This window comes from Kitasatospora sp. NPDC057500 (assembly GCF_042802195.1).
In the GTDB taxonomy this organism is placed as follows: Bacteria; Actinomycetota; Actinomycetes; order Streptomycetales; family Streptomycetaceae; genus Kitasatospora.
In genome coordinates, this window is the sequence record NZ_JBHVER010000028.1 from 1 (window position 1) to 56,704 (window position 56,704).

General features: G+C 73.8%; 44 protein-coding genes and 3 tRNA genes. 40 read left to right on the forward strand and 7 right to left on the reverse strand.

Features of this window, described 5'->3' with window-relative positions; translation table 11 throughout:
- The first annotated feature begins 304 nt into the window (after positions 1-304).
- The gene (gene clpX, locus ACFU74_RS09100) at positions 305-1,594 is read left to right on the forward strand and encodes an ATP-dependent Clp protease ATP-binding subunit ClpX (protein ID WP_350569305.1); all 1,290 of its coding nucleotides are present in this window, start codon (positions 305-307) and stop codon (positions 1,592-1,594) included.
- Between the two features lie 91 nt (positions 1,595-1,685).
- On the opposite strand, the gene ACFU74_RS09105 is transcribed toward clpX, so the two are convergent.
- Positions 1,686-2,501, reverse strand: a complete 816-nt coding sequence (locus ACFU74_RS09105; RefSeq protein WP_380754095.1) for a hypothetical protein — start codon at positions 2,499-2,501, stop codon at positions 1,686-1,688.
- Positions 2,502-2,686: 185 nt separating this feature from the next.
- On the opposite strand from ACFU74_RS09105, the gene ACFU74_RS09110 reads away from it, so the two are divergent.
- Together ACFU74_RS09110 and ACFU74_RS09115 are read left to right on the forward strand one after the other, a co-directional pair.
- A complete protein-coding gene (locus ACFU74_RS09110; RefSeq protein ID WP_380754098.1) occupies positions 2,687-5,326 on the forward strand; it encodes a valine--tRNA ligase in 2,640 nt (879 codons plus the stop codon).
- 253 nt (positions 5,327-5,579) lie between these two features.
- Positions 5,580-6,125, forward strand: coding sequence for a hypothetical protein (locus ACFU74_RS09115; protein WP_380754100.1), 546 nt, complete (start codon positions 5,580-5,582; stop codon positions 6,123-6,125).
- A 37-nt stretch (positions 6,126-6,162) separates the two neighbouring features.
- Here ACFU74_RS09115 and ACFU74_RS09120 read toward each other — a convergent pair whose 3' ends face one another.
- The 3 genes from ACFU74_RS09120 to ACFU74_RS09130 all read right to left on the reverse strand — a co-directional run bounded on the left by ACFU74_RS09120 (position 6,163) and on the right by ACFU74_RS09130 (position 10,536).
- A complete protein-coding gene (locus ACFU74_RS09120) occupies positions 6,163-7,695 on the reverse strand; it encodes a chitinase (RefSeq protein WP_380754103.1) in 1,533 nt (510 codons plus the stop codon).
- A 179-nt stretch (positions 7,696-7,874) separates the two neighbouring features.
- The gene (wecB, locus tag ACFU74_RS09125; RefSeq protein WP_380754105.1) at positions 7,875-9,047 is read right to left on the reverse strand and encodes a non-hydrolyzing UDP-N-acetylglucosamine 2-epimerase; all 1,173 of its coding nucleotides are present in this window, start codon (positions 9,045-9,047) and stop codon (positions 7,875-7,877) included.
- Positions 9,048-9,102: 55 nt separating this feature from the next.
- Positions 9,103-10,536, reverse strand: coding sequence for a glycosyltransferase (locus ACFU74_RS09130; RefSeq protein ID WP_380754108.1), 1,434 nt, complete (start codon positions 10,534-10,536; stop codon positions 9,103-9,105).
- Positions 10,537-10,710: 174 nt separating this feature from the next.
- Between ACFU74_RS09130 and ACFU74_RS09135 the strand changes: the two genes are divergently transcribed.
- From ACFU74_RS09135 to rodA, 8 genes are all read left to right on the forward strand, one after another.
- On the forward strand, positions 10,711-12,102 hold the full coding sequence (locus ACFU74_RS09135) for a bifunctional folylpolyglutamate synthase/dihydrofolate synthase (protein WP_380754111.1): 1,392 nt from the start codon (positions 10,711-10,713) through the stop codon (positions 12,100-12,102).
- 2 nt (positions 12,103-12,104) lie between these two features.
- A complete protein-coding gene (locus ACFU74_RS09140; RefSeq protein ID WP_380754114.1) occupies positions 12,105-12,443 on the forward strand; it encodes a DUF4233 domain-containing protein in 339 nt (112 codons plus the stop codon).
- Positions 12,444-12,561: 118 nt separating this feature from the next.
- Positions 12,562-12,975 (forward strand): nucleoside-diphosphate kinase, encoded by a 414-nt coding sequence (gene ndk / locus ACFU74_RS09145; protein ID WP_380754117.1) that lies wholly within the window; start codon positions 12,562-12,564, stop codon positions 12,973-12,975.
- A gap of 320 nt (positions 12,976-13,295) precedes the next feature.
- Positions 13,296-14,321, forward strand: coding sequence for a rod shape-determining protein (locus ACFU74_RS09150; protein WP_030309693.1), 1,026 nt, complete (start codon positions 13,296-13,298; stop codon positions 14,319-14,321).
- Between the two features lie 92 nt (positions 14,322-14,413).
- The gene (gene mreC / locus ACFU74_RS09155) at positions 14,414-15,388 is read left to right on the forward strand and encodes a rod shape-determining protein MreC (RefSeq protein ID WP_380754120.1); all 975 of its coding nucleotides are present in this window, start codon (positions 14,414-14,416) and stop codon (positions 15,386-15,388) included.
- 3 nt (positions 15,389-15,391) lie between these two features.
- Positions 15,392-16,030, forward strand: coding sequence for a rod shape-determining protein MreD (gene mreD / locus ACFU74_RS09160; RefSeq protein ID WP_380754122.1), 639 nt, complete (start codon positions 15,392-15,394; stop codon positions 16,028-16,030).
- Positions 16,031-16,092: 62 nt separating this feature from the next.
- Positions 16,093-18,381 carry a penicillin-binding protein 2 gene (gene mrdA, locus ACFU74_RS09165; RefSeq protein ID WP_380754124.1) on the forward strand — a complete coding sequence of 763 codons (2,289 nt, stop codon included), beginning with the start codon at positions 16,093-16,095 and terminating at the stop codon, positions 18,379-18,381.
- Positions 18,378-19,577, forward strand: coding sequence for a rod shape-determining protein RodA (gene rodA / locus ACFU74_RS09170; protein ID WP_380754127.1), 1,200 nt, complete (start codon positions 18,378-18,380; stop codon positions 19,575-19,577). Before mrdA ends, rodA begins: the two co-directional genes overlap by 4 nt.
- A gap of 74 nt (positions 19,578-19,651) precedes the next feature.
- Here rodA and ACFU74_RS09175 read toward each other — a convergent pair whose 3' ends face one another.
- A complete protein-coding gene (locus ACFU74_RS09175; protein ID WP_380754130.1) occupies positions 19,652-20,944 on the reverse strand; it encodes a M14 family zinc carboxypeptidase in 1,293 nt (430 codons plus the stop codon).
- 450 nt (positions 20,945-21,394) lie between these two features.
- Here ACFU74_RS09175 and ACFU74_RS09180 point away from each other — a divergent pair, with 450 nt between their 5' ends.
- From ACFU74_RS09180 to ACFU74_RS09240, 13 genes are all read left to right on the forward strand, one after another.
- On the forward strand, positions 21,395-23,323 hold the full coding sequence (locus tag ACFU74_RS09180; protein WP_380754133.1) for a TIGR03960 family B12-binding radical SAM protein: 1,929 nt from the start codon (positions 21,395-21,397) through the stop codon (positions 23,321-23,323).
- A gap of 125 nt (positions 23,324-23,448) precedes the next feature.
- Positions 23,449-23,709, forward strand: coding sequence for a type II toxin-antitoxin system VapB family antitoxin (locus ACFU74_RS09185; RefSeq protein WP_380754136.1), 261 nt, complete (start codon positions 23,449-23,451; stop codon positions 23,707-23,709).
- Positions 23,685-24,113, forward strand: coding sequence for a PIN domain-containing protein (locus tag ACFU74_RS09190; RefSeq protein ID WP_380754139.1), 429 nt, complete (start codon positions 23,685-23,687; stop codon positions 24,111-24,113). Before ACFU74_RS09185 ends, ACFU74_RS09190 begins: the two co-directional genes overlap by 25 nt.
- A gap of 175 nt (positions 24,114-24,288) precedes the next feature.
- Positions 24,289-25,089 (forward strand): TIGR03936 family radical SAM-associated protein, encoded by an 801-nt coding sequence (locus ACFU74_RS09195; protein WP_380754142.1) that lies wholly within the window; start codon positions 24,289-24,291, stop codon positions 25,087-25,089.
- A 396-nt stretch (positions 25,090-25,485) separates the two neighbouring features.
- Positions 25,486-29,061, forward strand: coding sequence for a ribonuclease E/G (locus ACFU74_RS09200; RefSeq protein ID WP_380754145.1), 3,576 nt, complete (start codon positions 25,486-25,488; stop codon positions 29,059-29,061).
- A gap of 220 nt (positions 29,062-29,281) precedes the next feature.
- Positions 29,282-29,599 carry a 50S ribosomal protein L21 gene (gene rplU / locus ACFU74_RS09205; RefSeq protein WP_030397424.1) on the forward strand — a complete coding sequence of 106 codons (318 nt, stop codon included), beginning with the start codon at positions 29,282-29,284 and terminating at the stop codon, positions 29,597-29,599.
- Between the two features lie 12 nt (positions 29,600-29,611).
- Complete coding sequence (rpmA, locus tag ACFU74_RS09210) at positions 29,612-29,869, forward strand: 50S ribosomal protein L27 (RefSeq protein ID WP_344342406.1); 258 nt, start codon at positions 29,612-29,614, stop codon at positions 29,867-29,869.
- 102 nt (positions 29,870-29,971) lie between these two features.
- Positions 29,972-31,450, forward strand: coding sequence for a GTPase ObgE (obgE, locus tag ACFU74_RS09215; RefSeq protein ID WP_380754148.1), 1,479 nt, complete (start codon positions 29,972-29,974; stop codon positions 31,448-31,450).
- 222 nt (positions 31,451-31,672) lie between these two features.
- Positions 31,673-32,809, forward strand: coding sequence for a glutamate 5-kinase (gene proB, locus ACFU74_RS09220; protein ID WP_380754151.1), 1,137 nt, complete (start codon positions 31,673-31,675; stop codon positions 32,807-32,809).
- A gap of 140 nt (positions 32,810-32,949) precedes the next feature.
- Complete coding sequence (locus tag ACFU74_RS09225) at positions 32,950-33,474, forward strand: hypothetical protein (RefSeq protein ID WP_380754154.1); 525 nt, start codon at positions 32,950-32,952, stop codon at positions 33,472-33,474.
- Positions 33,475-33,594: 120 nt separating this feature from the next.
- Positions 33,595-34,917 (forward strand): glutamate-5-semialdehyde dehydrogenase, encoded by a 1,323-nt coding sequence (locus tag ACFU74_RS09230; protein ID WP_380754157.1) that lies wholly within the window; start codon positions 33,595-33,597, stop codon positions 34,915-34,917.
- Between the two features lie 100 nt (positions 34,918-35,017).
- Positions 35,018-35,605: a hypothetical protein gene (locus ACFU74_RS09235; RefSeq protein ID WP_380754160.1), complete on the forward strand. Its 588-nt coding sequence runs from the start codon at positions 35,018-35,020 to the stop codon at positions 35,603-35,605.
- Between the two features lie 124 nt (positions 35,606-35,729).
- Positions 35,730-36,794: a hypothetical protein gene (locus ACFU74_RS09240; protein WP_380754163.1), complete on the forward strand. Its 1,065-nt coding sequence runs from the start codon at positions 35,730-35,732 to the stop codon at positions 36,792-36,794.
- Between the two features lie 63 nt (positions 36,795-36,857).
- Here the strand turns inward: ACFU74_RS09240 and ACFU74_RS09245 are convergent, their stop codons facing one another.
- On the reverse strand, positions 36,858-37,946 hold the full coding sequence (locus ACFU74_RS09245) for a M48 family metallopeptidase (RefSeq protein ID WP_380754166.1): 1,089 nt from the start codon (positions 37,944-37,946) through the stop codon (positions 36,858-36,860).
- A 265-nt stretch (positions 37,947-38,211) separates the two neighbouring features.
- Here ACFU74_RS09245 and ACFU74_RS09250 point away from each other — a divergent pair, with 265 nt between their 5' ends.
- The 8 genes from ACFU74_RS09250 (at position 38,212) to ACFU74_RS09285 (ending at position 42,951) form a co-directional block, all read left to right on the forward strand.
- Positions 38,212-38,358, forward strand: coding sequence for a hypothetical protein (locus tag ACFU74_RS09250; protein WP_380754169.1), 147 nt, complete (start codon positions 38,212-38,214; stop codon positions 38,356-38,358).
- Between the two features lie 237 nt (positions 38,359-38,595).
- On the forward strand, positions 38,596-38,754 hold the full coding sequence (locus ACFU74_RS09255; protein ID WP_344342390.1) for a hypothetical protein: 159 nt from the start codon (positions 38,596-38,598) through the stop codon (positions 38,752-38,754).
- 97 nt (positions 38,755-38,851) lie between these two features.
- Positions 38,852-39,484: a nicotinate-nucleotide adenylyltransferase gene (nadD, locus tag ACFU74_RS09260; protein ID WP_380754171.1), complete on the forward strand. Its 633-nt coding sequence runs from the start codon at positions 38,852-38,854 to the stop codon at positions 39,482-39,484.
- Between the two features lie 22 nt (positions 39,485-39,506).
- Positions 39,507-41,393 (forward strand): LytR C-terminal domain-containing protein, encoded by a 1,887-nt coding sequence (locus ACFU74_RS09265; RefSeq protein ID WP_380754173.1) that lies wholly within the window; start codon positions 39,507-39,509, stop codon positions 41,391-41,393.
- A 129-nt stretch (positions 41,394-41,522) separates the two neighbouring features.
- Entirely contained in the window at positions 41,523-41,993 is a 471-nt protein-coding gene (rsfS, locus tag ACFU74_RS09270; RefSeq protein WP_380754176.1) for a ribosome silencing factor, read from the forward strand.
- Entirely contained in the window at positions 41,990-42,637 is a 648-nt protein-coding gene (locus tag ACFU74_RS09275) for a histidine phosphatase family protein (RefSeq protein ID WP_380754199.1), read from the forward strand. The genes rsfS and ACFU74_RS09275 overlap by 4 nt, the downstream gene beginning before the upstream one ends.
- Before the next feature lie 131 nt (positions 42,638-42,768).
- Positions 42,769-42,841, forward strand: a tRNA-Ala gene (locus tag ACFU74_RS09280).
- A gap of 37 nt (positions 42,842-42,878) precedes the next feature.
- Positions 42,879-42,951, forward strand: a tRNA-Ala gene (locus tag ACFU74_RS09285).
- A gap of 151 nt (positions 42,952-43,102) precedes the next feature.
- On the opposite strand, the gene ACFU74_RS09290 is transcribed toward ACFU74_RS09285, so the two are convergent.
- Complete coding sequence (locus ACFU74_RS09290) at positions 43,103-44,059, reverse strand: helix-turn-helix transcriptional regulator (RefSeq protein WP_380754179.1); 957 nt, start codon at positions 44,057-44,059, stop codon at positions 43,103-43,105.
- Positions 44,060-44,161: 102 nt separating this feature from the next.
- On the opposite strand from ACFU74_RS09290, the gene ACFU74_RS09295 reads away from it, so the two are divergent.
- From ACFU74_RS09295 to ACFU74_RS09330, 8 genes are all read left to right on the forward strand, one after another.
- Entirely contained in the window at positions 44,162-45,745 is a 1,584-nt protein-coding gene (locus ACFU74_RS09295; RefSeq protein WP_380754182.1) for an MFS transporter, read from the forward strand.
- Between the two features lie 105 nt (positions 45,746-45,850).
- A tRNA-Ala gene (locus tag ACFU74_RS09300) sits at positions 45,851-45,923 on the forward strand.
- 125 nt (positions 45,924-46,048) lie between these two features.
- Complete coding sequence (locus tag ACFU74_RS09305; RefSeq protein ID WP_380754185.1) at positions 46,049-47,518, forward strand: hypothetical protein; 1,470 nt, start codon at positions 46,049-46,051, stop codon at positions 47,516-47,518.
- Positions 47,519-47,765: 247 nt separating this feature from the next.
- Complete coding sequence (gene leuS, locus ACFU74_RS09310; RefSeq protein ID WP_380754187.1) at positions 47,766-50,660, forward strand: leucine--tRNA ligase; 2,895 nt, start codon at positions 47,766-47,768, stop codon at positions 50,658-50,660.
- A 273-nt stretch (positions 50,661-50,933) separates the two neighbouring features.
- Positions 50,934-51,761 carry a hypothetical protein gene (locus ACFU74_RS09315; RefSeq protein WP_380754190.1) on the forward strand — a complete coding sequence of 276 codons (828 nt, stop codon included), beginning with the start codon at positions 50,934-50,936 and terminating at the stop codon, positions 51,759-51,761.
- Between the two features lie 52 nt (positions 51,762-51,813).
- Positions 51,814-52,659 carry a DegV family protein gene (locus ACFU74_RS09320; RefSeq protein ID WP_380754192.1) on the forward strand — a complete coding sequence of 282 codons (846 nt, stop codon included), beginning with the start codon at positions 51,814-51,816 and terminating at the stop codon, positions 52,657-52,659.
- A gap of 141 nt (positions 52,660-52,800) precedes the next feature.
- A complete protein-coding gene (locus ACFU74_RS09325) occupies positions 52,801-53,730 on the forward strand; it encodes a helix-hairpin-helix domain-containing protein (RefSeq protein WP_380754195.1) in 930 nt (309 codons plus the stop codon).
- 182 nt (positions 53,731-53,912) lie between these two features.
- Entirely contained in the window at positions 53,913-56,483 is a 2,571-nt protein-coding gene (locus tag ACFU74_RS09330; protein ID WP_380754197.1) for a ComEC/Rec2 family competence protein, read from the forward strand.
- Positions 56,484-56,704 lie beyond the last annotated feature (221 nt).

The following is a 56,704-nucleotide window of genomic DNA, read 5'->3' on the forward strand; positions in this document are numbered from 1 at the left end:
CCCGCCCTCTCTCCCCTAGTGCGGCGGCCAGCGCCCCCGCGGCCCCTCCGGGGGGGGGTTGGCTCCGGGGGGGGGGGCCCGCGCGGGGCGGCCGCGCCCCGCCCCCGGCGCACCGGCGGCTGCTCCGACGGCATCTGTTCGGTATCAATTCGCCCAGGGCGTAGGGCAGACCCGGCGAAGAGGGCGGAATCGGCGGCTCGGCAGAGTACCGTCGGATAGCGAGACCGATCGCCGTCGGCGTCGACGGTCCACAGCACCAGGCCCCGGAACTCCCGCGGGGCCCCTGGCGAAGGGGAAGCACCTCGTGGCACGCATCGGAGACGGTGGCGACCTGCTCAAGTGCTCGTTCTGCGGCAAGTCGCAGAAGCAGGTGAAGAAGCTGATCGCCGGCCCAGGCGTGTACATCTGCGACGAGTGCATCGACCTGTGCAACGAGATCATCGAGGAGGAGCTCGCCGAGACCTCCGAGGTGCGCTTCGAGGAGCTCCCGAAGCCCCGCGAGATCTACGAGTTCCTGGACCAGTACGTGGTTGGCCAGGACCTCGCCAAGAAGGCCCTGTCGGTGGCCGTCTACAACCACTACAAGCGGGTCCAGGCCGGTGAGGCGGGCCGCAGCGGCGGCAACGGCCGCGAGGACGCCATCGAGCTGGCGAAGTCCAACATCCTGCTGCTCGGCCCGACCGGCTCCGGCAAGACGCTGCTGGCGCAGACCCTGGCCCGGATGCTGAACGTGCCGTTCGCGATCGCCGACGCCACCGCGCTCACCGAGGCCGGGTACGTCGGCGAGGACGTCGAGAACATCCTGCTCAAGCTGATCCAGGCGGCCGACTACGACGTCAAGAAGGCCGAGACCGGGATCATCTACATCGACGAGATCGACAAGGTCGCGCGCAAGAGCGAGAACCCGTCGATCACCCGGGACGTCTCCGGCGAGGGCGTCCAGCAGGCGCTGCTGAAGATCCTGGAGGGCACCACCGCCTCGGTGCCGCCGCAGGGCGGGCGCAAGCACCCGCACCAGGAGTTCATCCAGATCGACACCACCAACGTGCTGTTCATCGTGGGCGGCGCGTTCGCGGGCCTGGAGCGGATCATCGAGGGCCGGGCGGGTGCCAAGGGCATCGGCTTCGGCGCCAACATCCGCTCCAAGCGGGAGCTGGACGCCAGCGACCACTTCCGCCAGGTGATGCCGGAGGACCTGGTCAAGTTCGGCATGATCCCGGAGTTCATCGGCCGCCTCCCGGTGATCACCAGTGTGCACAACCTGGACCGCGAGGCGCTGCTGCAGATCCTCACCGAGCCGAAGAACGCGCTGGTCAAGCAGTACCGCAAGCTCTTCGAACTGGACGGCGTGGAGCTGGAGTTCTCCCGGGACGCGCTGGAGGCGATCGCCGACCAGGCGATCCTGCGCGGCACCGGCGCGCGCGGTCTGCGGGCCATCATGGAGGAGGTGCTGATGTCCGTGATGTACGAGGTGCCCTCGCGTCAGGACGTCGCCCGCGTGGTGGTGACCGGGGACGTCGTCTCCAAGCACGCCATCCCGACCCTGGTGCCGCGCGACATGATCAAGCGGGAGCGGCGCGACAAGAGCGCCTGACGGTTCCCGCCCGGGCACGGACGAGGGCCCCGGTACCGCCTGTCGGCGGCGCCGGGGCCCTCGTCCGTTGCGGCTGCCCGGGGGAACCCGGTTACTTGGGGAGCTCGGAGACGGCGCGCAGGGCGCGGGTGTCCGCGGCGAGCTTGTCGAGGTCGGGCCGGCCGCCCTCCTCGGCCGGCGGGCTCATCACCAGGACCAGGCTGCTGGAGTCGGCCCAGGCGCAGACGCCCAGGTCGGTGCCGTCCTGGGAGGCGACGCCGCAGTCCATGCTGCCGCCCTTGGGGCCGGGGTCGACCGGGTGCCGGTTGCCGACCGTGGTGCCGTCGGACTGCAGCCCCTTGAACATGGCGTCGAGCTCGGTCTTCGGGGCCAGCACCTTGCCGTAGCCGCCGAGCACCACGAGCCGCGGGTCCTCGGCGGAGTCCTGGTAGACGGCGCTGACGCCGGTGGGGTGCCAGGAGCCGTCGCCCTTGCCCAGCTCGGAGGTGATGGCCTCCTCCATCTGCTGGGCGACCTCGCTGTTCTCGTCCCTGGTGAGGCCGTTGAAGGTGGCCGGCAGGACGATCTTCTGGGTGCCGGCGTTGGAGGTGATGTCGAAGACGAAGTACGCGACCGCGCCGCCGATGAGGACCAGCACGAGCACGAAGACGCCGACGAGGATGCCGAGGGTGCGCCGGCGGCGCGGCGGCGGGGCGGCGGGGAACGCGCCGTACGGGGCGTAGCCGGGCGGCCCGGGCTGGCCCGGCGGCGGGACGGCGCCGAAGGGCGGCGGGGTCTGCGGCGGCACGGGCGGGCCGGGGTGGGACTGCCCGCCGTAGGACTGCCCGCCGTAGGGCTGGCCGCCGTACGGCTGTCCGCCGGGCTGCGGAGGCGGGGGTGGGGCGCCGTAGGGGTTCTGCTCGGTCACGGAGGCCCTTCCTGGGACGGTGGTGCCGGGCTTGTGCGAAGGCTCGGACGAATGTCCGGCACGCTATCGCACCGGTCCGTCACCCGGTCGGGTAATACCACTGCGGGCCCGCTGCCGCCCGCCGCGGTGTCCGGGGGGTGAAAGCCGTTCGTGACCCGGTTCCCGAGTTACGTAAACTGTCCGTCGTGACCGACACCACGAACCAGCGCCCCGCGAGCACGCATGCCGGGGACGAAGCAGCCACCCTCCCGACGACCTTCGCCCCGGCGGACGTAGAGGGCGAGCTGTACGAGCGCTGGGTAGAGCGCGGTTACTTCACCGCCGACGCCAAGAGCGACAAGCCCCCGTACACCATCGTCATCCCCCCGCCGAACGTCACCGGTGCGCTGCACCTGGGCCACGCCTTCCAGCACACGCTGATGGACGCGCTGACCCGCCGCAAGCGCATGCAGGGCTTCGAGGCGCTCTGGCTGCCCGGCATGGACCACGCCGGCATCGCCACCCAGAACAAGGTCGAGCAGCAGCTCGCCGAGTCCGGCCTCTCCCGCCACGACCTGGGCCGCGAGGCCTTCGTCGAGAAGGTCTGGGAGTGGAAGGAGAACTACGGCGGCAGGATCCTCGGCCAGATGCGCCGCCTCGGCGACGGCGTCGACTGGTCGCGGGAGCGCTTCACCATGGACGAGGGCCTGTCCAAGGCCGTCCAGACCATCTTCAAGCGGCTCTTCGACGACGGCCTGATCTACCGCGCCGAGCGCATCATCAACTGGTGCCCGCGCTGTCTCACCGCGCTGTCCGACATCGAGGTGGAGCACGAGGAGGTCCCCGGCGAGCTGGTCTCGATCCGCTACGGGGACGGCGAGGACTCCGTCGTCGTCGCCACCACCCGGGCCGAGACGATGCTGGGCGACACCGCGGTGGCCGTCCACCCGGACGACGAGCGCTACCGGCACCTGGTCGGGCGCACCGTCAAGCTGCCGCTGACCGACCGGGAGATCCCGGTCGTCGCGGACGAGCACGTCGACCCGGAGTTCGGCACCGGCGCCGTCAAGGTGACCCCGGCGCACGACCCCAACGACTTCGCCATCGGCCAGCGCCACGACCTGCCGAACCTGAGCGTCATGGACGAGCGCGGCGCGATCACCGTGCACGGCCCGTTCCTCGGCCTGGACCGGCTGGAGGCCCGCTCGGCCGTCGTCGGCGCGCTGCGCGAGCAGGGCCGGATCGTCGCCGAGAAGCGCCCGTACATGCACGCCGTCGGCCACTGCTCGCGCTGCCACACGGTGGTCGAGCCGCGGCTGTCGCTGCAGTGGTGGGTCAAGGTCGAGCCGCTGGCGAAGGCGGCCGGCGACGCGGTCCGCGACGGCAAGGTGGAGATCCACCCGAAGGAGCTGGAGCGCCGCTACTTCGACTGGGTCGACAACATGTACGACTGGTGCATCTCGCGCCAGCTGTGGTGGGGCCACCGGATCCCGGTCTGGTACGGCCCGGACGGCGAGGTCGTCTGCGTCGGCCCGGACGAGCAGCCGCCGACGGGCGAGGGCTGGCACCAGGACCCCGACGTCCTGGACACCTGGTTCTCCTCCGGCCTGTGGCCGTTCTCCACGCTGGGCTGGCCGGAGAAGACCCCGGACCTGGAGAAGTTCTACTCCACCGACGTCCTGGTCACCGGCCACGACATCATCTTCTTCTGGGTCGCCCGGATGATGATGTTCGGCCTGTACGCGATGGACGGCCAGGCGCCGTTCAAGACGGTCGCCCTGACCGGTCTGGTGCGCGACGAGTTCGGCAAGAAGATGTCGAAGTCCTCCGGCACCGCCGTCGACCCGCTGGACTGGATGGACGCCTACGGCTCCGACGCGGTCCGCTTCACCCTGGCCCGCGGCGCCAACCCGGGCGCCGACGTGCCGATCGGCGAGGACTGGGTCAAGGGCGCGCGCAACTTCTGCAACAAGATCTGGAACGCGACCCGGTTCGCGCTGATGAACGGCGCGACCGCGGACGGCCCGCTGCCCGCCCCGGAGCAGCTGACCGCGGTGGACCGCTGGATCCTGTCGCGGCTGAACGCGACCGTGACCGAGGTCGACGCGCTGTACGACGGCTACGAGTTCGCCAAGGCCTCGGACGCGCTCTACCACTTCGCCTGGGACGAGGTGTTCGACTGGTACGTCGAGCTCTCCAAGACCACCCTGGCCAAGGGCGGCGCGCAGGCCGAGGCCTCCCGCCGGGTGCTGGGCGAGGTCCTGGACGTCACCCTGCGGCTGCTCCACCCGGTCGTGCCGTTCGTCACCGAGGCGCTGTGGACCACGCTGACCGGTGCCGAGTCGGTGGTCGTCGCCGACTGGCCGAAGGACAGCGGCTTCCGGGACACCGCGGCCGAGGCCGAGGTCGCCACGCTCCAGCAGGTGGTCACCGAGGTCCGCCGGTTCCGTTCGGACCAGGGCCTCCAGCCGGCCCAGAAGGTCCCGGCCCGCCTGGACCTGGACGGCACCGTGCTGGCCGTCCACGAGGACGCGATCCGCTCGCTGCTGCGGCTGACCGTGCCCGAGGAGGGCTTCGCGGCCACCGCCTCGCTGCCGGTCGCCGGCGCCACCGTGGCGCTGGACCTGTCCGGCACGATCGACGTCGCGGCGGAGCGCAAGCGCCTCGCCAAGGACCTCGCGGCGGCCGAGAAGGAGAAGACCCAGTGCGGCGCCAAGCTCGGCAACGAGGCCTTCCTGGCCAAGGCGCCGGACGACGTGGTCGCCAAGATCCGGGGCCGCCAGGAGGCCGCCGAGGCCGACATCGCCCGGATCACCGCCCAGCTCGCGGCGCTGCCGCAGGGCTGACGCGCCGACGGTTCCCGGAGCCGCATCCCGCCGACGCGGGGTGCGGCTCCGCCGTTTTTCCGGAGGTCGGAAAATCGTGCGGCCCAATAGCCCAATCCGTTGCTCCCTTCCGGCGAATATTCATCCCGGACCGGGTGGGGTCCTATTCCGCCCGAATTCATTCCGGTCTTGCCCGCGCGCGCTCGCGGAAGTTTCCAGGTCGACTGTGTACGGTGTGCTTCGAGTTCCGGACGGCGAGGAGCGACGGGAGGGCATGGACGTGATGGTGACCGAGGAGCTGACCGAGGAACTGGCCGGCGAACTGCCTGCCGAGGCGGTCGAGGAGGCCAAGGGGCGGGCGGCGACCCTGCTGCTCGCCTTCCGGCACGGGAACCAGCTCGCGTTCGACCACGCCTTGGACCGGCTGTTCGAGGAGCAGGCCGAGCGCGAGGTGACCACGCTGCTCACCTGGATCGCCGCCGAGGCGGTCCGCAAGGCCTACGCCCCCGAGGTCGGCGACCGGGTGCTGCGGGCGATGGCCCGGCGCGCCCCGCGCGACACCGGCGCCGTGCACGTCGACGAGGAGGGCGTGGACGCGGCCCGGCTGATCGAGGCGGTCGCGGCCGGCGAGGTGGCCGAGGTCCGCGGCCTGGTCGCCACCACCCCCGACACCACCTTCCTGCTCGGCGGCCTGCTCCAGGGCGTGGCGATGATGCTGCCGCTGCTGCCGGAGGGCGAGCTGGCGGAGATCACCGCCGAGCTGCGCCGCCGGCACGGCGGGGTGCCCGCGGGCGTGCCGGAGGCCCGGGCCGGGGTCTGACCCCCCGCCCGGGCCCCGCGGCCCCGCGCGTTCGCGGTTACGGCATCGCGTGCAGGTGCGAGCCGACGGTGTTGGCGATCCCGCCGCCCGCCTTGGCGTCCCAGTTGGTCGACCAGGTCATCGCCCCGCCGATCCCGGGCCACTTGGTGTCGGGCTTGAAGCTGCCGCAGTTGGTGCCGGAGGCCAGGCAGTCCAGCGCGTTGTTGACCACGCTGGGGCTGACGTAGCCGCCGCCGGCCGCGCTGGTGGAGGCAGGCACGCCGAGGCCCACCTGGTCGGGCCGCAGCCCGCCCTTGAGCTGGATGCAGGCCAGCCCGGTGAGGAAGTTGACGGTGCCCTGGGAGTAGACCTGGCCGTCACAGCCCAGCATCGCGCCGGAGTTGTAGTACTGCATGTTGACGATGGTGAGGATGTCCTTCACGTTCAGCGCCAGCTTGAAGTACTCCATGCCGGTGGACTGCATGTCGATGGTCTGCGGCGCCATGGTGAGCGTGAAGCCGGGGCCGGCCTTGGCGGCCAGCGAGTGCAGCGCCTGCCCCATGTAGGTGGAGTTGATGCCGTTCTCCAGGTCGATGTCCACGCCGTCGAAGCCGTAGGTCTGCATCAGGGACCAGGCGGTGTTCGCGAAGTTGGTGGCCGCGGAGGCGCTGCCGACGGAGACCGAGCCCTTCTCGCCGCCGACCGAGAGGATCACCTTCTTGCCGGCCGCCTTCTTGGCCGCGATGTCGGCCTTGAACTGGGCCTCGGTGTAGCCGCCGAGCCGGGAGGAGAGCGTCGGGTCCAGGGCGAAGCCCAGGCCGCCGGCCGTGCCGGTGGCCTCGGCGAAGGAGACCGCGATGATGTCGTAGGCGGCCGGGACGTCGCTGATCCGCTGCACGGTGGCGCCGTTGTCGAAGTTCTGCCAGTAGCCGGTGAGCAGGTGCTTGGACGGCGGCCGCGGGGTGGTGGAGGTGGGGGTGGGCGTGGTGACGGTGGGGGACGGGGTGCCCGGGCTGCTCGGGCTGGGGCTGGTCGCGGTGGGGCTGGGCTTCGGGTCACCCGGGCCGAGCAGGGAGACGTCGTCGGCCAGGAAGGCCGGCTGCCCGTACCAGCCGTGCAGGTAGACGGTGACGCTGGTGGTGTTCGCGCCGGTGGTGAAGGTGGTGCTGAGCTTGGACCAGGCGCTGCCGCCGGGGGTCCAGGTGCTCGGGTCGGTGCCGCCGGTGCCGCGGGCACCGAGGTAGACGTACGAGCCCTGGACCCAGCTGCTCAGCGTGTAGGTCGAGGACGGCTTCACCGCGACGGTCTGGGTGCACTCGCCGGTGCCGCCGCCGCCCGGGGTGGAGCGCAGCGCGCCGGTGCCGGAGTGGACCGAGGCGGTCTCCGGGGTGCCGGCCGTACAGGTCCAGCCGCTGAGGCGGTTGGCGTCCTCGAAGCCGCCGTTGGTGATCAGTTCGACGTCGCCGGGCGCCGCCTGGGCGGTACCGGTGCCGCCGGCGAGGACCAGGCCGCTGAGGCCGATGGCGACGGCGCTGGCGCCGGCGAGCATCGATTGGACGGCGCGCGGGCGCCGCTGTCGGGCAGGTGGCATGACTCCATCTCCTGTGGGGGAGGCCGGCGGCCCTCGTGGGGGAGAGCCGTCCGGGTGTCGATGGGTGTGCGTGCGGGAGCTACCGACAACTCAAGTCCCTGTCGGGATCGGAGACTTGCCCTCACAAAATGGAGTAGACCAATTCTGCTGTCAAGAGGGCCCCGGCCCGGGGCCCCGGTTCAGGCGGCCGTCGGAAGCGGCTCGGCGCCCTCCCGGACCAGCCGTGCGGTCAGGTCCGCGATCCGGGCGGAGGCCAGTCCGTCGCCGTAGGGGCTCGGGGTGCCCGCCAGCCGGGCCAGCCGCTCGGGGGTGTCGGACAGCCAGGCCCGGGCCTGCTCGCCGAGCTCGCCGCCCGGCGCCACCAGCGCGGCGAAGCCGGCCTCGACGGCCTCGGGCCGTTCGGTGGAGCGGCGCACCACCAGCAGCGGGCGGCCGAGCACGGTGCACTCCTCCTGCACCCCGCCGGAGTCGGAGACCAGCAGCGCGGCGTGCCGGGCCAGGCCCAGGAAGTCGGCGTAGCCGACCGGCCCGGTCACCGCGAGCCGCTCCAGCAGGCCGTCCAGCGCGAACCGCTCGACGGCGGCCCGGGTGCGCGGGTGCATCGGGAACAGCACCGGGGTGCCGGCCCGGGCGATCCGGTCGAGCTCGGCGAGGACGGCGCCGAGCGCCTCGGCGGTGTCGGTGTTCTCCGGCCGGTGCACGGTGGCCAGGACGTAGCCGTCGGCGGTGAGGCCGTGCGCGGCGAGCAGGGCGGCCCGGGCGGCGGCGTCCGGCAGCGAGCCGCGGACCACCTCGACGACGGTGTTGCCGGTGAGCGCGATCCGCTCCTCGGCGAGGGACTCGGCGCGCAGGTTGGCGGCGTTGTCGGGGGTGGCCGCGCACAGCAGGTCGGCGACGTGGTCGACCATCACCCGGTTGTGCTCCTCGGGCATCGCCCGGTCGAAGCTGCGCAGCCCGGCCTCGACGTGCACCAGCGGGATGTCCCGGGCGTTGGCGGCCAGGGCGCCGGCCAGGGTGGCGTTGGTGTCGCCCTGGACGACGACGGCGGCCGGGCGGTCCTCGGCGAAGGCGGCGTCGAGCTGGCCGAGGGACCGGGCGATCTGGCCGGCCCTCGGGCGGCCGCCGACGCCGGTGAGCAGTTCGGGGCGGGGCAGGCCGAGGTCGCGCAGGAAGCGGCCGGACATCGCCTCGTCCCAGTGCTGGCCGGTGTGCAGCAGGCGGGTGGCGGGGCCGAGCTCGTGGATCAGCGGGGCGAGCTTGACCAGTTCGGGGCGGGTGCCGAGGACGACGGCGACGCTGGCGGGGGCGAGCGGGCGGTCGGCGGCGGGCTTCGGGGACGGGCACGCGGACATGGCGGATCGGCTCCGTTCTCGGGGCGGGGGACGGCGGGGAGGGGTGCGCGGGGGGTCAGGACTCGAGCGCGGTGGGGGCGCCGAGGGCGACCTTCTCGGCGTTGCGCCGGGTCTTGGCCCAGCCGTTGCGGCCGAGCAGCAGGCGGACGGCGGCCCGGGTGGCGACCACGAACAGGTGGTAGGCGTAGAGCCAGACCAGGACGCCCCAGAGCAGGCCGGCGGCCCGGCGGCGGTCGGGGTGGACCAGCCGGCGGTAGGCCGGGCCCCAGAAGACCATCGGCAGGGTGGCGAGCACGAAGGCGAGCGCCATCCACGGGCCGTAGCGCAGCTGGAAGTCGGCGGTCTCCGCGGGGAAGAGCGCCAGGCCCGCCCCGGTGATCGCCAGCGACAGCGGGGTGAGGACGACCAGCAGCACGCAGACCACCGGCTGGAGGAAGGTGTAGAGCACCTCGGCCTTGCCGGCGGGCCCGTAGTGGCGCGAGCGCAGCACCCGGCCGGTGTAGCGCAGGCACTGCATGTTGCCCTGCGCCCAGCGGGTGCGCTGGGTGAGGAAGCGCCGCCAGGAGACCAGCGCCTCCTGGGAGACGTTGGCCTCGGTGACATGGGTGAGGCGCCAGCCGGCCAGTCGCAGGTCGAGGCCGGACTCGTAGTCCTCCAGCAGGGCGCGCTCGGGCCAGGGGCGGCCCTCGCGGCCCTCCTCGGCGGTGAGCGAGTCCAGGGCGGTGAGCCGGACGAACTGGCCGTTGCCGCCGAGGCCGACGCTGCCGGTGCGCCGGCGCAGCAACTGCATGCCGGCGTTGTTGGCCTGGAACTCGACGTCCTGCATCCGGACCAGGGCGCGGGCCGCCGCGTTGGCGGCGCGGCCGCGGCCGGGCAGCGGACGTTCGTCCTCGGCGTTGCGCATCCGTACGCCGATCTGCACGGCGCCGGTGTCGGGGCGGCCCATCGCGCGGTCGTTGCAGACCTGTTCGAGGGTGCCGGGGTCGAGCCGCCCGTCGGCGTCGACCACGCCGAGGACCACCCGGGAGCGGTCGGTGCCGGGCGGCAGCCAGGCGGAGATCTCCCGGTAGGCGGCGTTGAGGGCGGCGCCCTTGCCGATCCGGGCGTGCGGGCGGCGGCGCTGGACGAGGTGGACGCGCGCGTCGCGGCCGGCGGCGGCGAGCACCAGTTCGCGGGTGGCGTCCTCGCTGTCGTCGTCGATCACCCACAGGTGGGCGGCGGGGGCGACGGCCCGCAGGCCCGCGAGGGTCTGGGTGATCACCGTCTCCTCGTCCCGGCAGGGGACCACCAGGTGCCACTGGAAGGCGGCGGGGTCGCCGGGGGCGGCCGGGGTGCTGTGCCGGAAGGCGTGCCGGGAGCCGGCCCAGTAGACCAGGAAGCGGCCGAACACCAGGACCATGTAGCAGAGCAGGGCCAGCGAGATCAGCCCGCCGAGCTGGAGGAACCCCTCGCGTCGCGTCTCGACGAACAGGCGCAGGGCGTCGGGCATGGCGAGGCGCTCCTCATGATCGAAGGTGATTTGTCTCCTAGGGGTGCGAATCAATGCTTCATTGCGGTCTGATGTCGCTAAATCGATAGTAAACAGAGGAAACTGCCCAACTCGGGCAAAGTGGTGGTTCTCACCCCGTGAGGAGCCCCCGGCCCCGCTCCGTAGACTGTGGTCGTGAGCGACAAGGCCGACCCGAACCCGTACACCCTCCGCCCCGCCGACGGCGGCACCGGCGACGCCCTGCGCGACGTCGAGGCGGAACTCTCCGAGCGCTGGCCGGAGAACAAGCTGGAGCCCTCGCTCGACCGGATCGAGGCCCTGATGGACATCCTGGGCCAGCCCCAGCGGTCCTTCCCCTCCATCCACGTCACCGGCACCAACGGCAAGACCTCCACCGCCCGGATGATCGAGCAGCTGCTCGGCGTCTTCGAGCTGCGCACCGGCCGCTACACCAGTCCGCACGTGGAGAGCGTCACCGAGCGGATCACCCTGGACGGCGCCCCGATCACCCCCGAGCGGTTCGTCGAGGTCTACCGCGACATCGAGCCCTACGTGCGGATGGTCGACGAGCGCGAGCCGGTCGCGATGTCCTTCTTCGAGGTGCTCACCGGCATGGCCTACGCGGCCTTCGCCGACGCCCCGGTGGACGTCGCCGTGGTCGAGGTCGGCATGGGCGGCTCCTGGGACGCCACCAACGTCATCGACGCCGCCGTCGCCGTGATCACCCCGATCGGCCTGGACCACACCGACAAGCTGGGGGAGACCACCGGCGAGATCGCCGTCGAGAAGTCCGGGATCATCAAGCCCGGCTCGGTCGCCGTCGTCGCCCAGCAGCAGCTCGACGCCGCCCAGACCATCCTGCGCCGCGCCGTCGAGGTCGACGCCACGGTCGCCCGCGAGGGCATGGAGTTCGGCGTCATCCGCCGCGAACTCGCCGTCGGCGGCCAGCTGGTGACCCTGCGCGGACTCGGCGGCGAGGAGTACGAGGACGTCTTCCTGCCGCTGCACGGCGAGTACCAGGCGCACAACGCCGCCCTCGCGCTGGCCGCCGTCGAGGCGTTCTTCGGCGTCGGCGGCGCCCGCGGCGGGCAGCTCGACGCCGACAAGGTCCGCCAGGCGTTCTCCGGCGTCACCTCCCCGGGCCGGCTGGAGGTCGTCAGGCGCAGCCCCACCATCGTCCTGGACGCCGCCCACAACCCGCACGGCGCCCGGGCCACCGTCGCCGCGCTCACCGAGTCCTTCGGCTTCACCCGGCTGGTCGGCGTCATCGGCACCAGCGGGGACAAGGACGTGTCCGGCCTGCTGGAGGCCTTCGAGCCGGTCCTCGCCGAGGTCGTCGTCACCCGCAACTCCACCCACCGCGCGATGGACGTGGACGAGCTGGCCGCGCTCGCGGTCGAGATCTTCGGCGAGGAGCGCGTCCAGGTCGAGCCCCGGCTCGACGACGCCATCGCCGCCGCCGTCACCCTGGCCGAGGAGGAGGGCGACCTCGGCGGCGCCGGGGTGCTGGTCACCGGTTCGGTCATCACGGTGGGCGAGGCCCGCCTGCTGCTCGGGAGGAAGTGACGATGAGGACGCTCTGCTCCTCGACACTGATCGGCGAGGCCCTCGTGGTGCTCTTCGCGGCGCTGGTCGCGATGCAGCTCTCCGACGTGTCCACCGCCGCGCTGTGGACGGTCAGCGGCATCGCGATGGCACTGTGCGTGCTGCTCTGCGGCATGATCACCCGCCCCGGCGCGGTCGCCGTCGGCTGGGCCCTGCAGCTCGCGCTGATCGCCAGCGGCTTCGTCGTGCCGACCATGTTCGCGCTCGGCGCGGTCTTCGCCGGCCTGTGGTGGTGCTCGGTGCACTACGGCCGCAGGATCGACGAGATCAAGGCCGCCCGGGCCGCCGCCGCGACCGCCTGAGACGGCCCCCGGACCGGGTCCGGCGCGTCCGCTCACGCAAGGTAGCCTCTGCGGTAGTCGCACGCCGCACGCGGACCCGCGCGTGCGCGCCGAACCCGAATTCCCCAGGAGACGCCCCGTGTCCCAGCGCACTCTCGTCCTGCTCAAGCCCGACGCCGTCAAGCGCGGCCTGGCCGGCGAGATCATCAGCCGCATCGAGCGCAAGGCCGGCTGGCGGCTCGCCGCCGTCGAGCTGCGCACCTTCGACCGGGCGACGCTGGAGCAGCACTACGCGGAGCACGTCGGCCGCCCGTTCTACGAGCCGCTGCTGGAGTTCATGACCTCCGGCCCGTCCATCGCCCTGATCGTCGAAGGCGAGGAGGTCATCGCCGGCATCCGGATGCTGGCCGGCGCCACCAACCCGCTGGAGGCCGGGGCCGGCACCATCCGCGGCGACTACGCGACGATCACCCGCGAGAACCTGATCCACGCCTCCGACTCGGTCGGGTCCGCCGAGCGCGAGATCAAGATCTTCTTTCCCGCGCACGCCTGATCCGACCGGGCGCGACGGCCACCAGGGACCTTCGGAAGGCCCCGGTCGGGACCATTGGCCCGGCCGGGGCATTCTTATCGGGAAATAGGGAACCAGGCCCTCCGACACGGCGTCCCAATGCCCGGAGAAGCGATCACGCCCCGGACAATGGACGGTATGCCCCACGTCGACGTCCGTGCCGACCGGCGTGACTACGATGGACGCGACTCAAGGGCCCGGTAAGGCAGCTCAGCTGGTCGCCGCCCATCCGTGGGCGCGCACACCGTCCACCCCACATGACTCCGAGCCCGGGAAAGGCACCCCACCCCATGGCGAGCAACCTGTCGTTCATCGGCCGCGACTTGGCGATCGACCTCGGAACTGCCAACACGCTGGTGTACGTCAGGGGCAAGGGCATCGTCCTCAACGAGCCGTCGGTGGTGGCGGTCAACACCAACACCGGGGGCATCCTCGCGGTGGGCTCCGAGGCCAAGAAGATGATCGGCCGCACCCCCGGCAACATCGTCGCCATCCGCCCGCTCAAGGACGGCGTGATCGCCGACTTCGAGATCACCGAGCGGATGCTGCGCTACTTCATCCTCAAGGTGCACCGCCGCCGCTTCCTCGCCCGCCCCCGGGTCGTCGTCTGCGTCCCCTCCGGCATCACCGGCGTCGAGCGCCGCGCCGTCATCGAGGCCTCCCTCCAGGCCGGCTGCCGCCAGGTGCACATCATCGAGGAGCCGATGGCCGCCGCCATCGGCGCCGGGCTGCCCGTCCACGAGCCCACCGGCAACATGGTCGTCGACATCGGCGGCGGCACCACCGAGGTCGCCGTCATCTCGCTCGGCGGCATCGTCACCGCCCAGTCCATCCGGGTCGCCGGCGACGAGCTGGACAACGCCATCGTCCAGCACATCAAGAAGGAGTACTCGCTGCTCCTCGGCGAGCGCAGCGCCGAACAGATCAAGATGAGCATCGGCTCCGCCTTCGGCCTGGAGGGCGAGAAGGACGAGCACGCCGAGATCCGCGGCCGCGACCTGGTCAGCGGCCTGCCCAAGACCGTCGTCATCTCCGCCGCCGAGGTCCGCGAGGCCATCGACGAGCCGGTCAACTCGATCATCGACGCGGTCAAGACCACCCTCGACCAGTGCCCGCCCGAGCTGGCCGGCGACGTCATGGACCGGGGCATCGTGCTCACCGGCGGCGGCGCCCTGCTGCGCGGACTGGACGAGCGGCTGCGCCGGGAGACCGGCATGCCGATCCACATCGCGGAGAACCCGCTGGACTCCGTCGCACTCGGCTCCGGCAAGTGCGTCGAGGAGTTCGAGGCGCTCCAGCAGGTACTCGACGCCGCGCCGCGCCGTTAGCAGAACCGACACACCAGCCGAACTGACGGGCCCCCGCCCGGGTCCACACCCCGGGGAGGCGGCCAGGGGTACGAAGGGGCAGTACCAGCACCGTGAGGGACACACGAGAGAGCCGGCTGCTGCTCATCCTGCTGGTGGCCGTCGCCTTCGCACTGATCACCGTGGACATCAAGGGCGGTGAGAGCTCCCCGCTCGGCGGCGCCCGGCGCGCGGCCGCCACCGTCCTCGGCCCGGTCGAACGCGCCGCCGCCAGCGCCGTCGACCCGGTCGCCGACACGGTGCGCGCCTTCCGCGACGCCGCCTCCGACAGCGGCCGCACCGACCAGCTCGCCCGCGAGAACACCGAGCTGCGCCAGAAGCTCGCCTCCTCCGACATGGCCGGCGGGCGCACCAAGCAGCTCGACGACCTGCTGCGCACCGCCGGCGCCGGCGGCTACACCGTCAAGGCCGCGCAGACCATCGCGATCGGCCCGGCCCAGGGCTTCTCCTGGACCATCACCATCGACGCCGGCAGCGACGACGGCCTCACCCGCGACATGACCGTCATCAACGGCCAGGGCCTGGTCGGCCGGATCACCACCGTCGCCCCGACCACCGCCACCGTGCTGCTCGCCTCCGACCCCGGCTTCACCGCCGGCACCCGGCTGGAGGGCACCGGCGAGATCGGCTTCGCCGCCGGCGGCGGCACCAGCGCCATGAAGGTCTCGCTGCTCAACGGCAAGGCCCAGGTCAAGGAGGGCGACCGGCTGGTCACCTTCGGCTCGCAGAGCGGCCGTCCGTTCGTCCCCGGCGTCCCGGTCGGCAAGGTCGTCGAGGTCGAGGCCAACCCCGGGCAGCTCACCAAGACCGTCCTGGTCGAGCCCTTCGTCCAGTTCACCCGGCTCGACCTGGTCGGTGTGGTCGTCGTCCCGCCGCGCACCGACCCGCGCGACGCCGTCCTGCCGCCCGCCCCCGCGCCGGCCGCCCAGGGCCAGGCCGCCCCCGCGGCGCCCGCCGCACCGGCCGTGCCGGCCGCCCCCGCCGTCCCGGCCGCCGTCCCGCCCGCCAAGCCCACTGGGGGGAACTGAGCCATGCGCCTCGCCCGCATCCCCGTCTCCGCCGTGCTGATCCTGCTCGGCCTGCTGCTGCAGGTCAGCGTCTTCGGCCGGCTGCAACTGCCCGGAGCCACCCCCGACATACTGCTGCTCGTGGTCGTCGGCCTCGCCCTGGTCTACGGCCCGACCGGCGGCTGCCTGGTCGGCTTCGCGGCCGGCCTGCTCGCCGACCTCGCCCCGCCCTCCGACCACGCCATCGGCCGCTACGCGCTGGTGCTCTGCCTGATGGGCTACGCCGCCGGGCTGCTGCGCCCCGAGCACGGCCGCCAGCGCTCGGTCTCCAGCGCGCTGCTGGTGGTGGCCGGCGCCGCGATCGCCTCCACCCTGCTGTACGCGATGGTCGGCGCGCTGGTCGGCGACACCGCCGCCCGCCACGTCGGGCTCGGCCAGCTGGTGTTCACCGCCCTGCTCTACGACCTGCTGCTCGCCCCCTTCGTGGTGCCCGCCGTGATGGTGGTCGCCCGCCGCTTCGGCAAGGACCCGCTGGCCGTCGCCGACGACGACGAGGGCGGCCCCGGCCTCGGCACCCTGGCCCGCTACCGCACCACCCGCGACGCCGGCACCGGCCCGGCCTACAAGAAGAAGCGCCTGCTCGGCGCGGTCAAGCGCCCGTAGCCCCCGGCCCCGGCCGAAGCGACCAGCCCGCCCGCCCTGTTCTGTTTTGGAGCGCACGAGACGTGAGCAACATCCCCGAGACCGGCCGTACCCGGCGGGTGACGATCCGTCTGGTGGTGCTGCAGATCCTGGTGCTCTCGCTGCTCGCCACCCTCGGCGGACGGCTGTGGTACCTGCAGATCCGCAACGCCAGCGTCTACACCGCCAAGGCGACCGGCAACCACATCCGCGAGGTCGTCGAACCGGCCGTGCGCGGCGAGATCCTGGACGCCTCCGGACGCATCCTCGCCGGCAACGAGACCAAACTGGTCGTCTCGGTCAGCCGCACCTCGCTGCTCCAGCAGAAGGACGGCGGCAAGGAGGTGCTGGGCCGGCTCGCCGAGGTGCTCGGCATGCCGGCCAAGGACGTCCAGGAGAAGGTCCGGCTCTGCGACGCCAAGACCCCGCAGCCCTGCTGGAACGGCTCGCCCTACCAGCCGATCCCGGTCACCAAGGAGGCGACCACCCAGCAGGCGATGCAGATAATGGAGCGCCGCGAGGACTTCCCCGGCGTCACCGCCCAGCCCACCGCCGTGCGGCACTACACCGGCGCCGAGGGCGCCAACCTCGCCCAGGTGCTGGGCTACCTCTCGCCGGTCACCGACGAGGAGGTCTCCAAGACCGCCGACAAGGCGGGCCTGGACCGCTACCTGCCGGCCGACCAGATCGGCCGCGCCGGGCTGGAGTCCGTCTACGACCGCGACCTGCGCGGCACCGCCGGCATCACCAAGCTGGAGGTGGACAACCTCGGACGGGTCATCGGCACCGCCGACGAGGCCGCCCCGCAGACCGGCAACAACCTGGTGACCAGCATCGACGCCCGGGTGCAGAAAGTCGTCGAGGACAACCTGGCGCAGGCGATGGCCGACGCCCGCAAGACCTGGGACAAGAACACCCAGCGCAACTACGAGGCGGACTCGGGCGCCGCGGTCGTGATGGACGTGCGCACCGGGCAGATCGTCGCGATGGCCAGTGCCCCGACCTACGACCCCAACCTGTGGCAGGGCGGCATCTCCGGCAAGGACTACCAGGCGCTGACCAGCAAGGACTCCAACTTCCCGCTGCTGAACCGGGCCATACAGGGCCAGTCCGCCCCCGGCTCCACCTTCAAGGTGGTCTCCACCGCCGCCGCCGCGCAGGCCGGCTACGCGCTCAACGGCAACTACCCCTGCCCGAGCAGCGTGACCATCGGCGGGCGCGAGTTCAAGAACTTCGAGAGCCAGGGCCACGGCTCGATCACCCTGGCCCGGGCCCTGGAGGTCTCCTGCGACACCGTCTTCTACGGCCTCGCCTACGACCAGTGGACGGCCGACGGCGGCATCAAGCCGAAGAAGGACGCCGGCGACTGGTTCTACAAGACCGCCCACCAGTTCGGCCTCGGCGCCAAGACCGGCATCGACCTGCCCTCCGAGGCCACCGGCCGGGTGCCGGACCGCCAGTGGAAGCAGTCCTTCTACGACGCCAACAAGGACGCCTGGTGCCGGCAGGCCGAGAAGGGCGGCAAGGAGTACGCGGACCTCATCGCCAAGGAGAACTGCGTCGACGGCTACGTGCTGCGCGCCGGTGACGCCGTCAACTACGCGATCGGCCAGGGCGACACCCTGGTCACCCCGCTGCAGATGGCGCGGATCTACGCGGCGCTCGCCAACGGGGGAACGCTCTGGCGGCCGACCGTCGCCAAGGCGGTGATAAGCCCGAGCGGAGAGCTGGTCCGCGAGATCGCCCCGCAGGCGGACGGCAAGCTGCCGACCGACGCCAAGACGCTCCAGTACATCGACGAGGCGACCAAGGGCGTCGTCTCCACCGGTACCGCCGCCTGGAAGTTCACCGGTGCCGGCTGGCCGCAGGACAAGATCGAGCTGCACGCCAAGACCGGCACCGCCGAGGTCGAGGGCAAGCAGACCACCTCGTACCTGACCACCTACAGCCGCGACTACGCGGTCGTGATGACGATAAGCCAGGGCGGCACCGGCTCCGGCGGCTCCGGCGACGCGATCCGGCGCATCTACCAGGCGCTGTACGGCGTCGACGACAAGGGCGCCATCGACCAGGGCAAGGCGCTGCTGCCCACGCCGCAGACCGAGCTGCCGAAGTTCAACCCGGACGGCACCGCGATCATCAAGCCGGCCTCGTTCGCCGGTGCCGCCGGTGCCGACGCGGCCGACGGCGCGGTCCCGGGCGGCCCCGGTGCGGGCTCCGGCCCGTCGCGGGCCTTCCTGGACCCGGCGCAGCCCGACGGCCCCGCCCCGGTGCTCGTGATGGCCTCGGCCGCCGTCGAACCCAACCGCTCCACCGGAAGGGGCCGGGCATGACCTCCTACGGCTCGTACCGCCAGCTGCGCCTCGCGCCGCAGCGCGGCGGGGTGCCCAAGGCGCTGGCCAAGGACTCCCCGCTGTGGCGGATCGACTGGATACTGCTGCTGGCCGCGGTCGTCCTGTCGCTGGGCAGCTCGCTGCTGGTCTGGTCGGCGACCCGGGGCCGGGACACGCTGACCCACGGCGACCCGCAGTACTTCCTGTTCCGGCACCTGACCAACGTCCTGATCGGGGCGGTGCTGTGCGCGGTGGTGATAGCGATAGGGAGCCGGCGGTTCCGGACGGTCGTGCCGTTCCTGTACGCCGGTGTGATCGTGCTGCTGCTGGCCACGCTGAGCCCGCTCGGCTCGACCATCAACGGCCAGCACTCCTGGATCCAGCTGGGCGGCGGCTTCTCGGTGCAGCCGGCCGAGTTCGCCAAGGTGGCGATCGTGCTGTCGATGGCGGTCGTGCTGTCCGACCAGGTGGACGCGGGGGAGCGGGAGTTCCCGGCGAACAAGGCGGTGTTCCGGGCGCTGATCTGGGCGACGCTGCCGATGGCCATAGTGATGCTGATGCCGGACGCCGGCTCGGTGATGGTGATGGCCGTCATCGTGCTGGGCATCCTGCTGGCCTCCGGCGCGGCCAACCGCTGGGTGTTCGGGCTGATCCTGGCCGGCGTCGGCGGCTGCGTGGCGATCTGGAAGCTCGGTGTGCTGAGCAAGTACCAGATCGACCGCTTCGCGGCCTTCGCCAACCCGGCGCTCGACCCGTCCGGCGTCGGCTACAACACCGCGCAGGCCCGGATCGCGATCGGCTCCGGCGGGCTGACCGGCAAGGGCCTGTTCCACGGGACCCAGACCACCGGGCAGTTCGTGCCGGAGCAGCAGACCGACTTCGTGTTCACGGTGGCCGGCGAGGAGCTGGGCTTCCTCGGCGCGATGGCGATCATCGTGCTGCTCGGCGTGGTGCTGTGGCGGGCCTGCCGGATCGCCCGCCACGCCACCGACCTGTACGGCACCATCGTGGCGGCCGGGGTGGTCGCCTGGTTCGCCTTCCAGGGCTTCGAGAACATAGGGATGTGCCTGGGCATCATGCCGGTGGCCGGCATCCCGCTGCCGTTCGTCTCCTACGGGGGCTCGTCGATGTTCTCGACCTGGGCGGCGATCGGGTTGCTGCAGGCGGTGCAGAGCCAGCGGCCGATAGCGGCCTGAGCCTGCGAGGAGGGCCGGTCCGGGGTTCCCCCCGGGCCGGCCCTCCTTCCTTCGCATCCGTTCCGCGGACTCGTTCAGGCGGGGGGCAGCAGGAGGTCGGCGGCGGCGAACACCGCCCGGGTCTGGTGGGCGACCTGGGTCTCCACCGGCACCCAGCGGGCGCCCAGCCGGTGCAGGCCCTCCAGGCTCGCCCCGACGATCCCCCGGGCGCGCGCCCGGGCCGCGTCCGCCGCCGGGCCGCCGCAGTCCGCGAGCAGCCGCAGCAGCATCGAGGCGATCCGCAGCGGCACCCGCTCGGCCGCGATCCGGGCGGCCGTCACCCGGGACACCGTCAGCGGCGCCGACGACCAGTGGGCGAGCCAGTCGTCCACCACCGGCCGGCAGACCGCCAGGTTGAACTCGACGGCGCGCAGCAGCGGCCCGTACGCCACCCCGGCGTGCGGCGGCACCAGCGGCAGCAGCGTGGTCAGCTCGGCGACCCGGCCGCCCAGCCGGTCGGCGCAGGCCCCGACGGCGGCGCGCACGTCCGGCGCCGGGCGGGCGTCGCCGACCGCGTCGATCGCCCACATCGGCACCTCCAGCACCGCCGTGGTACCGCCGTACCGGCCCGCGTACGACCAGGTGGACAGCTCGGGGCGGTCCGGAAGGGGCTGGCGGCGGCGCCCCGGCGCGGGCATCACATAGCTGCCCGGGGCCGGGCTGTCCCAGCCGACCGCGTCGTAGGAGTCGACGTCCAGCGGGATGCCGCCGCGCGCCACCGAGCGGGCGAAGCGGTCGGCCAGGGCCGGCAGCGGCCGGGTGAGCTGCACGAACGCGCCGCCGAAGTCCACGCCGTGCAGCGAGCACTGGAGCGCCGGGCGCAGCTCGTCGATCAGCCCGGTGAGCACCCGGCTCTCCGGCATCGGCGCCAGCGGGCCGTCCGGGTGCGGCAGCAGCTCGGGCTGCTCGTGGAAGGCCGGCCGGAAGAAGTGCTCGTAGTGCCGGGCGGCGGTGAGCGGGCCGTGCAGCCAGCCCTCGTTGAGCGCGGCGCCGTCCGGGTCCAGGCAGAGCAGGACGTGCCAGCCGACCCCAGGGCGGGGCGGCAGCTCCAGCACCCGCTCGGCCAGCCGGACGGCCGCGGCCACGCCGACCGGCTCGTTGGGGTGCGGCCCGCCGACGGCCAGGACCGTCCGCTCCCCGTCGTCCACCGAGAGCAGGACCAGCGGGCGCCCCGCCCGGGAGCGGCCCACCTCGCGGACCCGGCAGCGCCCGGGGTGGCGGCGGGCCAGCCGGCGGGCGGCGGCGATCGCGCGCGCCACCCCCGGATAGGTCCCGGTGTCCTGCCGCGGGGCTTCGATCCGGCGCGTCCGCCGGCCCGTGTCGGTCATGGCTCTCCTGTCCTCGGGGGCGGGCGGGGCGGCGCGGCCGGGGGGCTCGGCCGGGGGAGGGTGCGGGGGTCGCGCCGGGCCCTCCCGGCGCGGCCGGTGCGCGCGCGGCCGACTCCCTGTCCCGGGGACGCACTGGACCTTCCGGTGGAGCCTTGCCAGTACCGCACGCGGCCTCGGAGCGTGTCAACAGTCGTCGGGCACCCGCGGTGGGGCCGCGGTGGGCCCGTGGTGGGACGCCGGTGGGGCCGCGTTCACGTGCGGGATCCGCCGCCCGGGGCGGGCGGCGGCGGCCCCGCGGCGGCCCCGCGGCGGCCCCGCGGCGGCCCCGCGGCGGACCTCGGCCGGGCCGCGGGCCATGCCGGTTCGGCTACCCTTGAGGGTCACCCCTCCCAGCCGTCGCCCCCGCCAAGTGCGCGGCGGTCCCGAACGTCGTAAGGGTTCCTAGTACACATGACTGTCGAATCGGTCTTCCCACGCCTGGAGGCCCTCCTCCCGCACGTCCAGAAGCCGATCCAGTACGTCGGCGGCGAGCTGAACTCGACCGTCAAGGACTGGGACGCCTGCGACGTCCGCTGGGCGCTGATGTACCCCGACGCCTACGAGGTCGGCCTGCCCAACCAGGGCGTCATGATCCTCTACGAGGTGCTCAACGAGCAGGAGGGCGTCCTGGCCGAGCGCACCTACAGCGTCTGGCCGGACCTTGAGGCGCTGATGCGCGAGCACGGCGTCCCCCAGTTCACCGTGGACGCCCACCGGCCGGTGCGCGCCTTCGACGTGTTCGGGCTGTCCTTCTCCACCGAGCTCGGCTACACCAACATGCTGGCCGCGCTCGACCTGGCCGGCATCCCGCTGGACGCCCGCGACCGCACCGACGAGGACCCGGTCGTGCTGGCCGGCGGCCACGCCGCGTTCAACCCCGAGCCGATCGCGGACTTCATCGACTGCGCGGTGATCGGCGACGGCGAGCAGGCCGTGCTCGACATCACCAGGATCGTCCGGGAGTGGAAGGCCGAGGGGCGCCCCGGCGGGCGGGACGAGCTGCTGCTGCGGCTGGCCCGCACCGGCGGCGTCTACGTGCCGAAGTTCTACGACGTCGAGTACCTGGCCGACGGCCGGATCGGGCGCGTGGTGCCGAACGCCCCCGGCGTGCCGTGGCGGGTCTCCAAGCACACCGTGATGGACCTCGACGAGTGGCCCTACCCGAAGCAGCCGCTCGTCCCGCTCGCCGAGACCGTCCACGAGCGGATGTCCGTCGAGATCTTCCGCGGCTGCACCCGCGGCTGCCGCTTCTGCCAGGCCGGCATGATCACGCGCCCCGTGCGGGAGCGAAGCATCACCGGCATCGGCGAGATGGTCGAGCGCGGGCTCAAGGCGACCGGCTTCGAGGAGGTCGGCCTGCTGTCGCTGTCCTCCGCGGACCACACCGAGATCGGGGACGTCGCCAAGGGCCTGGCCGACCGCTACGCCGACGACAAGATCGGCCTGTCGCTGCCGTCCACCCGGGTCGACGCCTTCAACATCGACCTCGCCAACGAGCTCAGCCGCAACGGCCGCCGCTCCGGCCTCACCTTCGCCCCCGAGGGCGGCAGTGAGCGCATGCGCAAGGTGATCAACAAGATGGTGTCGGAGGAGGACCTCATCCGCACCGTCGCCACCGCCTACGGCAACGGCTGGCGCCAGGTGAAGCTGTACTTCATGTGCGGCCTGCCCACCGAGACCGACGAGGACGTGCTCCAGATCGGCGAGATGGCGAAGAACGTCATCCAGAAGGGCCGCGAGGTCACCGGCCAGAACGACATCCGCTGCACCGTCTCCATCGGCGGGTTCGTGCCCAAGCCGCACACCCCGTTCCAGTGGGCCCCGCAGCTGTCCGCCGAGGCCACCGACGCCCGCCTGGCCAAGCTGCGCGACTCGATCCGCGGCGACCGCAAGTACGGCAAGAACATCGGCTACCGCTACCACGACGGCAAGCCCGGCATCGTCGAGGGCCTGCTCTCCCGCGGCGACCGCCGGATCGGCGCGGTCATCCGCGCGGTCTACGAGGACGGCGGCCGCTTCGACGGCTGGCGCGAGCACTTCTCCTACGACCGCTGGATGGCCTCCGCCGAGAAGGGCCTGGCCGGCACCGGCGTCGACGTCGACTGGTACACCACCCGCGAGCGCGGCTACGAGGAGGTCCTGCCCTGGGACCACCTGGACAGCGGTCTCGACAAGGACTGGCTGTGGGAGGACTGGCAGGACGCCCTGGAGGAGGTCGAGGTCGACGACTGCCGCTGGACCCCGTGCTTCGACTGCGGCGTCTGCCCGCAGCTCGGACTCGATATCCAGATCGGCCCCACCGGCAAGAAGCTCCTCCCGCTCACCGTGGTGAACAAGTAGTAGCAATACCGTAGCCCCCGACAGAGATATCTCTGTCGGGGGCTACGCCATCTCAAACGGGACTTGCATGAGTGATGTTGCCAGTGAGATGGTGGATATATACATCATGAGAGGTGGTGTAATATATGTCGAAGACCGTGATCGATATCGATGACGAGGCTCTGGCTCTGGCTGCCGAGGTGCTTGGCACGACCACCAAGAAGGACACGGTCAACGCGGCCCTGATCGAGATAGGGGCGAGGCGTCGCAGGGAGCTCGCACTGCAGGAGTTGGTGCGGCTCGCTGAGGGCGGCGCCTTCGACCGGGTCCTGGAGCCGGGCTTCAAGGACGAGGCGTGGCGAGGAAAGCAGGGTGGGGCCGAGTGGGAGAGCGCGACGACTTCCTGATCGATTCGTCTGCGGCGGCGCGGCTGCTGACGCGGCCGACGGCGCTGGCCGCGTGGAGCGAGGCTCTGACTTCCGGGTGGGTCGGCATGTGTTCGGCAGTCGAGGCCGAACTGCTCTACTCGGCCCGTTCGGTCTCCGAGATGCGGGCGATGTCGGCGCAGTTCGATCGGCTGTACACATGGTGGGTCATGCCGGACGACGTGTGGCGCCGTGTCCGGGCGCTGCGGTTCACGCTGGCCGAATCGGGGGCCCACCGCCCTGCGGGTGTGGTTGACCTGCTCCTGGCCGCGACTGCCTTGCATCACGGGTTGACCGTGCTGCACTACGACCGGGATTTCGAGACGCTCGCCAAGCACACCGAGCTCAAGACCCGGTGGCTCGCGGAGCCCGGTTCGTTGGACTGAGGGGCGGCTGCCGCCCGGGGGCGGGGCGAGGGGTGGGCCGGGGCGCGTACCCTTTGAGGTGACAGCGTCCGGACAGTGGCGGGAAAACGCCTCCGCTGCGGACGGGGAAAAACTGACGAAGGACTGAGCGACCCTGGCACGCCGTACGCCCGACGGTCCGCCGCCCGCGCCGACGGTGCAGCGGATCCGTCTCCGCTACACCAAGCGCGGCCGGCTCCGCTTCACCAGCCACCGCGACTTCCAGCGCGCCTTCGAGCGCGCCCTGCGCCGGTCGGCGGTGCCGATGGCCTACTCGGCCGGCTTCACCCCGCACCCCAAGGTGTCCTACGCCAACGCGGCACCGACCGGTGTGGCCAGCGAGGCGGAGTACCTGGAGATCGGACTCGCCGCCCCCCGTGACCCCGAGGAGCTGCGCGTCCTGCTGGACGAGTCGCTGCCCAGGGGCCTCGACGTGATCGACGCGGTCGAGGTGCGCACGTCCAACTTCGTGGAGCGCCTGGAGGCCTCCGAATGGCGGGTCCGGCTCGACGGGGTCGAGCCGCAGGAGGCGGACCGCGCGGCCGCGGCGTTCCTCGCCGAGGAGCGGGTCGAGGTCGAACGCCTCACCAAGAACGGCGTCCGGGTCTTCGACGCGCGCGGTGCGGTGGCGGCTCTCGAAGTCCTCCCGCCGCAGGTCGACGGCGGTGCGGACGCAGCGGGTGAAGAGGCCCGCGATGTTCGGACCGGGCGTCCCTGTGCGATACTGCGCCTGGTAGTACGACACGCCACACCCGCCGTACGACCCGACGACGTGTTGTCCGGTCTCCGTGCGACGGCCGACCTGGCGCCGCCGGTCCCCGCAGAGGTGACCAGGCTGGCGCAGGGGCCGCTCGACGAGGGGACCGGCACGGTGACCGACCCGTTGGCGCTCGACCGCGCCGCGGCCCCGGCCGGCCCTGTGGCCACCGGCGAGCCGCGCGCAACCGCGTCCGCCTAGCGGGCGGAGGCCGGGTCCAGTTCCCCACTGGGCCCGCTGGTCCTCCAGGCCCCCGCGGCTCCCCAGGGGAGCGAGCGTCGTCGAAGCACAGGCCGGCCTCTTGCGGCCCGCCGACCCCGACGGTCGGTGGGCCCGAGGACCCCGTCCGGGAGCCACCCGGGGTTGGGGGACGGCGCAGCTTGGGAAAACCTCAGAAGACTGGTCAGACCAGAAGACTTTCGACACCCCGCCGAGCGCGGGGCGCCGAGCGAGACTACGAGCCCCTGTGCGGCCTCGCGTCCGCGCGGCGGCACCGTGAAAGGGTCCGGCCCGAGCATCGTCGCGATGCCGGCCGGCCACCGGTGCCGCGCCGTGCCCGGATGCGGAGCCCGGGGGCCTGACGGGAGATCCACCCGCATGCTCGAGAACACCGATCCGCAGCAGTCTGCGGCAACGGAACACAACGACACCGCCGCTGCCGGCGGGGAGGGCGCGTCCGCCGCGCCGCCGCGCCGGCGCCGCCGCGCGGTCTCCCGCCCGGCCGGAGCGCCGCAGGGCGCGGCCGCGGAGAGCGCCGAGACGGTCATCGCGGCCGAGGAGCCGGCGCCGGTCGCGGCCGAGCCCGAGCCCGCCGCCGAGCCGGTGGCGGAGAAGCCGGTGCGCGCCCGCCGCACCCGCAAGCGCGCCGAGGCGCCCGCCGGTGCGCCCGAGGCCACCGCCATCGTGGTCACCGCGCCGGAGGCCGACGAAGCCCCGGTCGCGACCGAGGAGCCGGAGAAGGCCGAGAAGCCGGAGAAGCCCGTGCGGGCCCGCCGGACCCGCAAGAAGGCCGAGACCGCGCCGGCCGAGGAGCCGGTGCAGGCCGTCGCCGCCGCCGAGCCCGAGCCCGAGCCCGAGCCCGAGCCCGTGGCCGCCCCGGCGGCCGTCGAGGCGCCCGCCGAGGAGGCGCCGGCCGCTCCGGCGCGCCGTACCCGCCGCCGCCGTGTGGTCGAGGCCGCCCCGGTGGTCGAGCCCGCCGCCGTCGAGGAGCCGGTGGCTGAGGAGCCCGAGGCCGAGGAGACCCCGGCCGAGGAGCCGGTCGTCGAGCCCGCCCCCGCCGTCGAGCAGCCCGCCCCCGCGCCGGCCGCCGAGGCCGAGCCGCCGCAGCGGGTGCGCCGCCGCGCGGTCCGCCCGTCCACCGCGATCTTCCAGGCGCCGGTCTTCCAGGAGCCCGCCCCCTACGTCGCCCCCGCCGCGCAGGCCGCCCCGGCCGCGCAGGCCGCCCCGCAGCCGGCCGCCGTCGAGGCGCCCGCCGCGCCGGCCGAGCGCGAGGAGGACGAGTTCGAGTACAGCGGCGTCGGCCGCCGCCGCCGCGTCCGCACCTCGGTGCGGGTGCAGACCCCGGCCCGCCAGAAGGCGGCCGCCGAGAAGCCCGCGGTCGAGAAGCCCGCCGCTGCCAAGGCCGCGGCCGCCAAGTCCGCAGCCGCCAAGCCGGTCGTCGAGGAGCCGGCCGCCGAGGCGCCCGCCGTCGTCGAGGCCCCCGCCACCGGCCCCGAGGCCGAGGACGAGTGGGAGGACGGCCGCCCGTCGCGCCGCCGCCGCCGCGGTGGCCGCCGCCGCCGTCGCGGTGAGGCCGAGGACGCCGAGGCCGAGGCGCCCGAGACCGAGCAGCCCGCCGCCGAGGAGCCGGTCGAGGACGCCGACGAGGAGGACGAGGACGACGACCTGGCCGCCGGCCTGTCGTCGTCGCGCCGCCGTCGCCGCCGTCGCCGCCGCAGCGGTGAGGCCGGCGCCGTCGAGACCGCCGAGACCACCGAGGACGGCGTCCGCACGGTGGTGAAGGTGCGCGAGCCGCGCCGCCGCTCCACCGAGCCGTCGTTCGACCCGGACGAGGTGCAGTCCATCAAGGGCTCCACCCGCCTGGAGGCCAAGAAGCAGCGCCGCCGCGAGGGCCGCGAGCTGGGCCGCCGCCGGGTGCCGATCATCACCGAGGCCGAGTTCCTGGCCCGCCGCGAGTCGGTCGAGCGCGTCATGGTGGTGCGCCAGAACGGCCAGCGGACCCAGATCGGCGTCCTTGAGGACGGCGTGCTCGTGGAGCACTACGTCAACAAGGAGCAGGCCACCTCGTACGTCGGCAACGTCTACCTGGGCAAGGTCCAGAACGTGCTGCCGTCGATGGAGGCCGCCTTCGTCGACATCGGCAAGGGCCGCAACGCGGTGCTGTACGCCGGCGAGGTCAACTTCGGCGCGCTCGGCGGCCACGGCGGCCCGCGCCGGATCGAGTCCGTGCTGAAGTCCGGCCAGTCCGTGCTGGTGCAGGTCTCCAAGGACCCGATCGGCCACAAGGGCGCCCGACTGACCAGCCAGATCTCGCTGCCCGGCCGCTACCTGGTCTACGTGCCCGAGGGCTCGATGACCGGCATCTCCCGCAAGCTGCCGGAGAACGAGCGCGCCCGTCTGAAGCAGATCCTCAAGAAGATCGTCCCGGACGACGCCGGCGTCATCGTGCGCACCGCCGCCGAGGGCGCCTCCGAGGAGGAGCTGACCCGCGACGTCCAGCGGCTGCAGCAGCAGTGGGAGGACATCCAGAAGAAGGCCGCGTCCGGCAACGCCCCCGCGCTGCTGTACGGCGAGCCGGACATGACCGTCCGGGTCGTCCGCGACATCTTCAACGAGGACTTCACCAAGGTCATCGTCTCCGGCAACGAGGCGTGGAACACCATCCACGACTACGTCTCCAACGTGGCCCCGGACCTCGCCGGGCGGCTCCAGCGGTGGACCTCCGAGGTGGACGTCTTCGCCACCTACCGGATCGACGAGCAGCTGATGAAGGCGCTGGACCGCAAGGTCTGGCTGCCCAGCGGCGGCTCGCTGGTGATCGACCGCACCGAGGCGATGGTCGTCATCGACGTCAACACCGGGAAGTTCGTCGGCCAGGGCGGCAACCTGGAGGAGACGGTCACCCGGAACAACATCGAGGCGGCCGAGGAGATCGTGCGCCAGCTGCGGCTGCGCGACCTCGGCGGCATCATCGTGATCGACTTCATCGACATGGTCCTGGAGTCCAACCGCGACCTGGTGCTGCGCCGGCTGCTGGAGTGCCTGGGCCGGGACCGGACCAAGCACCAGGTGGCCGAGGTCACCTCGCTGGGCCTGGTGCAGATGACCCGCAAGCGGGTCGGCCAGGGGCTGCTGGAGTCCTTCTCCGAGCCGTGCGTGCACTGCAACGGCCGCGGTGTGATCGTCCACATGGAGCAGCCGAGCGCCCACGTGCACGCCGGTGGCACCGCCGCCGTCGAGGCGGGCTCGGGCAGCGGCAAGCGCCGTCGCCGGGGCAAGGGCGGCGCGGCCCACGAGGAGCCGCAGGCCGTCGAGGTCGCCCAGGCCGTGGAGTCCGTCGAGCCGGTGGAGGCCGTCGAGGCGGGCGCCCCCGAGGCGCCGGTCCGCGAGGAGATCGAGGGCCAGCTGGCGATCGAGGTGCCGGGCGTCGAGCAGGAGCCGGCCGAGGCCGCCGCCGAGCCGGCCGCGGTCGTCGAGGCGCCCGCCGCGCCGGCCCCCGCCACCACGGCCGCCGGGCGGCCCCGCCGCCGGGCGGTGCGCAAGGCGACGGCCCCGGCCGGCGCGCCGGGCGAGGCGGAGATCGTGGTGCTCCAGGCCAAGGCCGAGGCGGCGCTGGAGTCGGCCCTCGCGGCCGTCAGCCCGGCCGCGGAGGCCCCGGCCGAGGCGGTCGTGACCGAGGCGGTGGCCGAGCCGGTCGCCGTCGAGGCCGAGGCCGTCACCGAGCCGGCCCCCGAGGCCGCCGAGGCCCCCGAGGCCGCGGCCGAGGAGCCCGCCGAGGAGGCGCCGGCGCCGAAGAAGCGGGCGGCCCGCAAGACCGCCGCCAAGAAGACCACCGCCGCCAAGAAGACGACGGCGGCGGCGAAGAAGACCACCGCCCGCAAGACCGCCACCAAGCGGACGAGCGCGGCGGCCAAGAAGGCGGCGGCCGCCGAGGGTGATACGGCGGCCGAGTAGTGCCCCGGCCCGGGGCGGACACCCTCCGCCCCGGGCCAGTACGGGCCGGTTTGCCCCCGCGGCGGCCGGTCCGTATTCTTGACCACTGGCGTGTCTGCGCCATGCTCCCGAGCACATCACCTCCCGGTCCTCGCAAGGGGCCCACGGGAGAGGTCCCCTGTGTCCGTACCCAGGTGGCTGGCATCAGGAGCTCCGACCGAGTTGGGAAAGTAGGTACCGCATGTACGCGATCGTTCGCGCCGGCGGCCGCCAGCACAAGGTCGCCGTCGGCGACGTGCTGGAGATCGACCGTATCGAGGCCAAGCCGGGTGACTCGGTGGAGCTCTCCACCATCCTGGTGGTCGACGGCGAGGCCGTCACCTCCGACCCGTGGGTGCTGGCCGGCGTCAAGGCCCACGCCGAGGTCGTCGACCAGACCAAGGGTGACAAGATCGTCATCCTGCGTTACAAGAACAAGACGGGTTACCGCCGTCGCCAGGGCCACCGCCAGCAGCACACCGCGGTGCGCATCACCAGCATCGACTCGGTCAGCAAGTAAGGGGATAGCCAGATGGCACACAAGAAGGGCGCAAGCTCTACCCGCAACGGCCGTGACTCGAACGCCCAGCGCCTCGGCGTGAAGCGCTTCGGCGGCCAGGTCGTCTCCGCCGGCGAGATCCTCGTCCGCCAGCGCGGCACCCACTTCCACCCGGGTGCCGGTGTCGGTCGCGGTGGCGACGACACCCTGTTCGCGCTGACCGCCGGTGCCGTGCAGTTCGGCACCCGCCGCGGCCGCAAGGTCGTCAACGTCGTGGCCGTCGAGGCCTGAGTCACACCTGACTCACACTGAAGGGTGGGCCGGAATGTTCCGGTCCACCCTTCGCGCTTTACCGCAGGCAGAACAATTTCCTTTCGCATCGGAGGCACTTCCATGACCACCTTCGTGGACCGCGTCGAGCTCCACGTCGCCGCGGGCAGCGGGGGCCACGGCTGCGCCTCCGTGCACCGCGAGAAGTTCAAGCCGCTCGGCGGCCCGGACGGCGGCAACGGCGGTGAGGGCGGCAGCGTCATCCTCACCGTCGACGCGCAGGTCACCACCCTGCTCGAGTACCACCACTCGCCCAAGCGCAAGGCCACCAACGGCAAGCCCGGCGCGGGCGGCCACCGCACCGGCGCCGACGGCCAGGACCTCGTCCTCGCCGTGCCGGACGGCACCGTCGTCCTCGACAAGAAGGGCAACGTGCTCGCCGACCTCGTCGGCCACGGCACCAGCTTCGTCGCCGCCCAGGGCGGCCGCGGCGGCCTCGGCAACGCCGCGCTCGCCTCCGCCCGCCGCAAGGCCCCCGGCTTCGCGCTGCTCGGCGAGCCCGGCGACGCCCGCGACATCGTGATGGAGCTCAAGTCCGTCGCCGACGTCGCCCTCGTCGGCTACCCGAGCGCCGGCAAGTCCTCGCTGATCTCCGTGCTCTCCGCCGCGAAGCCGAAGATCGCCGACTACCCGTTCACCACCCTGATCCCCAACCTCGGCGTGGTCACCGCCGGCGACACCGTCTACACCATCGCCGACGTCCCCGGCCTCATCCCCGGCGCCAGCCAGGGCCGCGGCCTCGGCCTGGAGTTCCTGCGGCACGTCGAGCGCTGCTCCGTGCTGGTGCACGTGCTGGACTGCGCCACCCTGGAGCCCGGCCGCGACCCGCTGAGCGACCTGGAGACCATCGAGGCCGAACTCGCCCAGTACGGCGGCCTCGACGACCGCCCGCGGCTGGTCGCCCTCAACAAGACCGACGTGCCGGACGGCCAGGACATCGCCGACCTCACCCGCGCCTCCCTGGAGGAGCGCGGCCACCGCGTCTTCGAGGTCTCCGCCGCCTCCCGCAAGGGCCTGCGCGAACTGAGCTTCGCCCTGGCGCAGATCGTCACCGAGGCCCGCGCCGCGAAGCCGGTCGAGGAGTCCACCCGGATCGTGCTGCGGCCCGCCGCCGTCGACGACACCGGCTTCACCATCACCGAGGAGGACGGCGCCTACCGCATCCGCGGCGGCAAGCCCGAGCGCTGGGTGCGGCAGACCGACTTCTCGAACGACGAGGCCGTCGGCTACCTCGCCGACCGCCTTGCCCGCCTCGGCGTCGAGCAGGAGCTGTGGAAGGTCGGCGCGCACGAGGGCGACACCGTCATCATCGGCCCCGACGAGAACGCCGTCGTCTTCGACTGGGAGCCGACCATGGCCGCCGGCGCCGAGATGCTCGGCCGCCGCGGTGAGGACCACCGCTTCGAGACCCAGCGCCCGGCCGTCGACCGCCGCCGCGAGAAGCAGAAGGGCCGGGACGCCGCCGAGGCCGAGTACCTCGCCTTCGAGGCGCTCTCCAGCGGCCGCCAGGCCGCCATCGAGGGCGACGACGAGGACGACTGAGTCCGGACCGGTCCATGACCCGGGCAAGCCCCCGCCGCCTTTCCAACAGGCGCCGGGGGCTTCGCCGTTGACGGGGCGTCGGGCCGCCGGGGGCCTTCGCGGGGAATGTCCGGCCGCTGGAACGGGGTGCGGCCGGGGTGCGCCGATCGCGTAGATTGCGGGGGATGCGGCCGGGGCCCGGACCCGCCGCCAGCGCACCACACCGGAAGGGTGAAACCCGAGATGAGCGAGGAAGAACTGCGGGCCGAGGTGCTGACCGCGCGGCGCATCGTCGTCAAGGTCGGCTCGTCCTCACTCACCACCGCCGCCGGCGGCATCGACGCCGACCGGGTCGACGCCCTCGTCGACGCCCTCGCCAAGGTCCGCACCCGCCCCGACGCCCCCGAGGTCGTGCTCGTCTCTTCCGGTGCCATCGCCGCCGGGCTCTCCCCGCTCGGCCTGGAGAAGCGCCCCAAGGACCTCGCCCGCCAGCAGGCCGCCGCCAGCGTCGGCCAGGGCCTGCTGATCGCCCGCTACACCGCCTCCTTCGCCCGCTACGGGCTGCGCGTCGGCCAGGTCCTGCTCACCGCCGAGGACGCCAGCCGGCGCGCCCACTACCGCAACGCCTACCGCACCCTCGACCAGCTGCTCGCGATGGGCGCGATGCCGATCGTCAACGAGAACGACACCGTCGCCACCGCCGAAATCAAGTTCGGCGACAACGACCGGCTGGCCGCCCTGGTCGCCCACCTGGTCCGCGCCGACCTGCTCGTCCTGCTCTCCGACGTCGACGGCCTCTACGACGGCGACCCCTCCCGCCCCGGCGCCAGCCGGATCGCCCAGGTCGCCGGGCCGCACGACCTCGACGGCATCGAGATCGGCAGCGCCGGCAAGGCCGGGGTCGGCACCGGCGGCATGGTCACCAAGGTCGAGGCCGCCCGGATCGCCACCGGCGCCGGCATCCCCGTCGTCCTCACCGCCGCCAGCCACGCCGCCGACGCGCTCGCCGGCCGCCCCACCGGAACCCTCTTCCTGCGCACCGGCAGCCGCTCCTCCGACCGGATGCTCTGGCTCGCCCACGCCAGCAGCCCGCGCGGCGCCCTGCACCTGGACGAGGGCGCCGTCACGGCCGTCGTCTCCGGCGGTGCCTCACTGCTGCCCGCCGGGGTCACCAAGGTCGACGGCGAGTTCGCCGCGGGTGATCCGGTGGACCTTCTTGCCGAAAACGGCCACATCGTCGCGCGCGGACTGGTCAACTTTGATGCGAGGGAGTTGCCCCGCCTGCTCGGCCGGTCCACCCGGGACCTCGCCCAGGAGTTCGGCGCCGCCTACGAGCGGGAGGTCGTCCACCGCGACGACCTGGTCGTCCTGCGCGGCTGACCGGCCGCCGGACCGCCGGGACGCGGGCGGCTCCGCACGGGGAGCACGCCCGGCCACGGGCGAGGTGGGGCGCGGTCGTACGCGCGCCGGCCGGGGCCGGCTGGTACGACGACACGACATCGCCGAACAGGAGGCCGCCGGTGGAACGCAGGCGCGAGGCAGCGCTGACCGGAGGGACCGCGGGCCGGCGGCTGACCAGCATCGACGGCGGCGGGGACGACGCCGCTGCCGGGCCGGCCGGTCCGCCGCCCCAGGGACCCGCCACGGTGCACCGGCTCCGGGCGGAGCGGCGCCCCGCCGCCGAGCCGCCCACCGCGCCCGAACAGGCCCGGCTCTGGCACGTGGTGCTCAGCGTGGCCGGGCCGGTCACGCCGCTGTCCGAGCTGCGCGCCGGCCTGGAGCAGCTGGCGCACGACCACTCGTTCTTCCTGACCGCCCGTTACGCCGCCGACCACGCCGAGATCCGCTACTGGGAGCAGGCCCGCGACCTGCACGACGCGGCGGCGATCGCGCTGCGGCTGTGGGGCGAGCACAAGGTGACGGCCAAGCTGCCGCCGTGGGAGATCGTCGGCCTGGAGGTGGTGGACCGGGCGACCTACCACCAGCGCGTCGCCGAGGGCTTCGCCGGCCCGCCCCCGCAACTGGGCGGGGTCCACCCCTACTGAGGGGGTGGGGAGGGGAAGGGCCCCGTGCGGGAGGAGCGCGTGCGGGAGCCGAGGAACGGGGGTGTCTCATCGGGCGAAATGGGGCGGGGGAGGGCTGAGGCCCTCCACTACGCTGGGCGCATGAGCAGCGACCTCGCCACCGCCGACAGCCCCGTCCTCGCCGTAGCGCGCCGAGCCCGGGAGGCCGCCGCCGTGCTCGCCCCGCTGCCGCGCAGCGCGAAGGACGCCGCGCTGCGGGCCGTCGCCGACGCCCTGGTCGCCCGCGCCGCCGAGATCACCGCCGCCAACGCCGAGGACGTCGAGCGGGCCCGCGCGGCCGGCACCGCCGAGTCGGTGATCGACCGGCTCACCCTCACCGAGGAGCGGATCGCCGCCATCGCCGCCGACGTCCGCGACGTGGCCGGCCTGCCCGACCCGGTCGGCGAGGTGGTGCGCGGCTACACCCTGCCCAACGGCCTGGACGTGCGTCAGGTCCGGGTACCGCTCGGCGTCGTCGGCATCATCTACGAGGCCCGCCCCAACGTCACCGTCGACGCCGCCGCGCTCTGCCTGAAGTCCGGCAACGCCGTGCTGCTGCGCGGCTCCGCCTCCGCCTACCGCTCCAACACCGCGCTGGTCGGCGTGCTGCGCGACGCCGTCGAGGCGGCCGGCTTGCCGGCCGACGCGGTGCAGCTCGTCCCGGGCGAGAGCCGGGACTCCGTGCAGGAGCTGATGCGCGCCCGGGGCCTGGTCGACGTGCTCATCCCGCGCGGCGGCGCCTCGCTGATCCGCACCGTCGTCGAGGGCTCCACCGTCCCCGTCATCGAGACCGGCACCGGCAACTGCCACGTCTACGTCGACGCCCGGGCGGACCTGGCGATGGCCGTCGGGATCCTGCTCAACTCCAAGGCCCAGCGGGTCAGCGTCTGCAACGCGGCCGAGACCCTGCTGGTCCACCAGGACATCGCCGACGACTTCCTGCCGCTCGCGCTCGCCGCGCTCGCCGAGGCCGGGGTCACCGTGCACGGCGACGAGGCGGTGCTGAAGGCCGCCGAGGGCTCCGCCGCCACCGTGCTGCCCGCCACCGACGAGGACTGGGAGACCGAGTACCTGTCGTACGACATCGCGGCCGCCGTCGTCCCCTCGCTGGACGCCGCCGTCGCGCACATCCGCCGCTGGACCTCCGGCCACACCGAGGCCATCGTCACCACCTCGCAGGCCGCCGCCCGCCGCTTCACGCAGCTGGTCGACTCGACCACGGTGGCCGTCAACGCCTCGACCCGGTTCACCGACGGCGGTGAGTTCGGCTTCGGCGCCGAGATCGGCATCTCCACCCAGAAGCTGCACGCCCGCGGCCCGATGGGCCTGCCCGAGCTGACCAGCACCAAGTACATCGTCACTGGTGACGGCCACGTCCGGGGCGCGGCGACGCCGACCGTGGGCGGCGCCGCCGACGCCGGCTGAGCCCGGCCGGGGCGGCCGCCGCCGGCCCGTCTTCACACGAGTGACGGACCAACTGCCCCGAGCCCCAGACAAATCGCCCGCCCGGTAATACGCTGAATCCGTGGCTGACGATGTGGGGGGCTTGCCGTACCCCGACGGTGCCGACCACGGTGGTGCGGACGACGAGTTCGCCACCGTGGTCTTCGACGAGGCCTTCGTGCGGTCCGCCGCCGTGCACGAGCCGACGGCCAAGGAGCGGCAGCTGGCCGCCGCCGAGGCCCGCTTCGAGCCCGACACGGCCGGTCCCGGCTGGGCCTATGACGTCCCGCCCGGGGACGGACTGCCGCTGGAGCTGCGTCCGTACCCGAGCCGGCTCGACGACGACCACCGCTATCCCGATCCGTGGACCGGCCCGGGCCGGGCCTCCGGGCGGCGCTCACGGCGCTGGCGCCCGGGCGGCTTCGACCCGATCGGCGCCGGGCGCGGCCGCCACGTCGCCCAGCAGCGCTGGCACCGGCCGGTGGCCTGGGTGCTCGCCGTGATCATGGGCGTGAGCCTGGTCGCGGTGGCGGTCGCGGCGATCTACCAGGGCGTGGGCGGCGCCGGCGGTGCGCCCCGGCGGCCCGAGTCCGGCAGCAGCAGCCCCGGGGTCGACCCGCTGCCGCCGCCGGCCGAGCCGTCGCTCGTGGTCACCGCCCCGACGGGCTGAGCGACGGGGCGGCGGACCGGTGCGTCGGTGCGTCCCGGGCCCGCCGTGACCGGTCACGGAGGGTTTCCGGTGAACTGCGGCAGGACCCTCGTACCGGGGCGAGGATGCGCCTTACCCTGGTGTCATGGGTGACCCGCGCGAGCCTCCGGAGGGTGCGCCCGAGGGTGGTTCCGGAAACGAGGACGAGTACCGGTCCGTCGTCTTCGACGAATCGTTCGTCCGCGCTGCCCGGATCCAGGAGCTGTCGGCGCGCGAGCGGCTGTCCGGCGCGTTCGGCCGGCCCATCCGCCCGAAGGTCCGGCTGGGCCCGCTCGGCACCGTGCCCCGGCAGGCGCTCGCGCTGCTGCTGGTGATCCTGCTGGCGTTCGGGGCCGCCGTGTACTTCGGGGTCAGCTCGCCGACCCGTCCCACCTCCCGCCCCCAGGGCAGCCAGCTGACCGTCAGCCTGGTGGCGCTGAGCCCGGCCTCGGCGGTCCACCCGGTCGCCGATCCGGCCAACCCGTTCGCGGGCCTGCCGCCGGGCTACAGCGACGGCGCGGTCGGGCTGGGCACGCCGACCGGGGCGGCCACCGGGCACTTCTCCCGGGTCGAGGTGACCAAGGCACTGGACACCGTGCAGCGCTACCTGGTGGCGTCCTCGCTGTCGCCCGCCGTACTGGTGCAGGGGGCGACCGCGGAGGTGCGGGCCTTCATCACCCCCGGTGAGCAGGCGCAGTTCGACGCGAGCGTGGTGCAGCCGGTCGACGACCGGCACCACGCGCTGACCGGCTGGCTGGTCCGCTTCGACCCGGCGCAGGTCGCGCTGGCCGCGGACACCGTGAAGGTGGCCGGTGCGATGCGGATCGACGAGGCGGACAGCGGCACGCTGCGGATCACCACCGACCACACCTTCGTCTACGCGCTGAAGCAGGCCGGTGCGCCGAGCGGGGCGCCGGTCACCCTGGAGACCGTGCGGCGGCAGCTGACCTTCGAGTTCGACCGGATCGACCTGGCGGCGGCGCAGCTGCGGCTGGTGGACTCGGTGCTCCAGGCGGGGCCGGCGCCGTGCGACGGCTCGTTGGCCGGAGCGGTGCAGCCGGTGCTCGCGGGCACGGACACCGGCACGCCGCCGGCCGGGCCGTCGGCGGTGGACCCGGGCAACCACGCGCGGCCGGCCTGGCAGCTGTGCGGGGTGCTGGCGGGGAGCTGAGGACGGCCGACGGCCCCCGGCCGGGTGGCCGGGGGCCGTCGAACCGTTCCCGCAGGCGGTGCCTCAGCCGTTGCCGGAGGAGCCGCCGTCCTTGCCGCTGCTGCCGTTGCCGTTGCTGCCGCCGTTGCCGCGGCCGGCGCCGGTGAAGGTGTCGCGGAGCTTGCCGCCGACGGAGGCCGCGCCGCCCGCGACGTCGCGGATGAGGCCCATCAGCGGGTCCTTGCTCTCCTTCACCGAGGTCGTGTAGTGCTCGGCGGCGGCCCGCCACTGCTCGCCGACCGAGGTGTCCGGGTCGTCGGTGCGGCGCGGGTAGGCCCCGGCCAGGATGGAGCGGTACTCCTCGCTCTCGGCCCACTTCTTCAGCTGGGCGACCCGGACCACCGCGAACGGGTGGCTCTGCGGCAGCACCTGGAGCAGCTTGAGCACGCCGTCGCGCAGGTCGCCGGCCTTCTCGTACTCCGCGGCCTGCTCCAGGAAGGCGTCCACGTTCATCTCGGCCAGGTTGTGGCCGCCGGCCAGCTTCATCAGCGCCCGCATCGAGGCCTGGAGGTCCTGCCCGGCCAGCAGGCCGGCCCGGTCGCTGGAGAGCTCGGCCTTGCGGAACCACTCCTTGAGCGCGGTGACGATCGCCATGATCGCCAGGTTGCCGAGCGGCACCCAGGCTATTCGGGTGGCGATGTTGGTGAGGATCATCAGCATGGTCCGGTAGACGGCGTGCCCGGACATCGCGTGGCCGACCTCGTGGCCGATCACCGAGCGGAGCTCCTCCTCGTCCAGCAGCTCCACCAGGCCGCTGGTGACGACGATCACCGGGGTGTCGATGCCGATGCAGAAGGCGTTGACCGCCGGGTCCTGCGTGACGTAGAGGTCCGGCACCTTGTCGAGGTCGAGCACGTAGGCGGCGTCGCGGACCATTTCGTGCAGTTCCGGGAACTGCCGCTCGGAGGTCTTCACGGCCGTGGCCAGGAACATCAGCCGGATCGAGCGCTCGGAGACGAGGCCGGCGAGCCTCTTCAGCACGTCGTCGAAGCCGGTCAGCTTGCGCAGCGCGACGAGCGCCGAGCGGTCCGCCGGGTGCTCCCAGGCGCGGGTCGAGATCTCCGGGAAGCGCTGGCGGCGCCGGCTCGGGGTCTTCGCGGTCGTGTCGGTCATGTGTGAGTGCCTCCCTGTCGACGGTGGCCCCGGTCCCCGGCCGGCCCCCGCTGGTCTTCGTCTGCAACGACTGTCCGGACAACGTCCGCGGTTGCGCACTCGTCCCCGCCTGTGTGTCCCGGGTCGCGCCGGCGCCGTCCGGGGCGGCGCGGACGGTGCCCGCGGGGGCGGTGGGCGGCGCCGGTGTGAGGGCGGTTTACCCTGATTGCCCGGGAGAGCCGGGCCACCTCAGGCCGCGGCACCGCGCAGTCCGAGGAGCCCGCAGATGTCCACCGCCGCCCTTGCCAGCCTGGCCGCCCCGATCTCCGCGGAGGACGGCCCCGGGCTCTTCCTGCGGATCATCGTGGTCGCGTCGTTCGTCGGCGTGGGCCTGCTGGCCTGGGTCCTGCTGCGGGCCGGCCGCAACAACTGACCGGCCCGCCGGAGCGGCCCCTTCCCGGCCCGGGCCCACGGCGGTTTCCCGGCCCCGGCCCACGGCGGCTTCCCGGCCCCGGCTCACGGCGGTTTCCCGGCCCCGGCTCACGGCGGCTCAGCCGCGGTGGGCCGCCGAGCGGTTGCCGTGTAACCCCCCGTACGATGACGGGTGGGCCCTCACCGGCCCGTACGACACCCCCTGCCCGCCATCCGAGCCGAGAAGGTCCCGCCGACCATGAGCACTGCCGCCGCACTCCCCGTCCTGAACCTCCTCGCGAACGAGGGCGAGGGGGGCAACCACGACAGCCTCAACCCGTACCTGACGGGTGGCGCCGCGCTGTTCGTCCTCCTGGTGCTGCTCTTCGTGACCACCCGCTTCAACCGGGACCGCTGACCCGGCCGACGGTGGCCCGGGGTGCGGCACCGCCCCCGGGACGCCCGTCACCCGGCCGTTCCCGCACCGCAACGGGCGTCGCGTAAGGTGTGGCGCCATGGGAGAGCAGACCGGGAATCCCGGCGTACCGGCGCCGGAGAGGCGTCGTCTCGGCGTGATGGGCGGCACCTTCGACCCGATCCACCACGGGCACCTGGTCGCCGCCAGTGAGGTCGCCAGCGCGTTCCACCTGGACGAGGTGATCTTCGTCCCGACCGGACAGCCGTGGCAGAAGAGCGACCGGCAGGTCAGCCCGGCCGAGGACCGCTACCTGATGACGGTCATCGCCACCGCGGAGAACCCGCAGTTCTCGGTCAGCCGCATCGACATCGACCGCGAGGGACCGACGTACACCGTCGACACCCTGCGCGACCTGCACGCGATGCACCCGGACGCCGACCTCTTCTTCATCACCGGCGCCGACGCGCTCGCCCAGATCCTCTCCTGGCGGGACTCCGACGAGCTCTTCTCGCTCGCCCACTTCATCGGATGCACCCGGCCGGGGCACACTCTGTCGGACGCCGGGCTTCCGGTGGGCGGGGTCTCCCTGGTGGAGGTCCCGGCGCTGGCCATCTCCTCCACGGACTGCCGCGACCGGGTCGCCAAGGGCGAGCCGGTCTGGTACCTCGTCCCGGACGGCGTGGTCCGCTACATCGACAAGCGGGCGCTGTACGCGCCGCACCGGACCTGATCCCGGAGGGGCCGACCGACGGATGAGCGAGCGCAGGGGACCTCAGGGGCAGCAGTCCGGACAGCCGGACGACTGGTCCGCGGGGCAGTACCAGGAGTACCGGCCCTACCAGCAGCAGGGCGGTTACGAGCAGCAGCCGGGCCAGTACGAACAGCCGGGCCAGTACGAGCAGTACGACCAGTACGGGCAGCCGGTGCAGCCCGCGCCCTACGGCCAGGGGCAGTACGGCTACCAGGACCAGTACCAGCAGCAGGGGTACCAGGGCTCCTACGAGCCGCAGTACGAGCAGCCCGGGGGGTACGGGCAGCAGGCGCCGCAGGGGTACCAGCAGCAGGGCGGCTACGGCTACCAGGACCAGTACCAGCAGCCGGACCCGCAGGGCTACCAGCAGCCGCAGCCGCATGCGCAGCCGTACGAGCAGCAGCAGTCGTACCCGACCGCGCAGATGCCGGTGGTCGCCCCGCCGGAACCCGGTCCGGCGGCGGAGCCCGCCGCGCCCGCGCCCGTACCGCCGCGCCCCCGGGTGCCGCGCCCGGCCACCGCCGAGCCGGCCGCCTCCGCGCGGCCCGCGGCGCCGTCCGAGCAGGTCGGCGGCTCCCGCCCGGCCCGCGCCGGGACCGGAGCCGGGAAAGCCGGGGCCGGGGCCGGGGCCGGTGAGGACGACTACACCACGGGCGAGTTCACGTTCGTCGACGACGAGGCGGAGAAGTCCGAGGACGTCATCGACTGGCTCAAGTTCGCCGAGTCCCGCAGCGAGGTGCGCGCCGAGCGCCGCCGCAGGCTGCGCACCCGGCTGATCGGCGCCGGCGTGGTCCTCGCGGTCGCGGCGGCCGGCACCGGCGGCTACCTCTGGTTCACCGGCGGCGGCAAGGAGAACGCGGCCGCCGCGGCCGGACCGCGCCAGGTCAACGTCGTCCACCTGCGCGACCTCCAGGGCAAGGTCTCCAGCGCGCTGCTGGTCAACGACGCCTCCGGGAAGAAGGGCACCGTCCTGCTGCTGCCGGACACCCTGCGGCTGCCCGGCCCCGGCGACCCGCCGGTCACCACGATCGGCCAGGCCATGGACACCCTCGGCGCCTCCGGCACCCGCGAGGGCCTGGCCACCGTGCTCGGCGCCCCGGTCGCCGGCACCTGGCGGCTCGACACCCCGTACCTGGAACTGCTGGTCTCCCAGCTCGGCGGCGTCCGGGTGGACACCAACGCCGAGGTCCACGAGGGCGGCAAGCCGGACGGCAAGGTGCTCGCCGCGGCGGGCAAGAACACCCTGCTCGGCGGGAAGGCCGCGGTCGGCTACGCGACCCTGCAGAACGAGGGCGAGAACCGCGACGCCCAGCTCGCCCGGTTCGGCCAGGTGATGGACGCCGTGGTGCGCACCATGCCTGTCGAGTTCAAGGACGCCAAGGACGACGTGCACCGGATGAACGCGGTGCTCGACCCCTCGCTGCCCGAGGACGCCCTCGCCGGGGTGCTCGCGCAGATGGCGCAGCTCGCCAAGAACGGCCAGTTCGGCACCGCCGCGCTGACCGTCAAGCCGGACGGCTCGCTGGACGAGGCCACCGCCGGCAAGCAGGTCAAGGAGGTGCTCGGCGGCACCGTCAAGGCCGCGACCAGCGGTGACGCACCGGCCAGGGTCTCCATCCAGGACGCCACCGGCAACGACCAGGCGGCCGCCTCCGCCCAGGTCCAGGTGGTCAACGCGGGCCTCACCTTCGTCCCCGGCGGCTCCAAGAGCGCACCGCAGGCCGCCAGTGAGATCCGCTACACCGACGACGCCCGGCAGGCCGCCGCGAAGTCGCTGGCGATCAGCCTCAACCTGCCGGAGACGGCGGTGAAGAAGGTCGCCGACGCGCAGAACGCCGACCTGGTGGTCGTGCTCGGCAAGGACTACGCGCCGCCGAAGCCCCAGTAGCGCGGGCCCGTACGGGCGGGCGGCCCCGGAAATCGGTTCCGGGGCCGCCGGGGCGGCGTGAGATCCTGGAAGGCGATCCCCGGCGCGCCGCGCACGGGGCGCCCCAAGCCGCCGAGCCGGAAGAACACCGTGACCGCCACTGAGCACAGCCAGGACCTCATCAACGTCGCCGCCCAGGCGGCGGCCGACAAGCTGGCCCACAACATCGTCGCGTTCGACGTCAGCGAGGTGCTGTCGATCACCGACGCCTTCCTGATCGCCTCCGCGAGCAACGACCGCCAGGTCCGCTCGATCGCCGAGGAGATCGAGGACCAGCTGCGCGAGAAGCTGGACATCAAGCCGGTGCGCCGGGAGGGCGAGCGCGAGGGCCGCTGGATCCTGCTCGACTACCTCGACATCGTCGTGCACGTCCAGCACTCCGAGGAGCGCTCCTTCTACTCGCTGGACCGCCTCTGGAAGGACTGCCCCGAGCTGCCGCTGCCGGAGGACGCCCTCGCCTCCCGCAACCGCCCGGACGCCCACACCGACGCGGCCGGCAACGCCGTCGCCCCGGCCGAGCAGGCCCCGGCGGACGACTTCGGCGCCGAGGACTACAGCTGAGCCGGGGCGCGCGAGGTCCGCGCATCGTCTTCTGGCGGCACGGCCAGACCTCCTGGAACCTCGAATCCCGCTTCCAGGGCACCACGGACATCGAGCTGACCGGGCAGGGCGTGCTGCAGGCGCAGCGGGCCGCCCGGCTGCTCTCCGGGCTGCGCCCGGACCTGCTGATCTCCTCGGACCTCCAGCGGGCCCGGCGCACCGCCGAGGAGCTGTCCACGGTCACCGGCCTGGACGTCGAGCACTACGAGGGCCTGCGCGAGACCTACGCGGGCTCCTGGCAGGGGCTGACCAACGCGGAGATCCGCGAGCGCTACCCCGAGGAGTTCGAGGCCTGGACCAGGGGCGAGCCGGTGCGGCGCGGCGGTGGCGAGCTCGCCACCGAGGTCGCCGACCGGGCGGTGCCGGTGGTGCTCGACGCGGCCGGCAAGCTGCCCGAGAACGGCACGCTGGTCGTGGTCAGCCACGGCGGCACCATCCGCACCATGCTCGGGCGGATGCTCGGCCTGGAGCCGGTGCTGTGGGAGTGCTTCGGCGGGCTGTCGAACTGCTGCTGGTCCGTGCTGGGCCGGGGTGCGCGGGGCTGGCGGCTGCTGGAGCACAACGCGGGCACCCTGCCGCAGCCGGTCATCGGCGACGACACCTGAGGTCCCCGGCAGGGGTGCGGAGGGGGCCCCGGGGGGCGGATTTCGCAGTTCCGGGCCTTTGCGGTTAGAGTCTTCCTCGTTCGCACGGAGGGAACGCGGCCCGGAAGGGAAGCGGGAGATCCGGTCAGCGAGGGGCTGTAGCTCAGTTGGTAGAGCGCTTGCATGGCATGCAAGAGGTCCGGGGTTCAATTCCCCGTAGCTCCACTCCGCACCCGGGGTCCTGAGGGATCACGTGTGTCGCGGGGCTGTAGCTCAGTTGGTAGAGCGCTTGCATGGCATGCAAGAGGTCCGGGGTTCAATTCCCCGTAGCTCCACAGACGAGGAAGGCCGTCACTCGGTGGGTGGCGGCCTTCCGGCGTTCCCGGCGCCGTCGTGCCCCGGGCCGTTCGTTTCCCGCGCTGCTTCGTTGCCCGCGCTGCTTCGTTGCCCGCGCTGCTTCGTTGCCCGCGCGGTTTCGTTGCCCGCTCAGCGGGTCGGCCCGGTGCGGGTGTGGTCGCACGGGTCGTTCCAGCCGCCCGGCTCCAGCGCCGCCAGCCGCTCCACCCGCGCGCGGTCCTCCGGCCCGTCCGGGGTGTAGACGGCGACGTACGCCTCCGGCATCCCGGGGATCGTCAGGTACGTCGCGTTCAGCCGCATCACGCCCACCCGCGGGTGGCGGAACACCTTCAGCGACGTCCGCCGCGAGGACACCTCCTGGCGGGCCCACAGCTCCCGGAACGCCGGGCTCACGTCCTGCAGCGACCGCACGTACTCCTCCCAGGCCGGCTCGCCGACGTGCCGGCCGTACGCGCCGCGCAGCACCGCGACCATCTGCGGCAGCTGCTCGTCCCGGTTCAGGAAGGGGCTGCAGCAGTCCGGGCTGGTCACCGTGCACCAGAGGCTGTTGAACCAGCCGTCGGCCGTCCGCGTCCGGCTGGCGGCGAACAGCGCCTCGTAGCTGGAGTTCCACGCCAGCACGTCGTACCGGCTGTTGGAGACGGCGGCCGGCAGCGGGACCAGCGCGTCCAGGATCAGCTGCGCCGACGGGTCCAGCACCGGGTCCGGGAACGCCGGGGGCCGCACCGCCACCTCGGCCAGCCGGAACAGGTGCTCGCGCTCGGTGGCGTCCAGCAGCAGCACCCGGGCCACCGCGGTGAGCACCTGCGCGCTGGCGTTGATCCGGCGCCCCTGTTCGAGCCACGTGTACCAGGTGACGCCGACCCCGGCGAGCTGGGCCACCTCCTCGCGGCGCAGGCCCGGTGTGCGACGGCGCAGGCCCGGCGGCAGGCCGACGTCCTCGGGGGAGACCCGGGCGCGGCGGGCGCGCAGGTACTCGGCCAGCTCGGTGCGGCGGCGGTCGCGCCGGCCGGCGGTGGCCCTGCCGGTGGTTGCCCTGCCGGTGGGCGCGGGATTGACGGTGCCGGGGGTGTCCACGACGGTCATACCCGCCATCGTGCCGCAGCCCGGCGGGGTGAAACAGGTGCTGCCAGTACCAGGATCGGCAGGCTCTAACCACTGGTACCGGGCCGTCGCGAGGCTCGACGCATGACCGATCTACAGACCCGGCGCGGCCCGGCCGGGACCGAATCGCGGGCCGACTCCCCGGCCGACTCGCCGGACGGTGCGCCCGCCGCCAGGCCCGGGACGGCGTCCGTCGCCCGGCCCGGAGCGCTCCTCGCGCTCGTCCTCAGCGGCCAGTTCATGGCCGTGCTCGACACCGCCATCGTCAACGTCGCGGTGCCGACCATCCGCACCGACCTGCACGCCTCCGGCGCCGCCCTGCAGTTCGTGGTGGCCGGCTACACCATCGCCTACGCCGTCCTGCTCATCACCGGCGCCCGGCTCGGTGCCCGCTACGGCTACAGCCGGCTCTTCCAGAGCGGCCTGGCCGCCTTCACCGCCGCCTCGCTGGCCTGCGGACTCGCCCCCGCCACCGGCTGGCTGATCGCCTTCCGGCTGCTCCAGGGAGCCGGGGCGGCCCTGATGGTCCCCCAGGTGATGAGCCTGGTCCAGCGGACCTTCACCGGCCAGGCCCGGCTGCGCGCCCTCGGCCTCTACTCGGCCGTCCTCGCCGGCGGCATCGCGGCCGGGCAGGTGCTCGGCGGGGTGCTGGTCAGCGCCGACCTGTTCGGCGCCGGCTGGCGTCCGGTCTTCCTGGTCAACGTGCCGATCGGCCTGGTGCTGCTGGCGGCCGGCGCCCGGCTGCTCCCACGGCTGCCCGGCGACCGCGACCGCGGCTTCGACCTGCCCGGCCTGCTGGTGCTCGCCGCGGCCCTCGGGCTGCTCGTCGTCCCGCTGGTGCTCGGGCACGAGCTCGGCTGGCCCGGCTGGAGCCTGGCGATGCTCGGCGCGAGTGCGCCGCTGTTCGCCCTGTTCGTCCTCGTCGAGCGGCGGATCGCCCGGCGCGGCGGACAGCCGCTGATCAGCGGGCGCGTCCTCGGCGCGGCCGGGCTGCTGCCCGCGGTCGGCGCGGTGTTCATGATCATGCTGGCGTTCGCCGGCTTCATGTTCTCCTTCGCCCTGCACCAGCAGTCCGGGCTCGGGTACAGCGCCCTGCGCGCCGGACTCTGCTCCGCCCCGATCGCCGTCGGCTTCGGTGTCGCCGGCCTGCACTGGCAGCGGCTGCCCCGGCGCCTGCACGGCGTCCTGCCCTGGCTGGGCGCCGGCCTGCTCGCCGTCGGCTACCTGCCGTTCGGCCTCCTGCTGCGCGATGGTGCCGGGGTCGGGGCGGCGCCGCTGCTGCTCTCCGCCGTCCTCGGGGTGCTGGCCGGCTGCGCGTACACACCGTTGTTCGGGAGGGCGCTCGCCCGGGTCGCCCCCGCCGACGCGGCGAACGCCAGCGGGGTGGTGGTCACCGCGGTCCAGCTCGGCCAGGTCGTGGGCGTGGCGCTGGTCGGCTCGGTGTTCCTCGGGGCGGTCGACCTGCCGGCGTCGGCCGGGGAGTCCGGGCACGCGCTGCTGGTCACCTCGGTCACGGTCGGCGGGGCCGTCGCGATCGCCGCCGTACTCGCCGCCCGGGCGGTGGCGGCCGGCCGGGCGCGGCCTCCTGCCGAGGACCCGGCGCAGACCTCGGCCGAGGCCGCAGAGGCCGCAGAGGCCTCAGCGGAGCAGCGGCCGACGGGCGGGTAGCGGGCCGCCGGGGGAACGGATTCGTGGAGCACCCCCCGGACCGTGTAAAGTAGTCGATGTCGCCGAGGGAAACGGAACGAAACCCCCGGTGACATCGCAGGTCAAGGGGCTGTAGCTCAGTTGGTAGAGCGCTTGCATGGCATGCAAGAGGTCCGGGGTTCAATTCCCCGTAGCTCCACAGGAAACGAAGGCCGCCTCCCGTCCGGGAGGCGGCCTTCGGCGTTCCCGGGGCGGGGTTCCGGCCCGCACGGCATTTCCGTCACTCCCAGCGGCGGCCCCCGGCGGCCCGCTACCGTCGGAGCCATGGCCGATCTGGAGCGCAGGCGCAACGAGGAACTCGCCCGGATACTCCACCAGCTCGGCTGGAGCCCGGAGCGCCTCGCCCGCGAGGTCAACCTCACCGTCCCGGCCCGGCTCGCGATCAGCTCCACCGCCCCCTACAAGTGGCGCGACCGCGGCATGGTCCCGCGCAGCCCGCACGACCAGGCCGTCTGCGAGGTGCTCGGCCGCACCCTCGGCATCGCCGTCACCTACGAACAGCTCTGGGGCCCGATGGGCGGCCACCGCGGCGCCAAGATCCTCTCCCCGCGCCTGCTGACCGACCCGTGGACGGCCGACACCGCGCAGACCGCGCTGCGCGAGACCGCCGCCGACGCCGGCCCCGTCCGCCTCACCGACCTCTTCCGCGGTGCCGACGTCGCCGCGGCCGCCCGCCGGCTGGCCACCCCGCCGCCCGCCCTCCGCGGTGACGGCGCGCTGCGCGTCGACCCGGCGGTGATCGGCGAACTGGCCGCCGCCCACCGCAGCAAGCAGCGGCTGGAACGTTCCTGCGGAGGCGGGCTCGTCCTCGGCCCCGCCCGGGCCGAACTGGCCATGGTCGCCAAGCTGCTGGAACTCGGCGGGTACGACGAACCGCTCGGCCGGGCGCTGTACGGCGCGGCCGGCCGCCTCGCCCGGCTCGCGGCCTGGGCCGCGTTCGACCTCGGCCACGACGCCGCCGCGCAGCGGGCGTTCGCGGCCGCGCTGCGAGCCGCCCACCTGAGCGGCGAGCGCCGGGACGGGGTGGCGGTGCTCGGCGGCCTGGTGGCGCTGGCCACCTGGAGCACGGGCGGGCGCGGGCTGGACGTGGTCACGGTGCTGGCGCAGGCGGTGGCGGCGGCCGGGGACGGGCTCGGCCCGGCCGAACGGGCGTTGCAGCTCGGCCGGATCGCCCGCGCCCACGGGCGGCGCGGCGACGCGGCAGGGCTCGCGGGGGCGGCGGGGCCGGCGTTCGCGGAGCTGGACGGCGGCGAGGGGCTGGGCGAGGAGCGGGCGGACCTCGCGGGCATGGTGGGGGAGGGGTACCTGTTCCTGGGCGAGCACGGGCGGGCGCAGGAACTGCTGGCCGAGGCGGTGGCGGGCCTGGGGCCCGGCCGGGCCAGGGCACGGGCGCTGCTCATGGTGCGGCTGGCCGACGCGCAGCGGCTGGCGGGCGACGAGGCCGAGGCGGCGCGCACGGCGGACCGGGCGCGGGCACTGGCGGCGGGGATGCAGTCGGAGCGGGTCGCGCGGGCGCTGCGCGGGATCGACGCGGCGTTCCGTGCGGCGGGCGCGGCGGGGGTGGGTCCTGGCGCGGTGGGTGCGGTGGGTGCGGCGGGGGTGGGGCCGGCGGGGGTGGGTCCCGGCGCGGCGGGTCCGGAGGAGGGGAGTCCGGACGCGTCGAACGGGCCGTCGCGCCGGGTGTCGGCGGGCGGGGCGGCGGGCGCGTCGGCGGTATCCCCGGGAGGCGGCTGACCCCCTTGCGGTACCCTGAGCCCATGCGAACCGCGCGCCTGCTCCTTAGTCGGCCGCGCTGACCAGGACCGGCCACGCCCGAGGGCGGAGCCGGAGTCGGCGTGGCACCCCCTCCTGCGAGGGGCTTTTTTTGTTTTCCGCCCGGGCCCGCCGCCCGGCGCCCGTCCGGGCCCCGGCCCGGGCACCCGCCCCGTCGCCGGCCCGGAACGCCGGTTCGCCAACTGACATCGATGGAGCTTGAAGGACCATGAGCGAGACGACCCCTGCGTCCGGTGCGGCCGACACCGCGACCGCGCCGTTCCGGTACAGCGCCGCCCTGGCGGCGGAGATCGAGTCCCGCTGGCAGGACATCTGGGAGAAGGAGGGGACGTTCCACGCCCCCAACCCGGCCGGTGAGCTGGCCGACCAGGCGGGCGCCGACGTCGCCGCGAAGCCGCACAGCTTCATCATGGACATGTTCCCGTACCCGTCGGGCGCCGGCCTGCACGTCGGCCACCCGCTGGGCTACATCGCCACCGACGTCTTCGCCCGCTACCAGCGGATGAACGGCTACAACGTCCTGCACACCCTGGGCTACGACTCCTTCGGCCTGCCCGCCGAGCAGTACGCCGTGCAGACCGGCACCCACCCGCGGGTCTCCACCGAGGCCAACATCGCCAACATGCGCCAGCAGCTGCGCCGGCTGGGCCTGGGCCACGACCCGCGCCGCTCGATCGCCACGATCGACCCCGAGTACTACCGCTGGACGCAGTGGATCTTCCTGCAGATCTTCAACTCCTGGTACGACGAGCGGGCCGCCAAGGCCCGTCCGATCGCGGAGCTGGTCGCCGAGTTCGAGAACGGCACCCGTGAGGTCCCCGGCGGCCGCGACTGGTCCGCGCTGGACGCCGCCGGGCGCGACGAGGTGCTGGGCGAGTACCGGCTGGCCTACGCCAAGGAGGTGCCGGTCAACTGGTGCCCCGGCCTGGGCACCGTGCTGTCCAACGAGGAGGTCACCGCCGACGGCCGCTCCGAGCGCGGCAACTTCCCCGTCTTCAAGTCCAACCTGCGCCAGTGGATGATGCGGATCACCGCCTACTCCGACCGGCTGATCTCCGACCTGGACCTGCTGGACTGGCCCGAGGCCATCAAGCTGCAGCAGCGCAACTGGATCGGCCGCTCCGAGGGCGCCCGCGTCGACTTCGCCGTCGACGAGGGAAGGATCACCGTCTTCACCACCCGCCCCGACACCCTGTTCGGCGCCACCTACATGGTGCTGGCGCCCGAGCACGACCTGGTCGACGCCATCGTGCCCGCCGCCTGGCCCGAGGGCACCCGTGAGGCGTGGACCGGCGGCGCCGCCACCCCCGCCGGGGCCGTCGCCGCGTACCGCGCCGCCGCGGCCGCCAAGTCCGACGTCGAGCGACAGGTCGAGGCCAAGGTCAAGACCGGCGTCTTCACCGGCGCCTACGCCGTCAACCCGGTCAGCGGCGAGCCCGTCCCGGTCTTCATCGCCGACTACGTGCTGATGGGCTACGGCACCGGCGCCATCATGGCCGTCCCCGCCCACGACCACCGCGACTTCGCCTTCGCGCGGGCCTTCGACCTGCCGATGCGCTGCGTCGTCCAGCCCACCGACGGGCGCGGCGAGGACCCGGCCGCCTGGGACGACGCGTTCGACACCTACGACTCGGTCATCGTCAACTCGGCCCACGACGAGGGCACCGAGAACGGCATCAGGCTGAACGGCCTGGGCGTCGTCGAGGCCAAGGCCGCCGTCACCGCCTGGCTGGCCGAGCACGGCATCGGCGAAGGCACCGTCAACTACCGCCTGCGCGACTGGCTGTTCAGCCGCCAGCGGTACTGGGGCGAGCCGTTCCCGATCGTCTACGACGAGGACGGCGTCATGCACGCGCTGCCCGAGTCGATGCTGCCCGTCGAGGTCCCGCAGGTCGACGACTACTCGCCGCACACCTACGACCCGTACGACTCCGCCTCCACGCCGAAGACCCCGCTGTCCCGCAACGAGGACTGGGTCACCGTCGAGCTGGACCTGGGCGACGGGCCGAAGACGTACCGCCGCGAGACCAACACCATGCCCAACTGGGCCGGCTCCTGCTGGTACGAGCTGCGCTACATCGACCCGTCCAACCGCGAGCGGGTCGTCGACCCGGCCAACGAGCGGTACTGGCTGGGCCCCACCGAGCAGAAGCCCGGCGGCGGCGCCGACCTGTACGTCGGCGGTGCCGAGCACGCCGTGCTGCACCTGCTGTACGCCCGCTTCTGGCACAAGGTGCTGCACGACCTGGGCCACGTCTCGTCCGTCGAGCCGTTCCACAAGCTGTTCAACCAGGGCATGATCACCGCCGACGTCTACCGCGACGAGCGCGGCTTCCCGGTGCCCGCCGCCGAGGTCGAGGAGCGCGGCGGCCAGTACTTCTGGCAGGGCGAGCCGGTCAAGCGCGAGGCCGGCAAGATGGGCAAGTCCCTGAAGAACGCCGTCGCCCCCGACGAGATCGCCGACGAGTACGGCGCCGACACGTTGCGCCTGTACGAGATGTCGATGGGCCCGCTGGACGTCTCCCGCCCGTGGGACACCCGCGCCGTCGTCGGCTCGTACCGCTTCCTGCAGCGGCTGTGGCGCAACGTCGTCGACGAGTCGACCGGCGAGCTGGTGGTGACGGACGAGGAGCCGGACGAGGCGACGCTGCGGGCCCTGCACAAGGCCGTCGACGGCGTCCGCGCCGACATGGCCGGGCTGCGCTTCAACACGGCCGTCGCCAAGGCGATCGAGCTGAACAACTACCTGGTCAAGCGTGGTTCCACGCCGCGTTCGGTGGCCGAGCAGGTGGTGCTGCTGGTCGCCCCGCTGGCCCCGCACATCGCGGAGGAGCTGTGGCGGCGGCTGGGCCACGGCGACTCGCTGGCGTACGCCGGCTACCCGGTGGCCGACCCGGCGTACGTCGTGGACGAGACGGTGACGTGCGTGGTCCAGGTCAAGGGCAAGGTCAAGGCCCGGCTGGAGGTCGCGCCGTCGATCTCGGACGCCGAGCTGGAGGCGCTGGCGCTGGCCGACCCGGCGGTCGTCGCGGCGATCGGCGGGGCCGAGGTCCGCAAGGTGATCGCGCGGGCGCCGAAGCTGGTCAACATCGTCACCGGCTGACGTCGGTCGGTCGACCGGTTGACCGGCTGGTCGGTCGACCGGCCGGGCTGTGGGGCGGGCGTTCCTCGGGGAGCGTCCGCCCCGCGGTGCGTCCGGGGGAGTGGACGGCTCGGGGTTCACCCCGAGCCGTCCCTGAACCGCCCCTGAAGTCCGGCCCGGCGCCCCTGATCGGCGGCCCGCCGGGCCGGTACCGGCGCTACCGTGGAACCCTCGGTGGGCCGGCCCGCGTTGGGCCCGGTGGGGGCCGGTTCGGCTGGCGGAAGGTGGCGCGTGATGGAGATCCTCGGGGTGTTGCTCGTACTGGCCCTGCTGTTCGGGCTCGGGGTGGCGGTGCTGGTCGTCGTCGGCCTGGTCAAGGCCGCCCGGGCGGTCGGCGAGAAGGTGGAACGCCAGGAGGCCAAGGCCCGCCGGGCGGTCGAGAACGTCGCGCTCAAGGCCAAGACCTACACCCAGACCGGCCCGCAGGGGCAGATCTCCGCCGTCCGCCTGCGCCTGCGGACCTCCCTGGACGGCACCCGGCAGGTGCTTCAGAGCGGCGTCGCCCAGGACGGCCAGCTGGGCGAGTCGCTCGCGCTGCTGGCCCGGCTGGACGCGCACGCGGCGGAGCTGGACGGCGAGCTGCGGATGCTGGAGCGCGAGCCGGACACCGGGCGCGTCGCGGCGAAGCTGCCGGAGCTGCGCGAGCGGGCGGAGCGGATCACGCACTCGGCGGAGGCCATGCGCTGGGCGGCGCAGGACCGGATGCACCGGTTCGCGGAGGACGAGCTGGGCCGACTGAGCCAGGAGTGCGAGGACGAGGCGGGGGCGCTGCGGCACTGGGACACGGCTCCGGGGGCTTCCGGGGGTGCGTCCGGTGATTCCGGCACTGCCGGTGCCGCTGGTGCCTCCAGTGCTTCTGCTGCCGCTGGTGCCTCCAGTGCTCCTGGTGCTGCTGATGCTCCTGGTGCGGCGCGTGGGGCCGACGCGCCCGGCGGCGCCCGACCCGGGCTCACGGACGGCCGCGGCCGTCCCAGCGCCGAGGAACTGCTCGGCCTCGCCGACCCGGTGACCAAGCTGGCGCAGCGGCTGCGCAAGCCGTCCGCCGGGCCGTCGGCCGGCTGAGCGGAGGCCCGGATGCTGCCGTCCCGCCCGGGCGGGGGGTAACCTCCGCCTCATGCCCGCCGACCTCGCACTCGTCACCGATTCCACGGCCTACCTGCCCCAGCAAGCCGTCGACCGGCACGGGATCACCGTGGTCCCGCTGAGCGTCGCGGTCGGCGACGAGGTGCGGGCCGAGGGCGTCGAGATCTCCCCGAAGGACGTCGCCGAGGCCCTGCGCGGCAAGCACCGGGTCACCACCTCCCGGCCCAGCCCCGAGTCCTTCGCCGCCGCCTACCGGGCGGCCGCCGAGGCCGGCGCGCGGGGCGTCGTCTCGGTGCACATCTCCGGCGAGCTGTCCGGGACGGCGGAGGCCGCCCGGTTGGCGGCCGCCGAGTCGCCCGTTCCGGTGCGGGTGCTGGACAGCCGGCTGGTCGGCATGGCCCTCGGGTACGGGGTGCTGGCCGCCGCCGAGGCGATCGAGGCCGGCAGCGTACTCGACGAGGTGGCGGCGTCCGTCGAACGGCGGACCGCCCGGACCAGCGGCTTCTTCTACGTCGACACCCTTGAGTACCTGCGCCGGGGCGGCCGGATCGGCGCCGCGCAGGCGCTGCTCGGCTCGGCGCTCGCGGTCAAGCCGCTGCTGCACCTGGACGGGGGGCGGATCGAGCCGCTGGAGAAGGTGCGCACGGCGTCGCGGGCGATCGCCCGGCTGGAGGAGATCGCGGTCGAGCGGGCGGGGGAGCGGGAGGTGGACATCGCCGTCCACCACCTGGCGGCGGAGGACCGGGCCGAGCCGCTCGCCGAACGGCTGCGGGGACGGGTGCCGGGGCTGCGCGACCTGTACGTGGGCGAGGTGGGGGCGGTGATCGGCGCGCACGTCGGGCCGGGGCTGCTGGCGGTGGTGGTCTCGCCCCGGTGACCGTGCCCGGCTGGCAGGGCGTCAACACCTGACGGTCGCTCTCCCCCCTGGGGGTGACGTTCTTCATCCACAACCCCCGGGTTTTCCACAGGCTTTCGGTAATCTCCGCGTGCTGCTCGCGCGGTTCCTACCGTGCTCCGCATGACGAGCATGCGAGTCGGCGCACGCAAGCGCCGCGAGATCCAGCGGGTCAACGAGACTGCGACGCTGCGGATGGCGGCCCTGCTGCCCGAGGCCGGCGAACCGTCGGACACCGAGCCCTCGGTGTACGCGGGACCGGCCGGTTCCGGCGCGCCGCCACCCGGCGGCCCTGTGCCCGGTGCCTCCGCGCCGGGCGGTCCCGCGCCGAGCGGTCCGCCGTCCGGTGGGCCCCTGCCCGGCGACCCCGTCCCCGACGACCCCCTTCCCGCCCGCGTCGCGCAGCCGTGGGCGGGGCATGCGTCGGCGCTCGACCGCCGGGCAGTGGTCGGACTTCTCGTCCTCCTCCTGCTCGCCGTCGGCTACGGCGTCCAGCACTTCTGGCTGGCGCGGCCGCAGCCGGTCGAGGTCCCGGCGATCGCCGTCGCCTCGGTACCGTCGCCCGCCACTCCCGGGCCGGCCCCGCCCGGGGGCGACACCGGCGGCGCTGCGCCGGGCACCGTCGTGGTGATCGACATCGGCGGCCGGGTCGGCTCCCCGGGAGTGCACACCCTGCCCGGCGGCTCCAGGGTCGCGGACGCCCTGCGGGTGGCCGGCGGGCCGCTGGCCGGGACCGACCTCAGGAACCTCAACCTGGCCCGCGTCCTGGCGGACGGCGAACAGATCCTCGTCGGCGAGCCGATCCCCCAGCCGGCCGCAGGGGCGGGCACCGGACCGCCGCCCGCCGCCGCCTCGAAACAGCCGGTCAGCCTCAACCGCGCCACCCTCGAACAGCTCGACACCCTCCCCGGCGTCGGCCCGACCCTCGCCCAGCGCATCATCGCCTTCCGCGCCTCCCACGGCGGCGCGTTCCGTTCGCTCGACCAGCTCCGGCAGGTCAGCGGAATCGGCGAGCGCACCTACATGGAACTCCGGCCGCTGCTCACCCTCTGACGCCCCACCACGCTTCCCGTGCCGTTCCCATTTCCCATTCCCGTTGCCATTCCCATTCCCGTGCCTGCGCCCGTGCCCGTGCCCGTGCCCGCCTGAGAGGAGGTACCGCCATCGCCGCCACCGCGCCCGTCCCCGGTGACACCGTCTCCGCCGCGCCGCGCCTCAACGACCTCCGCCTGCTGATGCCCGCCGTCGCCGCCTGGGCGGTCACGGCCGCGGTCCTCGGCCTGGGCCCCGGACACGTCGCGGCCCTCGCGATGGCGGCCGGCGCGGCCGCGGCACTCGGGCTGGTCCTCTTCGCCCTCCGGGCCGGGCCCGGCGCCGGCCCGGTCCGTCGCCGCTCCGCCGCGGTGACCCTGGCCGCCGTGCTGCTCACCGCGGCGGCCGCCACGACGGCCACCCTCCTGCACACCGCCGACCTGCACCGCGGACCACTGCCCGAACTGGCCCGCGCCGCCTCCCCGGCACCGGAGGTCGCCGTCGACCTCACCCTCACCGGGGACCCGCGCGTGCGCGTCTCCCGTGGCGGCGGTTCCGGTTCCGGACAGAACCTGCTGACGGTGGACGCCGCGGTGGACCGGGTCACCGTGCCCGACGGCGTCCTCCCGGGCCCGCCGGGCCCGCGAACCGTCCGCACCCGCACGCCGGTCACCGTCCTGGTCCGGGGCGAGGACGCCGGGGCGTGGGAGCGGCTGCTGCCCTCGACCAGGCTCGCCGCCGAGGTGACGGTCCGTCCGCCGGACGAGCGCGCGGGCGAGTCGGCGGCGCTGCTGATCGCGCACGGCGAGCCGCGACAGCTCGCGCCGCCGAGCCTGCCGCAGCGGATCGCCGGGAGGCTCCGGGCGGGGCTGCGCGAGGCCACCGACGGCCTGCCTGCGGACCAGCGAGGGCTGCTGCCCGGTCTCGTGGTGGGGGACACCTCCCGTCTGCCGGACGATCTCCGGGAGGCGTTCCGGGACACCGATCTGGCCCACCTGGTCGCGGTCAGCGGGGCCAACCTGGCGATCGTGCTGGGCGTGCTGCTCGGCGCCCCGGGGCGGGCCGGCACCGCCGAGCGGAGCGGACTCGCCGCCCTGCTCGGGATCCCGCTGCGCACCACGGCCCTGCTCGGCGCCGCCGTCACGCTGGCCTTCGTGACGATCTGCCGCCCGGAGCCCAGCGTGCTCAGAGCGGCGGGAACGGGGCTGATCGGGCTGTTGGCGCTGGCCACCGGCCGCCCGCGCCAGGCGGTCCCGGCGCTGGCGGGCACGGCCCTGCTGCTGGTCCTCCTCGATCCCTACCTGGCGCGCTCGTTCGGCTTCCTGCTGTCGGTGCTCGCCACGACCGGCCTGCTGGTGCTCGGCCCGCGTTGGGCGGACGCCCTGCGGGCGCGGGGCTGGCCGCACCACCTGGCGGGCGCCGTCGGGGCGACGGCGGCGGCGCAGGCGCTCTGCGCGCCGGTGACGGTGGTGCTCTCCGGGCACGTCAGCCTCATCGGGATCCCGTGCAACCTGCTGGCCGAGCTGGCGGTGGCGCCGGCGACCCTGCTCGGCTTCGCGGTCCTGGTGATCGACCCGCTCTCACCCGCACTGGCCCGGCTGCTCGCCGAGCCCGCCGGGGTGCCGGCCGGCTGGCTGGCCGCGGTCGCCCGGCACGGCGCGGAGCTCCCGGGCGGCCGACTGTCCTGGCCGGGCGGGTGGTTCGGCACGGTGAGCCTCGCCGCCGGAACGGCCGCGCTCTGCTGCACGCTGCCCGCGCTGCTGCCCCGGCTCCGCCCGGTGGCGGTGGGCGTGCTGCTGCTGGCCCTGCTCACGGTGCTGCTGCGGCCGCCGCTGCTGGCCCGGATCGCGACCGGCTGGCCGCCGCCGGGCTGGCGGCTGGTCATGTGCGACGTGGGGCAGGGCGACATGCTGGTGCTGCCGGTGGCGCCGGAGAACGGGGAGCCGCCGGACAGCGCGGTGGTGGTGGACGCGGGGCCGGATCCGCAGGCGGCCGACCGCTGTCTGCGCGACCTGGGGATCACCAGGGTGCCGCTCCTCCTGGCGACGCACTTCCATGCCGACCACGTCGAGGGGATGCCGGGCGTGCTGCACGGCCGGCGGGTCGCGTCGGTGCAGGGGACGGCGGTCGACGAGCCGCCGGGCGAGGCCGCCCGGGTCGCGGGATGGGCGGCGCGGGCCGGGGTCCCGCTGACGCGGGCCGGTCCCGGTGAGCGCCGGTCCGCGGGGGCCGGGGTCTCGTGGGAGGTGCTGTGGCCGGACGGAGAGGAGTCGACGGTGGTGTCGGGTGCGAACAACGCGAGTGTCGCGCTGCTGGTGACCCTGGTGGGCGGTGTGCGGATGGCCCTGCTGGGCGATCTGGAGCCGCCGGCGCAGGAGGCCCTGTTGAGCCGGCTGAGGACGGCCGGGAAGGAGAGCAAGGTGGACGTGCTGAAGGTGGCGCACCATGGTTCGGCCTACCAGGACTGGGAGTTGACGGCGGCGCTGGGCCCCCGGCTGGCCCTGATCTCCTGTGGCGAGGACAACCCGTACGGCCACCCGTCGCCGCGCACGGTGGACCGGCTGCGGGCGCTGGGCGCCACGGTGCTGCGGACGGACCGCATGGGCGACATCGCGGTGACGGGCGGCGACCCGGGCCACCTCGGCGCCGCCGTCCACCCGCACGCCGAGCGCCCCGCCCACAGCCCCCGCAAGCCGAGGGCCACCCATGAGGCCGGCCCCGGCACATCGGTCGCGGCGCGCGCCGGCCGCGGCCAGCGCGCGCCGCCCTGGTAGCCCCCACCACCCTCCGCCCCGGCCACATGGGGGATGGGGTTTGGGTTGGGGGCATGGGGTTGGGGTGGAGGGATGGGGTGGGGTGGGGCCAGGAAGAAACGTTTCTCCTGCCCGGCCCCGAGCGGCACGCTCGGGGCCGGGCGAGTACAGGGCGGTACGGGGCGGGAGCGCGGCGCAGCAGGGCCTGGTCCGGCTCTGCTGAGCAGCACCCGGGAGAGCGC

What these genes read in the sequence shown, in the direction of transcription:
- ACFU74_RS09115 (WP_380754100.1), top strand. Translation starts at nt 5,580, where the DNA reads ATGGACGTGATGGTGACCGAGGAGCTGACCGAGGAACTGGCCGGCGAA.
- ACFU74_RS09120 (WP_380754103.1), bottom strand. Translation starts at nt 7,695, where the DNA reads ATGCCACCTGCCCGACAGCGGCGCCCGCGCGCCGTCCAATCGATGCTC.
- wecB (WP_380754105.1), bottom strand. Translation starts at nt 9,047, where the DNA reads ATGTCCGCGTGCCCGTCCCCGAAGCCCGCCGCCGACCGCCCGCTCGCC.
- ACFU74_RS09130 (WP_380754108.1), bottom strand. Translation starts at nt 10,536, where the DNA reads ATGCCCGACGCCCTGCGCCTGTTCGTCGAGACGCGACGCGAGGGGTTC.
- ACFU74_RS09140 (WP_380754114.1), top strand. Translation starts at nt 12,105, where the DNA reads ATGAGGACGCTCTGCTCCTCGACACTGATCGGCGAGGCCCTCGTGGTG.
- mreD (WP_380754122.1), top strand. Translation starts at nt 15,392, where the DNA reads ATGCGCCTCGCCCGCATCCCCGTCTCCGCCGTGCTGATCCTGCTCGGC.
- rodA (WP_380754127.1), top strand. Translation starts at nt 18,378, where the DNA reads ATGACCTCCTACGGCTCGTACCGCCAGCTGCGCCTCGCGCCGCAGCGC.
- ACFU74_RS09175 (WP_380754130.1), bottom strand. Translation starts at nt 20,944, where the DNA reads ATGACCGACACGGGCCGGCGGACGCGCCGGATCGAAGCCCCGCGGCAG.
- ACFU74_RS09180 (WP_380754133.1), top strand. Translation starts at nt 21,395, where the DNA reads ATGACTGTCGAATCGGTCTTCCCACGCCTGGAGGCCCTCCTCCCGCAC.
- ACFU74_RS09185 (WP_380754136.1), top strand. Translation starts at nt 23,449, where the DNA reads ATGTCGAAGACCGTGATCGATATCGATGACGAGGCTCTGGCTCTGGCT.
- ACFU74_RS09200 (WP_380754145.1), top strand. Translation starts at nt 25,486, where the DNA reads ATGCTCGAGAACACCGATCCGCAGCAGTCTGCGGCAACGGAACACAAC.
- rplU (WP_030397424.1), top strand. Translation starts at nt 29,282, where the DNA reads ATGTACGCGATCGTTCGCGCCGGCGGCCGCCAGCACAAGGTCGCCGTC.
- rpmA (WP_344342406.1), top strand. Translation starts at nt 29,612, where the DNA reads ATGGCACACAAGAAGGGCGCAAGCTCTACCCGCAACGGCCGTGACTCG.
- obgE (WP_380754148.1), top strand. Translation starts at nt 29,972, where the DNA reads ATGACCACCTTCGTGGACCGCGTCGAGCTCCACGTCGCCGCGGGCAGC.
- proB (WP_380754151.1), top strand. Translation starts at nt 31,673, where the DNA reads ATGAGCGAGGAAGAACTGCGGGCCGAGGTGCTGACCGCGCGGCGCATC.
- ACFU74_RS09230 (WP_380754157.1), top strand. Translation starts at nt 33,595, where the DNA reads ATGAGCAGCGACCTCGCCACCGCCGACAGCCCCGTCCTCGCCGTAGCG.
- ACFU74_RS09240 (WP_380754163.1), top strand. Translation starts at nt 35,730, where the DNA reads ATGGGTGACCCGCGCGAGCCTCCGGAGGGTGCGCCCGAGGGTGGTTCC.
- ACFU74_RS09245 (WP_380754166.1), bottom strand. Translation starts at nt 37,946, where the DNA reads ATGACCGACACGACCGCGAAGACCCCGAGCCGGCGCCGCCAGCGCTTC.
- ACFU74_RS09250 (WP_380754169.1), top strand. Translation starts at nt 38,212, where the DNA reads ATGTCCACCGCCGCCCTTGCCAGCCTGGCCGCCCCGATCTCCGCGGAG.
- ACFU74_RS09255 (WP_344342390.1), top strand. Translation starts at nt 38,596, where the DNA reads ATGAGCACTGCCGCCGCACTCCCCGTCCTGAACCTCCTCGCGAACGAG.
- nadD (WP_380754171.1), top strand. Translation starts at nt 38,852, where the DNA reads ATGGGAGAGCAGACCGGGAATCCCGGCGTACCGGCGCCGGAGAGGCGT.
- ACFU74_RS09265 (WP_380754173.1), top strand. Translation starts at nt 39,507, where the DNA reads ATGAGCGAGCGCAGGGGACCTCAGGGGCAGCAGTCCGGACAGCCGGAC.
- ACFU74_RS09290 (WP_380754179.1), bottom strand. Translation starts at nt 44,059, where the DNA reads ATGACCGTCGTGGACACCCCCGGCACCGTCAATCCCGCGCCCACCGGC.
- ACFU74_RS09295 (WP_380754182.1), top strand. Translation starts at nt 44,162, where the DNA reads ATGACCGATCTACAGACCCGGCGCGGCCCGGCCGGGACCGAATCGCGG.
- ACFU74_RS09305 (WP_380754185.1), top strand. Translation starts at nt 46,049, where the DNA reads ATGGCCGATCTGGAGCGCAGGCGCAACGAGGAACTCGCCCGGATACTC.
- leuS (WP_380754187.1), top strand. Translation starts at nt 47,766, where the DNA reads ATGAGCGAGACGACCCCTGCGTCCGGTGCGGCCGACACCGCGACCGCG.
- ACFU74_RS09315 (WP_380754190.1), top strand. Translation starts at nt 50,934, where the DNA reads ATGGAGATCCTCGGGGTGTTGCTCGTACTGGCCCTGCTGTTCGGGCTC.
- ACFU74_RS09320 (WP_380754192.1), top strand. Translation starts at nt 51,814, where the DNA reads ATGCCCGCCGACCTCGCACTCGTCACCGATTCCACGGCCTACCTGCCC.
- ACFU74_RS09325 (WP_380754195.1), top strand. Translation starts at nt 52,801, where the DNA reads ATGACGAGCATGCGAGTCGGCGCACGCAAGCGCCGCGAGATCCAGCGG.
- ACFU74_RS09330 (WP_380754197.1), top strand. Translation starts at nt 53,913, where the DNA reads ATGCCCGCCGTCGCCGCCTGGGCGGTCACGGCCGCGGTCCTCGGCCTG.